Origin of the sequence: Streptomyces sp. IBSNAI002, from assembly GCF_052244475.1 — a bacterium.
Classification (GTDB): domain Bacteria; phylum Actinomycetota; class Actinomycetes; order Streptomycetales; family Streptomycetaceae; genus Streptomyces.
In genome coordinates this window covers 6,676,737-6,734,407 of the sequence record NZ_JBQPXG010000002.1, presented here as the reverse complement: position 1 = coordinate 6,734,407, position 57,671 = coordinate 6,676,737, and the positions used below count along the sequence as shown (strand labels likewise).

Sequence of the window (57,671 nt, the reverse complement as noted above, 5' to 3'; positions counted from 1 at the left end):
TTTCAGTCAGGATCGCAGAGACTGAAAATCAAGTCAGGATCTCGGGTGGGAGCTATCGTGGGACCTGACTGAAAGCTCAGTCAAGGGGTAACCGACCGAAAGGTGCGAGCGAGAGTGGCCGACCGGCAGTCGTTGATCTTGGAAGCAGCCGTACGCGTGATCGCCCGCAGTGGCGTCAGGGGGCTGCGCGTCGAGGAGCTCGCCACCGAGGCGGGGGTGTCCACCGCGCTGATCTACTACCACTTCAAGGACCGGGCCGGCCTGGTCCAGCGCACCCTGGCCTTCATCAGCGACCGCGCGACCGGCTACACCGACGAGGCCCTGAAGGACACCGAGGACGCCCGCGCGGCCCTGCTCCAGCTGCTGCTGAGCGAGCTCCAGGACATCCCCCGGGTCCGCGAGAACAGCACCGCCTGGGGCGAGTTGCGCGCCAGCGCCATCTTCGACGCCGACCTGCGCGAACCCCTGGCCGAGTCCACCCGCTCCTGGTCGCAGGACACCGCGGACGCCATCTCGGACGCCCAGGCCGCCGGCCTCGCCGATCTGCGCACGGAGCCGCTGGACGCCGCCGAGCGGCTCACCGCCCTGGTCGAGGGCCTCAGCGAGCGCTGGCTGAGCGGCTCCCTCACCCTGGAGCGCGCCCGCGAGCTGCTGACCGGCGCGGTGGACGCGGAGCTCGGGCCGCGCCCGTAGGGCGTTTCGGGCGTGGGGGCGTTTCGGGCGTGGGGGCGTTTCGATCCCACAGCATTTCGTGTGTTTCGGGTGTTTCGGCAACCACCCCGGACACGGCGCGGCCCCCGCCCCTCCTGACGGAGGGGCGGGGGCCGCGGCCTGCTGCTGACGTACCGGTCAGACCTTGAGGGACTTGATCGCGGTCGGGGCGTGGCCCGGCTCGGTCGCGAGCTCCTCGAACTCGGTGACGTCGCTCATGTCGACCGTCTTGCTCATCGAGATGTTGGTGACGCGCTCCAGGATGGCCTCGACGACGACCGGGACCTGGAACTCCTGCGCCAGCTTCTTGGCCTGCTCGAAGGCGGCGCCCAGCTCGTTCGGGTCGGTGACGCGGATGGCCTTGACACCCAGGCCCTCGGCGACCTTGACGTGGTCGACGCCGTAGACGCCCAGCTCCGGGGTGTTGATGTTCTCGAACTCGAGGTTGACCTCGAAGTTGATGCCCAGGCCGCCCTGCGCCTGACGGATCAGACCCAGGTAGGCGTTGTTCACGAGGACGTGGACGTAGGGGACCTTGTGCTGCGCGGCGACCGCGAGCTCCTCGATCATGAACTGGAAGTCGTAGTCGCCGGAGAGGGCGACGATCGGGGTGTCGGGGTCCGCGGTGGCGGCACCGATCGCGGCCGGGATGGTCCAGCCGAGCGGGCCGGCCTGGCCGCAGTTGATCCAGTGGCGCGGCTTGAAGACGTGCAGCATCTGCGCGCCGGCGATCTGGGAGAGGCCGATGGTGGTGACGTAACGCGTCTCCGGGCCGAAGGCCTTGTTCATCTCCTCGTAGACGCGCTGCGGCTTCATCGGGATGTTGTCGAAGTGCGTGCGGCGCTGGAGGGTGGCCTTGCGCTCCTGGCCCGAGGCGGCCCAGGCGGAGAAGTCCGGGAGCTTGCCCTCGGCCTTGAGCTCCTTGGCGACCTCGATGAAGAGCTCCAGGGCGGCCTTGGCGTCGGAGGCGATGCCGAAGTCCGGCGCGAAGATCTTGCCGATCTGGGTGGGCTCGATGTCGACGTGGACGAACTTGCGGTCGCCGAGGTACGCGTCGAGGTTGTAGCCGGTGTGACGGTTGGCCCAGCGGTTGCCGATGCCGAGGACGAAGTCCGACTCCAGGAAGGTCGCGTTGCCGTAGCGGTGCGAGGTCTGGACGCCGACCATGCCCGCGCTCAGCTCGTGGTCGTCGGGGATGACGCCCCAGCCCATCAGGGTGGAGATGACCGGGACGCCGGTCATCTCGGCGAACTCGACCAGCAGGTCGGAGGCGTCGGCGTTGATGATGCCGCCACCGGCGACGATCAGCGGACGCTCGGACTCCAGCAGGAACTGGATCGCCTTGACGGCCTGGGCGCGGGACGCCTGCGGCTTGTAGACCGGCAGCGGCTGGTAGGTCTCGGGGTCGAACTCGATCTCGGTCAGCTGGACGTCGATCGGGAGGTCGATCAGGACCGGGCCCGGACGGCCGGAGCGCATCAGGTGGAAGGCCTCCTGGAACACGCCGGGAACCTGGGCGGCCTCCAGGACGGTCGTGGCCTTCTTGGTGACGGGCTTGGCGATCGAGGCGATGTCAACGGCCTGGAAGTCCTCCTTGTGGAGCTTCGAGACCGGGGCCTGGCCGGTGATGCACAGGATCGGGATCGAGTCCGCGATCGCCGAGTACAGGCCGGTGATCATGTCGGTGCCGGCGGGGCCGGACGTACCGATGCAGACACCGATGTTGCCCGCCTTGGCACGGGTGTAGCCCTCGGCCATGTGGGAGGCGCCCTCGACGTGGCGGGCCAGCGTGTGGTTGATGCCGCCCACGTTCTTGAGCTCGCGGTAGAACGGGTTGATCGCAGCGCCGGGCACGCCGAAGGCTTGCGAAACGCCCTCGAGCTTGAGGATCTCCACTGCAGCGGCGGCGGCTGTCATACGGGGCATCGAGTTCTCCTGCGGGTCCGACGGTCAGGCTTTTCCGTAATCCGGAAGTTTTGTTCTGCTATACGGAACAAGCTAAGCGGCGGCTTGCCCGACGTCAAGGCGGTAGCGGACCCCGGATGGCACCAAAAGCCGCGTGTCGCTCGGCGACTTGCACAAATGGCTGGTGTTGTCGCCCCGACCGTCGCGCGTGGTGGAGCATGGACCTACGCACAGCGACGGAGGGGGTCCAGGTCTCATGGCGGAAGCGGTACCGGTGCGCTGCCCGGCGTGCCTGCGCGAGAACGGCTACACCGTCCCGGTCTACCCCTGTGCCTGCGGGAGCCCGGTCCATCCCCCGCTCGACCTCTCCGCGCCGCCCGACCCGCTGACCCACCGGACCTGGTCGGAGAGCTGGGTGGCGGTGCGCTGCGAGTCCTGCGGGCGGGAGAGCGAGTGGCCGCAGCCCGAGGTGGGGTGCGCGTCCTGCGGCACGGTGGTGCGGATCGCGGTGCACCCCCTGCACCCCCTGCACCCGGAGCCCGCGGCGGACCCGGCCGGGGCGGGACCGGGCCGCTCCGGCGGCGGCTCCCGCGGTGAGCGGGGCGCCGGACGGACCCCGCGGCCCGGCCCGCGGGCGGGAGGCGGACCCGGCGGGGCGCCTGAGGGGACACCTGACGGGGCGCCCGGTGCGGGGTCCGCTGCCGGATCGGCTCCGGGTTCCGCTTCTGGATCCGGTCCGGCGTCCGGTGCGCGCCCCGGCTCGGATCAGCGGTCCGGCGGGGGTCGCCGTGACGCGCCGCGCAACCCGTCCGCGGAGGATCCGTCGGCGACGGGGGCCACACCGGTGCCGCGCCCCGCCTTCCGGCCGGTCACCATCCGTACGACGCGGGACGCGGTGGCCACCGCCGCCCTCTACCTGCGCTGGCTCGGCTTCCAGGACGTACGCCAGCCCGACGGGCGCCCGATTCCCTCCGCGGCCGTGGACCTGCGGGCCCCGGGGCTGGTGGCGCAGGTGGACCCGACCACCGCGCCGGCCGGGCTGCGGGCGGTGGAGTGCGTCTGGCTGAACGGACTCACAGCCTCCGCGACCAGCGTCTACTTCTCCCTCGCCGGGTACACCGAGGACGCCCGCACCCGCGCGGACGACCTGGGCATACCCCTGTTCGTCATGGACCTCACGGGCATGCCCCAGCCGGTCAACGACCCGGCGGACGAACTGGTCGGCACGGGCGCCTAGGGCCTGTCGGGGCGGGCGCGGCCGGGCGCAGCGCGGAGCTGCGGGTATCACCTACGCTCGGAGGCGTTATCCGCTTCCTGCCAGGAGAGCCCGATGAGCCTGTACGACATCCCGCTGACCACTCTGTCCGACGAGCCCACCAGCCTCGGGGCCCACAAGGGCAAGGCGATCCTGCTGGTGAACACCGCCTCGCAGTGCGGGCTCACCCCGCAGTACTCGGGCCTCGCCCGGCTGCAGTTCGCGTACGAGGCGAAGGGCTTCACCGTCATCGGCGTGCCCTGCAACCAGTTCGGCGAGCAGGAGCCCGGCACCGCCGAGGACATCCAGACCTTCTGCGCGGCCGGTTTCGGCGTCACCTTCCCGATGCTGGAGAAGTCCGAGGTCAACGGCGAGCACCGGCACCCCCTCTACCAGGAGCTGGTGAAGACCCCGGACGCCGAGGGCGAGGCGGGGGACATCCAGTGGAACTTCGAGAAGTTCCTGATCTCGCCTTCCGGCGAGGTCGTGGCGCGCTTCCGCCCGCGCACCGAGCCCGAGTCCCCCGAGGTCATCGCCGCGATCGAGGCGCACCTCCCCGCCTGAGGCCCGCGCTGCCTGAGGCCCGCACCGCCCGGGCCCCGCACCGCCCGACGCCCGCGACGTCCGACGCCCGCGGCGCCGGGGGATCCTGTCGTCGACGGTCCCCGGCGCCCGGGTGCGCGTCAGCCGAGGTCGGCCTCGTCGTACTCCCCCGGTGCGCCGGCCGCGGTGAGCTCCCGCAGCTCCACCCGGCGGATCTTGCCGGACACGGTCTTGGGGAGCTCGCCGAACTCGATGCGCCGGATCCGCTTGTACGGGGACAGCACCGCGCGGGAGTGCTCGAACAGGGCCCGGGCCGTCTCCGGCCCGGGCTCCCAGCCCGCGGCGAGGGTGACGTACGCCTTCGGCACGGCGAGCCGCAGTGCGTCCGGGGCGGGGACGACGGCCGCCTCGGCGACGGCCTCGTGCTCCAGCAGGGCGCTCTCCAGCTCGAACGGGCTGATCTTGTAGTCCGAGGCCTTGAAGACGTCGTCGGAGCGCCCGACGTACGTGAGGTAGCCGTCGGCGTCGCGCGAGGCGATGTCCCCGGTGCGGTAGAGCCCGTCCGCCATGGCCTCGGCGGTGCGCTCCGGGTCGTCGCGGTACCCGGTGGTGACGCCGGCGGGCTTGACGCGCAGGTCCACGCAGAGCTCGCCCTCGTCGGGGGACTCCTTGCCCGTGACCGGGTCCAGCAGGACGATCTCGTAGCCGGGCGCGGGACGGCCCATGGAGCCTGGCTTGACGGGCACGCCGGGGAAGTTGCCGACCTGCAGGGTGGTCTCGGTCTGCCCGAACCCGTCCCGGATGGTGACGCCCCAGGCCTGCCGGACCTTCTCGATGACCTCCGGGTTGAGCGGCTCCCCCGCGGCGACGGCCTCGCGCGGCGGGTTGGCGAGCCTGGTGAGGTCGGACTGGATGAGCATCCGCCACACGGTGGGCGGTGCGCAGAAGGTGGTCACGCCGTGCCGGTCCATCTGGTCCATCAGCCGCTCGGCGTCGAAGCGGGTGTAGTTGTGGACGAAGACGGTGGCCCCGGCGTTCCAGGGTGCGAAGAGGTTGGACCAGGCGTGCTTGGCCCAGCCGGGCGAGGCGATGTTGAGGTGGACGTCGCCGGGGCGCAGCCCGAGCCAGTACATGGTGGAGAGGTGCCCGATGGGGTACGAGGCGTGCGTGTGCTCCACGAGCTTGGGGCGGTCCGTGGTGCCGGAGGTGAAGTAGAGCATCAGCGGGTCGGTGGCGAGGGTTTCGCCGTCGGGCGTGAAGGCGCCCGGGGCGGCGTACGCGGCCTCGTCCATGCCGGCCAGCCGGCGCCAGCCGGCGGGGACCTCCGGTCCGGCGGCGATCCGGGTGTAGGTGCCCGGGACCTCGTCGAACTTGCCGGTGTCCGAGGCCCGCGCGATGACGTGCCGTACCTGACCGCGCTCGATGCGGTCGCGCAGGTCGGCCGCGCCGAGCAGCGGGGTGGCAGGGATGACGACGGCACGCAGTTTCATCGCGCCGAGCATGACCTCCCAGAGCTCGCTCTGGTTGCCGAGCATGACGAGGACCCGGTCGCCGGCCGCGACGCCCTGCTCGCGCAGCCAGGCGGCGGCCGCGTCGGACCGTACGGACAGCTCCTGGAAGGAGAGGGAGCGGCTGCTGCCGTCCTCCTCGACGATGTGCAGGGCGTCGGCGGCGTTCCCGGCGGCGATGTGGTCGAACCAGTCCAGCGCCCAGTTGAACCGGTGCGGGCGGGGCCAGCTGAATCCGGCGCGAGCGCCTTCGTAGTCGCCGCGGCGCTCCAGCAGGAAGTCCCGCGCGGCCAGGAACTGGGCGGCGGCGCTGCTCTCGGTGTTCGGGCTGCTCTCGGTCGTCATGCCTGGCATCGTGCCGCGTGGGGTGCGCGGACCACCAGCGGCGCGTCAGCCGTGGATTGACGCGAAGCGTACGGAAACCCGGCCGGTACTGCTGGTTCCGCCCATGGCGGCGAGCATCAGCTCGCCCTCGGCGACGATCTCCTCCATCCGCCCCGCCCGCGTCTCCTCGAAGAGCTCCACGGTGAGCGTGTTCCCGTCCTGCTTCCAGAGACCGGCGAGGAAGCCGTCGACGAGCAGGGTGCAGTGCGCCTGGTTGCCCGTCCAGGTGCGGCCCTTGATCTCGGGGGCGACCACGCGGGTGCGGTCGGCGTGGGAGAGGAGCAGGTTGTCGAACTCGGGGAGGAAGCGCGGCGGAGCCGGGGTGTCGGGGTCCGGGCGGGGCGCGTCGGGCAGGTCGAAGAGTTCGACGCCGTTCCCGTCCCGGAAGACGGCCAGGCCGGGGCGCAGCCGCTCGAAGGCCTCGCCCAGCCGGGTCAGGCCGGCCCACACCTGCATGTCCTTCACGGAGGCGGGGCCGAAGGCGGCGAGGTAGCGCAGGACGACCTGGTCCACCGGCTGGGCCTCGCCGGCGGGCCGTCCGAGCCAGTTCTCGACGGTGGTCAGCCGGACCTGGCCGCTGCGCCCCCACACACCCCGGGGAGTGACCTGGACCAGTGGGAGCCGGCAGCGGGCGGCGACGGAGAGGGACTGCGGGTCTGCTTCGGGCCATTCCTCGAGCAGCTCTTCGCGGAGCTCCGCCATGGTCCGCGGTTCGGTGTCGACGAAGGCGCGGGCGAGCTCCGCGAGCCGGTCCAGGTCCACCCCGGTGAGCCCCTTGCGGAAGTAGTTCACCTCGCGGTCGCGGGCGGGCTGGACCAGGGGCCGCAGGGTCAGGGCGTCGTCGGCGGTGTGCGTGTGGATGGTCGACCGCATGGTGACCATCCGCACCGCCTCCCGGGACTCCATCAGCCCGGCCAGCTCGGCGGGACGGAAGCCGGCGAGGCGGGCGTGGAGCTGGAAGTAGGGCGGCTTCACGTTCTGCGCCTGAAGCCCGAGGAGGTGCCCGACGGCGTCCCGCGCGGACATCTCGGCGCGGCTCAGCAGGAGCTGGCGGGCGAGCGTGGCGCGGTTGAGGGCGCGTTCGTCGAGCACGGGATGCGATGTCCTGGAAGCCATGACAGCAAACTAGCCCCCCTTGCGGACACCTACTGTCCGCAACTTCACCCTGTCCGCAGGGGGCTCCGGACGGCCTGCGGCGGGGGCGCCGGGCAGAGGGTGCGGGCCCGGGCCAGGGCCCGAAATGAATGCGATCGCACCCTGTCCCGGATCGCCCGTATATCCTGCACCTTGCCCGTAAACAGACGTTCGACCGGGAGCTGACCTGCGATGTCGGAGCGCCCAGACCGCCGCCCCTCGCCTCCGCCCGCCGGAAAGCGCGTGGGATGGCGTCGCCCCGCTTCCCCGCCCACCGCTCCCCCGGCGGGCCCCCGGGCCACCCCCCAGCCGGCGCCGTCCGCCGCCACGCCCCCGAACCACCGCAGCGTGATCGACTCGGCCGTCTACCGCGACGGCCGCCGCATCGCCTCCCCCACCACCCTGGCGGACACCTTCCGGCAGCTGCGCGAAGAGCCGGACGGGATGGCCTGGATCGGCCTGCACCGCCCGACCGAACTCGAACTCCACTCCCTGGCGGCCGAGTTCAACCTCCACGAACTGGCCGTGGAAGACGCCCTGGAAGCCCACCAGCGCCCCAAACTGGAACGCTACGGCGACACCCTCTTCGTGGTCCTGCGCGCGGCCCGCTACCTCGACGCCCAGGAGGAGGTGGACTTCGGCGAGCTCCACATCTTCGTCGGCCCGGACTTCCTGATCACGGTCCGCCACGGCGGCGCCCCGGACCTCTCCACGGTCCGCCACCGCATGGAGCAGACCCCGGAACTCCTCTCCCTCGGCCCCGAGGCCGCCCTGTACGCGATCCTCGACGCCGTGGTCGACGGCTACGCCCCGGTCGTCGAGGGCGTCCAGACGGACATCGACGAGATCGAGACGGAGGTCTTCCGCGGCGACCCGGCGGTCTCCCGCCGCATCTACGAACTCTCCCGCGAAATGGTCGAGTTCCAACGCGCGACCCGCCCCCTGGTCGGCATGCTCCACGGCCTGATGGCGGGCTTCGCGAAGTACGGCACGGACGAGGAACTCCAGCGCTACCTCCGCGACGTGGCCGACCACGTCACGCACACGAGCGAACGAGTCGACGGCTTCCGCCAGGCCCTGACGGAAATCCTGACGGTCAACGCCACCCTGGTCTCCCAACAACAGAACGCCGAAATGCGCGCCCTGGCCGAGGCAGGCTTCGAACAGAACGAGGAAATCAAGAAGATCTCCTCGTGGGCCGCCATCCTGTTTGCACCCACACTGGTCGGCACGATCTACGGCATGAACTTCGAAGACATGCCGGAGCTCAAGTGGGCGGGCGGCTACCCCTTCGCGATCCTCCTGATGGCAGTGGTCTGCGTCAGCCTGTACGTCATCTTCAAGAAGCGCGACTGGCTATAGCCCGCACCTCACGATCACCGATCAACTTAGCTCTTGCGAATGCCGAGAAATGGCCCGTCGAGCCCCCTAGGGAGAATCTGGGGAGAATGCGCAGCCCGATCCCGCAGGGCACTCCCCCGCACCCTGGGGCTACCCCCTCCCGCACCGTCGATCACTTCCAGCAGCACGTGCCTGCGGAGGGTAACGAAAAGGGCAACACAGGTGAAGTGCAGCTTGGTCGGCGAGGGCGAACTTGTCGCATCGCGTGGCCAGGCCGCGCCGCCGCTTGAGGTTGCTGATACATCGCCCGACGGTGTTCCGCTGCTTGTAGGGTTCACGATCGAAGCCGGGTAGGCGGCTGCCTTGCCAGCCTCGCCGTAGGCTGTGGCCGATCTGGTAGGACGACTGTGGAATGACCGCCCAGATGCTCCCAGATCTCGCGGGAGGAGTTGGCGCGTCGGCCGGAATGGCTGCGGGCCTGGAACAGGGCCAGGCCTGTTCGGGGCACGCAGACCATGAAGGTCTCGAAGGCCCATGCGTCACCAGCCCGGCCTGCGGTGAGGGTGAAGGCCAGCAGCCGGGCCCGGCCGTCGGTCGCCAGGTGGACCTTGGTGCTCAGCCCTCCGTGTGAGCGTCCGAGCGCGTGATCGGCCGACTCGCGGCGGCCTGTTGCCCCTCTTCGCATGCCTCGGCTCGACCGACGCGGTCCAGTCGATGTCGTCGTCGGCGTCCGCCGCTGCAAGGACGGCGGCGCGGATCCGTTCCCATAGACACGCGGCGGCTGCCCACGACAGTGAGCCCTTTCAGCGTTGCCTCTCCAGGGTGAGGACGGCTTTGGCGATGACGGTCATGCGGTTGGGGCTGATGCGGGATCTGCGGAAGATCTGCCAGGACTTCAGCCGCGCCATGCCGCGTTCGACGGGCGCTCGGGCCTGGGCGAGGGCGCGGTTGACGGTGCGCTGTGGGGGGGTGAGTTCACCGCCGGGTGGTCGTTTGAGTCCGGTGGTGACCCAGGGGCCGGCGCCCTGGTAAGCGCGGTCGGCCAGGACGGGGGGTGCCCTGGCGTTCGCAGATCCGGATGATCCGGTGGCCGCGGGCTGCGGTCAGGTCGTGGGTGCGGCCCGGCAGGGCGGGCGAGATCCACAGCACCTCGCCGACGGGATCGGTGACGACCTGGACGTTCACGCCGTGCCGGCGGTGCTTGGCGGAGTAGTCGCCGCGGCCGTCGCCGGCCCGGTCGCATTCGGCGAGGGTCCCGCCCAGCAGGACGAAGTCCGGGGCGCTCTCGCGCAGGACCTTCAGCAGGCCCGGAGCACGGTCGGCGAGCAGACCGACGACGCCCGTGACGTAGGCGTGCGCGGTACGGACGGATATCCCGAAGCCGACCGCGATGCGCGCGAGGGTGTCGTGACGGCGCAAGTACACCAGGGCGACCAGCGCACGCTGGTGCGGCGGGAGTTTGCACCGTCGGTCATCCTCGCGGGTGACGATGAGCATCGTGACCCACTCGACCAGGGCGTGAGGCAGGTCGAGTGCGGCAGGATAGGGAACCAACGCGGCTCCTGTGCCCGTGGGTTGAGACTTCGAACACCTCCCCCAACGGCACGGGAGCCTCGTGCGTTGCGGTCCCTCGCCCCCAGCAGCACCGTCACCCGTTCAGTGGCCACGCTGAAAGGGCTCAACGCATCGCGCTCCTTCATCCATAGGTAAGCGCTGCCCTCAGGGTTGGCCTTGGAGTCGTGGGTCCGCTCTACCTCCTGCTCGGTCGCCAGTGACACAGGGAGGGCACGATGCGGGTCCGATGGGTAGAAGATCCCGGCAGCTGAGGGTGGGGAAATGCGCGAAAAGTCTGCGGCAAGTACACCTACTGCTACACACTCGATCACGAAGTAACCAAAGGGGGAGGGCTCGTGGAGCAGGACGGGACTGAGTTGGCCGAGGCACTCAAGGCCGTGCGGGCAGGCCTTGCTGCTGCCCAGCAGGAAGGGGACGGGGCTGCGATCCGCTTCAAGGTCAAGGAGGTGACATTGGACCTGGGTATCGAGCTTCGGGCTAGCGGGGCAGCGTCGGGTGGGGTGAAGGCCTTCGTCGTCTCCACGGATGCGAAGGGAGAATGGTCGAGATCCCGGACACACCGGTTGACGGTGAATCTTGAGGTCAATGGCGCGGACCACGTGCTGATCAATGGGGACGCGTCCAATTTCGGGGATACGGTCGGTGAGAGCCTCTTCGAGTAACTGAGGCGGGCGGTGGAGGCTGCGAGCTGGCCACGAACAGTTGAAGTGCTCGGTGCCAGCGGGTGTGGGTCAGGCACCTTGATCGCTCCAGGCTTGGTCCTCACGGCGTTGCACGTCGTCGTGGAAGCAGACGGGAGACCACCGAAGCTCGGAGGGCGGATCCGTGTGCGGGTGCTGCGTGACCAGCAACAGCATTCCGTTGAGGTGCTGTGGATCGGCGACCGGGATCTGGATGCGGTCCTCTTGCGGGGCGACCCGCGCCGTTTGGGGCGGGACCTGGCGCCTGTGAGATGGGGTGAGCTGACTTGCGCGGGCCCACAGGCCGACTCGGAGTGTTCGGCTGTTGGGTTCCCACGGGCCGCGAGGCTTAGCAAGGTTCTTCCAGACGGCAGGCACGGCACCGTGCATGACAGTCGTCAAGTGCTCGGCCGTGTCAGTCCGGTGACGGGTCTGAATGCTGCGAAGTACGACGTGGATGTCTCCAACGCGGTCCCGGAGGATCCGGACGGAGAGAGCGGCTGGAGCGGCCTGTCGGGCGCCGGGCTGTTCTGCAATGAAATTCTGATCGCGCTAGTGGAGGCAGTACCAGACCTTTGGAGAGGTCGAACACTCTGGGCCTTGCCAGTGCGACGTCTACTTGCGCTTGATAGCTTCATAGCCGCACTGACTGCATATACAGGCGTCGCCCCCCAATTGGAGTCAGCCGACCAGAGCCCCCTCTTCCACGCCCCTCCCGTTCCACACTTATCACCGTCCTACTTGCTATCACCTCAGGCCGAGGTCGTGCCATTCACAGGTATGGCTGATCAGATCACTAACTTGACGTCCTGGTGCACCAGTCGGCGTGTGGTGGATGTGGCACTGGCCTTTGGCCCCGGAGGTGTAGGGAAGACACGGCTAGCGACGGAACTGATGCGTCGCATGACTCAGAGGCGGTCGCCTTGGACGGCAGGATTCTTATCAGACGTCCAGCGACCTGGTGTGTTGCCGGAATCACTAACGATGAACATCCGGCCGCTCCTGCTGATCCTTGACTACGCCGAGACCCGGGTTGATCAGGTTAATGAGGTGTTGCGCCTGTTCTCCGGTGCACGTCACGCCCATGACCCAGTGCGCATTCTGCTCCTCGCACGCACAGCGCACCGGTGGTGGACAGATCTCCAAGTGGACTGGCAGGGAACAACGGTGATGGATCGAGGCGCCCTGGTTCGGCTAGATCCCTCGGCGATGCATCCGCGTCTTGACAGCGCACGAAACTTCGAGGTAGCCACCCGCGCCTTCCGCGAGCGTATTGAGCACCTCATCGCGTTCGATGGATCACTGGAGACCAGCAGTGGTGACGGCCCGCTACAGGAGGTCCCATATGGTCACGATTCCACGGATCCACCCGACGAACTCGCCGTCTCTGTCCATATGGCCGCTCTCGCAAAGGTGTTGGAAGCCGTCACGGTTCCCTCCACCGCCGGCACCGTCCGTCCAGTTGACGTCCTGCTGGCCCACGAAAGCAGGTACTGGCGGCACAGCGCCCGCTCACACGGCCTGGAGAACGTCTTCCGCAAACAGCGGGACCTCTTACGTCAACTGGTAGCTGTGCAGCGCATTGTCGGTGCGGCGGAACGCCGAGATGCCCTGAACGCGGTCATGGCAGCATTTCGATTCCATGACCGCGACTTCGACACATCGCAGCCCCCGGACCGTGAAGTTATGCGCCGTATCGAGCAGATGCTTGCCGACCTCTACCCAGCGACGGACGGGGCACACTGGGGGGCCATGAGTCCAGACGTTCTCGCTGCTGAACTCATCGTTCAGGCAGACCGCGACGGAGACAGTGAACTCGTCGCCCACATTCTCCCCGACGCTGGCCTTTCCAGCGTCCAGCAGCACCGTGCTCTGTCCGTCCTGGCACGCGCCACGACACATCAGCCCACCCTCACGGACAGCGTCGCCCGCGCCGTTGCAGCTGCGCCGGACGTGCTCCTCACCACTGCACTCGATGTCACCGCCGGACTCCCCTCGCGTGACGCGGTCAGTTGGCTGACGGCGCTCAAACCTGCGGCCATCTCTCGAGCGAATAATGGTGAGCGCGACTCAACGAATCAGCTCCGACGACTAGACGCTCTCCTGGAGGAGCTCACGCCAAGAGCCAGCGCGCCCGCCCAGCGGGTTGACCCGGAGCCGGCGCCTGCCGAGTCTGACCTGGAGCCGGACTCGGAGGTTACTCAGCCCTCGGACTTCGTGCCTGCCGAGCCGGAGCCTACAGAGCCTTCGGAGTCGGCGCCTGCCGAGCCGGAGCTGGCGCTTCCGGCGGATCTCACCCTTCTCCTCCCTCCGCGGGCACACCTTGGAGCCCAGGAGCCGATCACCTCCTGGTTCCACTTCGCGAGTGGTGCCGTCATTGACCCGGAGAGACAGCAAAGGATGGATCACGCGCTGCGATGCCTCACGGAGGGGGCTCGCCGATCTAACAGACTCCTACCCGCCGTGAACACGATTGTCCTTGGCCGGGACAGCTCCATCGAGCTGAACCTCTCCACCGCCGCACCTGCCATCGAACCGTTCCGCTCCCAAGGAACCAACAACGTGTGGCGTTGTAGCAGTGACCACGTACTGCCAATCGACGTCGAGGTAAGCGCGCCACCACATGCTTACCCGGCTCTAGTGCACCTTGGCTGGACACCCGACGGAGCGATCACGTTCGTCGACCTGGAGCATGTCGGACTCATCCATCTCAAAGGCTCTGCTGCACACGTCCAACCCATTCTCGGCGAGCTGGCATTCGAGCTCACCCACAGGCCCCACGCCAACCGACCGCACGTCCATGTGACAGGCGTCCCTGGACACCTGTGGCACCTTGCTGACGCCACCCCGCACGACAGTGTTGAGGGTGCGATCGAAGCCGTACGGGCCCACAGCGCTCAGGTCCGCTCCGCGCTCCGCGCCCTGGGCGTCGCGCATCCCCGCGACGCCCGCTTGAACGACCCCCGGAACGACCTCTGGAAGCCACGGATCATCCTTGTCGGCCAGAACATGGTCGATGACGCCGCCAGAGAACTCGACCACATCCTCGATGCCCGCCCCCAAACCTGCCTGGGTGTAGTTGCTCGCGCACCATCGCCCAGCCACGGGCCAGCCGATAGATGGACCGTCATTCTCGATCCCTAGGTTGCCCGCCATGGGCCCGACTGCGCCGCAGTAGCGCACACAGGATTCCGCGCCCTACTTTCGACACGCTTCAGACTGACGACAAAACGATCAGGCCAGTGCCCTGAAGAATCCGTGCACGACCGTCCCGACACCACGATCCTTGGAATTTTGCCGAACAACGCACCCAAGAAGAGGGGGACCGGCATGGCCATGTTCCGCCGTTCCATTGACGAACAGCGCAATGAGACAGCCGACGAGCTCGCGCTGCTGCGTACCGAATTCGCACAGGAACTGCGGAGTGGCCTGGCCGAGCTCCGCAGCCTCAACACCGAGCTCCGCCAACAACTTGGCACTAGCCTGGAGAGCGGCCTGCAAGATCTTCGCGATGACCTACGCGAGCTCCGCCGTGAACTCAACGACGCCCACAAGACCATCACTGAATCTCGCCGCGAATCGGAATCGCTGCGCCTCGAGCTTGAGACAACACGCCGCGAAGCTGCCGAAGCAAGAATCGAACCTCTCGGCGACACAGCCGGATACCCCAGCCGGCCTGCACTCTCACCCGGTCCGTGGCCCCCGCCCACCCTTGGTGCACACATGCAGGTCCCTGACGGGGAACTCCCGGAGCCCGCCGCCGACGGTCCCGAAGAGCAACCCGGCGCGCCTACCAGGCAGCGGACACTGGACGTCGCACTGGAGCAAGCAGCAGGCATCAGTGCCGCCGATCTGATCTGCCACCGTGACGCGTGGGCGTTCATTGTGGAAGAGGCAGCCCAAAACGCGCACTTCCGCCTACCCGGGCTCGCCACCAATGGTGATGACGACGAGCAGACCCGCGTGACGCTCTCGGGACGCACCCTGCTTGCCATCCTCAGCGCGCTGCACACCACCCAGCACTCGCACACGACCTCACTTGAGGACCGTGCCCTCGCCGCGACGTACTACAGCCGAATCGTCAGTGTCATCAACGAGGCCGTTCCTTTGCAGAGCAATGCCAGCAGGACTCGGATTGTCATCGACGATCGCGCCCCATCCGGAACCGACTGATCGGCGCCCCTGCGCTGCCTGCCGGTCGAGCGAGGCACTCACTTCGGCAGGGGCCTCTGACAAGGCTGCAGGTCAGCGGGAGGCCAAGCGTTGCCGCCTCACCTCAAGCGGGTCGGCCACCCTCCGGAGGCCACCCACGAACAACTGTCGGTCGTGCCGCCTCCCCACTGCTGTGTGTACCAGTGCCTTCAACCCGATGAGCCTCCCCGACCAGTGACAATCCACCACCAGCCAGTGCGGCTGGGGAGAAGCTGGGGAGAATGAAGGTCCGTTGGGGAGCGGCTGGGGAGGATCGGCCGTACAAGCGGGCAGTACGGCGAAAGGGTCCGAAAGGCGGATCGTTGCAGGTCGGGGCGCCCGTGCAGTCGGTTTCCGCAGGTCAGCGGCGTGCGGGTGACGACTTCAAGAAGATCTCCTCCTGGGCCGCCATCTTGTTTGCACCCACATTGGTGGGAACCATCTACGGCATGAACTTCGAAGACATGCCGGAGCTCAAGTGGGCGGGCGGCTACCCCTTCGCGATCCTCCTGATGGCAGTGGTCTGCGTCAGCCTGTACGTCATCTTCAAGAAGCGCGACTGGCTGTAGGGAGGGGTGGGGGCCGGGCACAGTGGCGGTGTGCTGGTCGTGCTCGGAGGCGGGGGCGATGTTGTCGGTCAGCTTGACGTTGAACGCGTCGGCCGACAGGCCGTTGTTGGTGTCGCTGATCAGGTAGTCGAAGGCCTCACCGGGCGCCGGAGCCTTCGTAGCGAGGGCCTCCTTCGTGACGGCGAGGTCCGCGGTCTGCTTGTTGACCGTGCTGCCGGGCAGGCCCGCGGGGCTGCTGGTGTTGTTCTCCGGCTTGGGGTCCTTGGTCTGCGCGGTGGCGGTCGCCGTGTTGCGGACGCCGGGCCGTTGCCCGTGTCGGCGCGGCAGTGGGGCCGGTCTCCGCGGCCGCCACCGTGGGAACCGCGGACAGGACCAGGGACGCCGCCACGGTGCACAGGGCATGCGGTGCGCCGGCCTTCACTCGCCCACGCGAACCCATGCGGTCAGCTGTTCACACCGGCGCGCTGTCGGTCTTTGCTGGCTATCGGGTGATCAATTTCAGTCCCACGGCCTCATGGCAGCGGGTTTCCGAGGCGGAGGTTCCACCGGTTGGCCCGGCCCGTGAGGTGGAGGGTGGACAGCGGGCGGACGTCCAGGCGCCAGAACGACCCGTCCGGGGCTTCGAGGGCGTGGATCAGGGCCGCGCGGATGACGTCCGGTTCCACGACGGCCGTGAGAAGGCCGGGCTGGGCGGGGAGGGCGTCGAGCCAGGTGCCGACGCGGGTGCGTACGTCGCGCAGGGATTCCCCGCCGTGCGGCACGGCCGACGGGTCCGACAGCCAGGCGGCGACGGCCTCGCCTTCGGCGGCCGCCACCGCGTCCAGGGTCAGGCCCCGCCAGCGCCCCATGTCGCAGCCGGCCAGGGCGGGCGCCGGCTCCGGCCGCAGGCCCAGGGCCCGGGCGGTCTGGCGGCAGCGGAGGGACGGGGAGGCGTAACTGCGCGCGGTCCGGGGGACTGCGGCCGCGGCGGCCTCGGTGCGGGCGGTGCCCGCGGGATCGAGGGGGCTCTCGTCGTCGAAGCGGACGTCCCGCAGGGCCTCGCTCGTCGCGGGGGAGATCAGGGTCAGCCGGACGGTCATCGGGGCCTTTGCCGTAGCGGTGGGGGTGGGGCGTGGTCGGGCACGCGTGGTCGGGGTGGGCTCGGGACGGGCTCGGGCCGCGGTCGGGGTGTGCTGGGGCCGCCGTGGGCTGTGGTTCCCGGTTCGGCAGCTTATAGGGGGCGTGCGGGGGTGATGCAGGCCTCACGCTCTTGGCGGGCGGTGCCGCGCACGGTACCGTCAGGCGACATTTCAACAAAGTGACGACGGCGAGACGGAAGTCCGGTGTGAATCCGGCATGGTCGCGCCACTGTGTGCTGCGGCGCCATCCCCTGGGTGCGCCGCGGCGAGTCAGACCCGCGGACCGTCGTCCTGCACCACCGTATGGGACGCGTGTTCCCCGAGGAGGTTCCACCATGGCCGAGGCTGCCGTCTCCCCCGCCATACCCACCCCTTCCGGCTCTCTGCCGGCCCCGCTGCCCGTGCGCGCGGTACTGCCCTGGGCTCTCTTCGTCGGCCTGCTGATGCTCGTCGCCCTGTACTTCGTCGGTGCGGAGCAGGGCGCCACGTCCGTGTTCTCCGGTGCCGGCGTGCACGAATGGGTCCACGACGGCCGTCACCTGCTCGGCTTCCCCTGCCACTGAGAGGCAACGCACATGTACGCCTCGACTGTCAGAGGTCTCCTGGTCCGCGGCATGCTCGCGGGCCTGATCGCCGGGCTCTTCGCCTTCGCCGTCGCCTACGTCGTCGGTGAGCCCCCCGTCAACGGCTCCATCGCGGTGGAGGAGGCCCAGGCCGCGCAGGACGCGGCGGGCGCCCACGCCGGACACGGCGCCGAAGCCGCGCCGGAGGAGGAAGAGGAAGAACTGGTCAGCCGGCCGGTGCAGTCCACGGCCGGACTGGCCACCGGTGTCCTCGTCTACGGGGTCGCCCTGGGCGGCATCGCCTCCCTGGCGTTCTCCTTCGCCCTGGGGCGCGTGGGCCGGTTCGGCCCGCGGGCCACGGCGGCCCTCACCGCGGGGGCGGCCTTCGCCACCGTGTACCTGGTGCCGTTCCTGAAGTACCCGGCCACTCCGCCGGCGGTCGGCAACCCGGACACCATCGGGCAGCGCACCACGCTGTTCTTCCTGATGATCCTGCTCAGCGTGCTGCTCGGCGTCGGTGCGGTCATCGCCGGCCGCCGCCTGGCCCCGCGCCTGGGCAACTGGAACGCGACCCTGGCCGCCGGCGGCGGGTTCCTCGTCGCCACCGGCCTCGCGTTCGCGTTCCTGCCGGACAACGACGACGCGGTCAAGCCCGGTTTCCCCGCAGCCCTGTTGTGGGAGTTCCGGGTCGCCTCGCTGGCCGTGCAGGTCGTGCTCTGGGTGGTCTTCGCGATCGTGTTCGGCGTCCTGGCGCAGCGGCTGCTGGCTCCTCGGGCGGCCGAAACCGATGAGGCCCGTGCCGGTGCGCAGCCGAGGACGGCCGCCCTCGGCTGATCCGCGTTCCGCACCCACCGCGTGACCACTGCCCCGTCAGGCCCTCGAAGGCCCGGCGGGGCAGCGTCGTTCCCGCGGAAAGCGCCCGCGCCGAGTGCCGGGCCTACGCCGGCGTCGGCGGCATCGGGGGCAGCGGCGGCATCGGCAGCGGCGGCAGGGCCGGCTCGTACAGCCAGGCCGCGAGCAGGTCGTCCACCGGCTCCGCCGCGTAGCGGGCCACGTGCGTGACGAACGCGGCCGTGCTCACCACGCTGTGGCGGTGCAGGCCCGCCCAGTCGCGCAGCATGCGGAAGAAGGCGGCGTCGCCCAGGGCCCCGCGCACCGCGTGCACGGCGAGGCCGCCGCGCTGGTAGAGGCGGTCGTCGAACATCAGCTTGCGGCCCGGGTCGGCCAGCCGCAGGTCCTGCGGCTGCGAGGCCAGCAGCCGGTGCGCGGCGGCGGCGAGCTCGTGCGCGCTGCGCCCGCCGGAGCGCTCCGACCAGAGCCATTCCGCGTACTTGGCGAAGCCCTCGTTCAGCCAGATGTGCCGCCAGTCGGCGATGGTCACGCTGTTGCCGAACCACTGGTGCGCCAGCTCGTGGGCGATGAGGCGCTCGGACCCCCGGGCGCCGTCCACGTGGTTGACGCCGAACATGGACAGGCCCTGCGCCTCCACCGGGACGTCCAGTTCCTCGTCGGCGACGACCACCGCGTACTCGGCGAGCGGATAGGGGCCGAACAGCTCCTCGAACAGCCGCATCATGGCGGGCTGCCGGGCGAAGTCGCGGGAGAACTCCGGCAGCAGGTGCGCCGGGACATGGGCGCTCTGCGGTACGCCGCCGAGCCCGGGGTCGCCGAGCAGCACCGTCTGGTACATGCCGATGGACAGGCCGACCAGGTAGCTGGAGGTCGGCGCGGACTGCTCGTACACCCAGGTGGTCGTGCTGGCCTTCGTGGTGCGGGTGAGCAGGCGGCCCCCGGCGACCACCGTGTACGCGGAGGGGGTGTTCACCGAGAGGTGGTACGAGGCCTTGTCGGCGGGCCGGTCGTTGCACGGGTACCAGGAGGGCGCCCCGACGGGCTGGCTGGCCACCAGCGCGCCGTCGGTCAGCTCCTCCCAGCCGAGGCCGCCCCACGGGCTGCGCACCGGCTTGGGGTTGCCCGCCCAGTGCACCTCCACGGTGAAGGCGGCACCGGCCGGCAGCGGCTTGGCCGGGCGGATGCGGAGCTTGCCGCCCCGGTGCGCGTAGTGCGGGGCCCGGCCGTTGACGAGGACGCGGCCTATTCTGAACTCGGCCAGGTTCAGGTGGAACTCGGAGAGCGGCGCCCGCCCGGCGATCGCGCTGAGCCGGGCCGTCCCGGCCAGCCGGTTGGGGCCGGGCCGGTATTCCAGAGCGATTTCGTACCGGTGCACGCGGTAACGGGAGTCGCCGTTGGCCGGAAAATACGGGTCCGCTGCCGCTGTCTGCTGGCCGTTCACTGCCGCTTCCGTTCTGGCCCTTGTCAGGACCGCCACGCCTCGATCGGATTGCCCAGCCAGCGGGAGTCGGCGGGCACGGATTCCCCGGCCATCACGAGGGAGGCGGGACCCAGGGTGCTGCGGGCCCCGACCGTGCTCCCGGGCAGGACGATGCCGCCCGGGCCCAGGGTGGCGCCCTCATGGAGGACCACAGTATCCGTCCTCAAGATCCGGTCGTGGAAGAGGTGCGTCTGCAACACACAGCCGCGGTTCACACTGACCGCGTCACCCAGCTCCACCAGGTCCGTTTCGGGCAGCCAGTAGCTCTCGCACCACACGCCGCGGCCGATCCTGGCCCCCAGCGCACGCAGCCACAGGGACAGCACCGGTGTACCGGACACCGATCCGGCCAGCCACGGCACGGCCAGTACCTCGACGAAGGTGTCGGCCAGTTCGTTGCGCCAGACGAAACCGCTCCACAGCGGGTGCTCGCCGGTCCGGTGGCGTCCCACCAGCAGCCATTTCGCGGCCACGGCGACCGCGCACGCGGCCACGCCCGCGGCGAGCAGGACCGCACCGGACAGCAGCGCGGTTCCCCAGATCCCCAGCCCGCTCGCGGTGATCAGCGCGCAGAGCGCGGCCACGGTCAGCACGGCCAGCGCCGCCGAGCAGAAGACGGGGGCGAGCCGGCACAGCTCCACCAGGCCGCGCGCCCACAGCAGCCGCGCGGGCGGGTCGTAGGTGCGGCTCTGGTCGGCGTCGGCGGCGGACCGCGGCAGCCTGACCGGCGGCAGGCCCAGGTACGAGCTGCCCTTCTTGGCCTTCTTCGGGGTTGCGGACAGTACGCCGACCAGTCCGTCGTCCGGGACGGTACGGCCCGGCGCGGTCATGCCGGAGTTGCCGAGGAAGGCCCGGCGGCCGATCTCGGAGTGTCCGATCCGCACCCAGCCGCCGCCCAGTTCGTAGGGGGCGGTCAGGGTGTCGTCGGCGAGGAACGCGCCCTCGCCGACGGTGGTGAGGCTCGGCAGCGCGAGGACGGTGGACACCTCCGCGCCCCGGCCGATCTTCATGCCGAGCAGCCGCAGCCACACCGGTGTGATCAGTCCGGCGTACAGCGGGAAGAGCGTCTCGCGGGACAGGTCCATCAGCTGGGTCACGGTCCAGGCCTGCCAGCCGACCCTGCTGTGCGTCGGATGGTTCCCGGTGCGCAGCCCGAGGCTGAGCAGGCGTACGGAGACCAGCAGGAGCAGCGCGTACGCGAAGCCGAACGCGAGCGCCCCGGGCACCACGGCGAGCAGCGCTCCGGTGAGAGCGGCGGGCAGGTCCGCGCCGGCGGGTACGAACCGGCTGACGACGAGCAGGGCGGGCAGGGTGGCGAGCACCGGAAGGGCCGTGAGGCAGAAGCCGGTGGCCCCGTACATGGCCCGCCAGTGGACGGCCCGCGGCGGGCGTTCCTTGGGCCAGTTCCGCTTGGCCTTGCCGAGTTTGCCGGCGGGCGCCCCGGCCCAGCGCTGGCCGGTCGGGATCTGGCCGACGACGGCGGAGCCGGGGGCCACCTCGGCCCGCTTGCCGACGCGGGCGCCGGGGAAGAGGATGCTGCGCGTGCCGACGACGGCGCCCGCGCCGACCTTGACCGCGCCGATCTCGAGCCGGTCGCCGTCCAGCCAGTGGCCGGACAGGTCCACCTCGGATTCCACGGCGCAGCCGCGGCCGAGCTTGAGCATGCCGGTGACCGGCGGCAGGGAGTGCAGGTCCACGTCGGGGCCGATCTTGGCGCCGAGGGCGCGGCCGTAGCGCTCCAGCCAGGAGCCCGTGAGGGAGGTCGCGCCGACGTACTCGGCCAGCCGCTCGGCCGTCCACAGCCTCAGGTGGACGCTTCCGCCGCGAGGGTGGCGTCCGGCCCTGACCCCGCGCAGCAGCAGGCGGGCGCCGCCCGCCGCGATGGCCAGGCGGCCGGGCGGGCTGAAGAGCAGGGCCGCGCCCGCGGCGACGAGCCACCAGGAGGCGGTCGGCGCCCACGGGTAGGGCCCGAACCAGTGCAGGACGTTGCCCAGGGCCAGCAGCGCCACCGTCCAGCGCAGGCCGACGAGGGTGAACAGGGGGAGCAGCAGGAGCGACTGGATCGCCTTGGTGCGGAGCGGGACGGGCTCGATGGTGCGGGCCGCGCCGTCGTCCTGTACGGACTTCTCCAGGCGCCGCGCGAGCTTGCGCAGGGTGGGCTGCTGGTAGATGTCGAGGACGGCCGCGCTCGGGTAGCGGGCGCGCAGCCGGGTGGTGAGCTGGGCGGCGGCGAGGCTGTTGCCGCCGATGGCGAAGAAGTCGTCGGCGGCGCCGGCGACGGTCACCCCGAGGGTCTCGGTCCACTGCTCGGCGAGCCAGGCCTCGGTGCCGTAGAGCTGTTCGGCGGGGCCGGCGGTCTCCAGGTCGGGCAGCGGCCAGGGCAGTGCGTCGCGGTCGACCTTGCCGGAGGTGCGGGTCGGCAGCTCCTCGACCGGCGCGAGCAGGGGCACGAGGGCGGCGGGCAGTTCGGAACGCAGCCGTTCGACGGCGGCCGCCTGGTCCCAGCCCTCCTGGGTGACGAGGTAGCCGACGAGCAGCTGGTTGCCGCTGCGGGCGGTGCGTACGGCGGCTGCCGCGCCGGCCACGCAGGGCAGGGCCTGGAGGGCGGCGTCGACCTCGCCGAGCTCGATGCGCCGGCCGCCGAGCTTGATCTGCTCGTCGCCGCGGCCGAGGAAGACCAGGCCTTCCGGTTCGGCGCGGACGAGGTCGCCGCTGCGGTAGGCGCGCTGCCAGCCGAGGGATTCCAGCGGGGCGTACTTCTCGGCGTCCTTCTCGGGGTCGAGGTAGCGGGCGAGGCCGACGCCGCCGATGACCAGCTGGCCGCTGCCGCCCATCGGCACCGGCTCGCCGGACTCGTCGACCACGGCCAGTTCCCAGCCGTCCAGCGGCAGGCCGATGCGGATCGGCTCCTCGCCGGTCAGCAGCGAGGCGCAGGCGACGACGGTGGCCTCGGTGGGCCCGTACGTGTTCCATACCTCGCGGCCCTCGGTGACCAGGCGCTGGGTCAGCTCGGGCGGGCAGGCCTCGCCGCCGAAGATCAGCAGCCGGACCTCGTTCAGGGCCTCGGGCTCCCACAGCGCGGCCAGGGTCGGCACCGTGGAGACCACGGTGATCTCCTGTTCGACGAGCCAGGGGCCGAGGTCGGCGCCGCTGCGCACCTGGGAGCGGGGGACGGGGACGAGGCAGGCGCCGTAGCGCCAGGCCAGCCACATCTCCTCGCAGGAGGCGTCGAAGGCGACGGAGAGGCCGGCCATGACCCGGTCGCCGGGTCCGATCGGCTCCTCGGCGAGGAAGAGCGCGGCCTCGGCGTCCACGAAGGCGGCGGCGCTGCGGTGGCTGACGGCGACGCCCTTGGGCTTGCCGGTGGAGCCGGAGGTGAAGATGATCCACGCGTCGTGCTCGGGGCCGGGGCGGGCGGCGGCGGTTTCGGCCGGGGCGGCGGCCGGGGCGGTGTCGGCTGCGTCCCGGGATCCGGTCGTGTCGATGCGCTGTCCGGCGCCCACCACCGCCCGCACCCCGGCCTCGCCGAAGACCAGCTCGGCCCGTTCGTCGGGGTCCTCGGCGTCGACCGGCACGTATGCGGCGCCCGCGGCGAGCACGGCGAGGATCGACACGTACAGCTCGTTGGTCCCGGAGGGCACGCGGACCCCGACCCGGTCGCCGCGCCCCACGCCGGCGGCCGCGAGGGCCCGGCGCCGGCGCTCGACCTCGGCGGCCAGCGCCCGGTAGGTCAGCTGGGCGGTGCCGTCGTCCAGGGCGGGCTCGTCGGGGTACGCCCGTACGGAGGCGTCGAGGATGTCGACGAGGGTGCGCGGCGGGGCGGCGGGCCCGGCACGGAACAGGGCTGATTTGCCGGACTCGTCGAGCACTGCCGCGTCGTCGAGCAGGGTGCTGTCACCGCGCTCTGGTGTGGCTGCCATCGGCCCTCGCGTCTCGTTCCCGGAAGAGTCCCGGGTCGCCGGCGGAGGCCGGGATTGCCCGGGTTGTTCCGGTCCGGCGCCGAACAACCTGCCATTCTAGTGCGTCATCGAGAATTTTCGCTTCGAAGCCTCGAGTGTGGCCGATACGGCGCGGCCCCCTCGTAGGAGTGATCATCGGTGTGTCCGCGCGTGCGGAGGCCGCGCGCCCGCCAAGGATGCGGGCATGCATCCCCATTCCTCGCTGCTGCGCCGCGGCCTCGTCCCGTTCGTGGCCGCCCTCGCCCTGCTGACCACCGCCGCCTCCTCCGCGGCAGCCGCTTGGGAGCCGTGCGGCTCCCTCATCACCGCTCCGCTCTCCCCGCCGGTCAGCGCCGAAGACCCCTGCCCCAGCACCGACCCGGTCGTGTGCCGGATCCGGGTCCTGCCGTACGGGGAGAAGGTCGAGGCCCAGCGGACGCGGATGCGTTACCACGGGCTCCTCGAGGACATGCACCGCACCGAGGCCAACATGCGCGAGGCGGGGGCCTCCGAGGAGGAGATCGCCCGGGAGCTGGTGGACATGCGCAACCAGGCCAAGGAGATCACCCGGGCCGGGATGACCCCGGAGGAGGTGCGGATCCTGGAGGAGCGGAACATCGCCAAGTACGGCAACCCGCTCGGACCGACCGCGGACCAGCTCTACGCCAAGTACGGCTCCTGGCAGAAGGTCACCGACGCGTCGATGAGGACCAGTTACGCCGTCGACCGCGAACTCAGCCTCGAATACCGCCCCTGCCCCGTCCAGGTCCGCCCCTGACCCCGGTCAGCCGAGCTGGCGGTGGACCAGTTCGTGGAACAGGCCCGACGGGTCGGCGAGGAGGTCGGCGGGCGGGCCCTGTTGGACGACGCGGCCGTCCGCCATGGCGATCACCCGGTCGGCGTCCATGACCGTGGACAGCCGGTGGGCGATCACGACGCGGGTGGCGCGCAGGGCTCGGGTGGATTCGATGACCACGCGCTGGGCCTCGTTGTCCAGCGCGCTGGTGGCCTCGTCGAAGAACAGGACGCGTGGCTTGCGGATGAGGGCCTGGGCGATCATCAGCCGCTGGCGCTGGCCGCCCGAGACGGTGCCGCCGCCGTCGGAGAGCATGGTGTGCATGCCCATCGGCATGGCCTTGATGTCCTCGGCCAGTCCCGCCATCGCCGCGGCCTCCCAGGCCTCTTCCAGCGAGAACGTCCCCGCGCCGCGGATGCAGTCGAGGATCGAGCCGGTGAAGGGCTGCGCGTTCTGCAGGACGACGCCGCACTGGCGGCGCACGGCCGCCGCGTCCAGCGCCGCCAGGTCCTGGCCGTCGTACCGGACGCTGCCGGAGACGGGCTTGTCGAAGCCGATCAGCAGCCGCAGCAGGGTCGACTTGCCGCAGCCGCTGGCGCCGACGATCGCGACGAACTCCCCCGGCCGGACCCGGAAGCCGACGCCGTCGAGGACGAGCGGACCGTCGTCGAAGTAGCGGAAGGACAGGTCCTCGGCTTCGAGGGCGCCGGTCAGCTCGCCGGGGCGGATGCCGGCCCGGCCGGTTTCGGGGGCCGCCTGGAGCAGTGGCTTGACCTGTTCGAACATCGGCAGCACGGCGGCGACCGAGATCAGGGCTCCGGTGAGCTGCGTGACCGAGGACATCAGCATGGTCAGGGCGGTGCTGAAGGTCAGGAACTCGGCGGCGGTCATGCTGCCGCGGGCCGGTCCGGCGAGCAGTACGAACATCACCAGCGTGCACAGCGGCAGGTACACGGCGCCCAGCACGGTGGTCACGTTCTGCACCCGGCCGATGCGCTGGTGCAGTTCGCGGGTGCGGGCGAACTCCCGCGCCCAGGCCGCGTAGGCGAAGCTCTCGGCCGCGGCGACGCGCAGCTTGGGCAGTCCGCGCAGGGTCTGGAAGGCCTGGTTGCCCAACTGGTTGCCCAGTTTGACCAGTCGGCGCTGGTAGCGGAGCTGCCACAGCCCCAGGCCCAGGAAGACCGCCGCCACGACGAGGAGCATGGCGAGCGCCGCCATCGCCAGCGGCACGCTGTAGAGGAGCAGCAGGACCAGGTTCATCGCGGCGACCGCGAGGGCCTGTACGCAGACCGCGCCGGTCCCGGACAGCATGGCGCGGATGGCGCTGACTCCCATGGCCGCTCCGGCCAGTTCGCCGGTGGAGCGGCCGGTGAAGAAGGTGGTGGGCAGCCGCAGCAGCCGGTCCCACACAGCAGGCTGCAAGGTGGCCTCGATGCGGCCCTCCAGTCGCAGCACGGACAGGTTCTGCAGGAGCATGAACGCGGCCGCGACGACGCCGGTCGCGATGAGCGCGATCGCGGTCTGCACGATGAGGCCGCTCTCGCCCTGCGGGACGTACCGGCCGAGCACCCGGCCGGTGGCCACGGGCACCAGTGCGCCCAGCAGCACGGCGACCAGTCCGCCCAGGGCGAGGCGGCGCAGCTCCGGACCCGTGCCGTGCAGGCCGAAGCGGAGCAGGGCGGGCAGGCCGGGCCGGCCGTCGGGCAGCGGGCGGTAGAACATGACGGCGCGCGGCTCGTAGGCGGCCGCCGTACGGCCGTCGAGGCGCTCGCGCCGGCCGGTGGCGGGGTCGGCCGCCTCGTAGCGGCCGCGCCGCCACAGCAGGGCGACGGGGGCGCCGTCCTCCTCCCGGCGGCCCACCAGCGGGCCCGAGTCCTCCCGCCACCAGCGCCCGCCGAGGCGGACCTCGCGGGTGCGGACCCGCGAGGCGAGCGCGATGCGTTCGACGGGGTCGGTGCGCTCGGGGTCCGCGTCCGCGCCGCCCGGTTCGGACAGGGTGATGCGGGCCTCGCCGGCCACCAGGCGGCACACGGCGAGGGTCGCGTCGACGCTCGCGCCGCGGTGCCGGGAGCGGCCGCCGGCGCCGCCGATGGAGGCCAGCAGGGTCCGGTCGGCCTGGGTACGGGCCGCCTGGCCGGCCTCGACGCCCGCCGCCATCCGGTCCTCGTGGGCGCGCTCGGCCTCCTCGATGGATCGGTCCAGGGCGTACAGCAGCCGGTACTGCTGGTCGACCATGCCCTGCCAGATCGCCGGGTCGAGGAGCAGGGTGCCGGCCGCGCCCCGTTCGTACACGGCGCCGTACCGCACGCCGCCCGGGGTGACCCGGATCCACAGGATGTCGTCGTCGGCCGCGCCGTCCACGGCCGCGGCACGGCCTTCCAGCGGTGCCTGGTAGAGCACGCGCAGGCCGCGGCCGACACCGCGGGCGAAGGCGTCCTCGAGGGGGCTGGGGTACACCGGCTGGGGGGCGTACTCCCCCTGGTCGGTCCAGCCGTTGGGGTGGGGCGCGCCGTGGCCGGGGGCGGGCAGCTCGCGCAGCTCGATGCGGCGCAGCCGGCACCCGTGCAGGGGGCGGCCCACCAGGGTGTGCCCGGGGCCCTCGACCGGGCCCTGGAGCAGGGTGCCCGCCTCCAGGCGGCCGAGGAAGTGCCAGGGCCCGGCCTGCGCCGCGTCGACGGCGAAGAGGTCCAGCGCGCCGTGTACGACGAGCCACAGCACGAGCGGGCCCTCCAGGGCCAGGCTGCGCAGCCCCGTGCAGTCGACCGGCGATCCGAGCCGGCCGAGGGCCGCGACGACGGGGTCGTACGGTGCGCCCGGGGCGCCGTGCCAGGGTGCGGCGGGGGGCACGGCCTGGTGTGCGTACGTCACGTCAGTGCTCCTTGACCAGGGCCGCGTACGGGCCCCGCGCGGCGACCAGGTGCTCGTGGCGGCCGCGTTCCACGACGGTGCCCCGGTCGAGGACGACGATCTCGTCGCTGTCGCGCACGGTGCTCAGCCGGTGGGCGATGACCACGCAGGCGCAGCCGCGGCGCCGCAGGTTGTCGATGACGGTCTGCTCGGTCACCGCGTCCAGGGCGCTGGTCACTTCGTCGAGGACCATGACGCTGGGGCGGCGCACGAGGGCGCGGGCGATCTCCAGCCGCTGGCGCTGACCGCCGGAGAAGTTGCGGCCGTCCTGTTCGACGCGGCTGTGGATGCCGCCCGGGCGGCGGGCCACCACCTCGTGGACGGCGGCGTCCTCCAGGGCGGCGACGACGGCCTCGTCGGGGAGGGAGGGGTCCCACAGGGTGATGTTGTCGCGGACGGTGCCCTCGAAGAGGAACACGTCCTGGTCGACGAAGGAGACGGAGGCGGCGAGCACGCTGCGCGGAATGTCCTCCAGCCGCATGCCGTCGATGCGGATGGCCCCCTGCCAGGGGGTGTGGAGTCCGGACATCAGCCGTGACACGGTGGACTTGCCGCTGTCGGAGCCGCCGACGAGCGCGACCTGCTGCCCGGGGCCGACCGACAGCGAGAAGCCCTTGAGCAGCGGGGCGTCCAGCGGGCTGTAGCCGAAGGTGACGTCGTCCAGTTCCACGTGGCCCTTGAGGCGGCGGGTGCCCCCGGCGGGCTCGCGCCGTGAGAAGACCGGGTCGACGGGGAAGTTCTCGACGTCCTTGAGGCGGGCGACGTCGGCGGCGAAGTCCTGGATCCGTCCGGCGACGCCGCCCAGCCGGGAGATCGGCGCGGTGAAGCTGGTCACCAGGGCCTGGAAGGCGACGAGCAGGCCGACGGACAGGTGCCCCTCCACGGCCCGCAGGCCGCCGGTCATCAGGATCAGCGCACTGTTGAGGGCGGCCAGGGTGGGCGCGACGATCGCCAGCCACGCGCCGGGCACACCGAGCCGCTGCCGGACGTCGAGGGTGACCGCGTGCTGTCCGGCCCAGCGGCGGAAGAAGCCGTTCTCCCCGCCGGTGGCCTTCATCGTCTCGATGAGCCGGAGACCGGTGAAGGAGGTGTTGGTCAGCCGGGCGCTCTCGGCGCGCAGTTTCCGGGTGCCGGTGGCCCGCAGCCGGATCACGACGCGCAGGGCCACTACGTTGAGCAGGGCCACGGCCACGCCGACGAGGGTGAGCTGCGGGTCGTAGGTCCACAGCAGCACGGCGTAGAGCACGACGACGACGGCGTCCACCCCGGCGGCGGCCAGGTCCCGGGCGAGGGTCTCGGCGACCGCGTCGTTGGACTGGAGCCGCTGGACCAGGTCGGCCGGGCCGCGCTGGGAGTAGAAGGTGACGGGGAGGCGGAGCAGGTGGCGCAGGAAGCGTGCGCTGCCCAGGGTGGAGGAGATGACGCGTCCGCGCAGCAGGTTGGCCTGTTGGAGCGCGGTGAGCACGGCGGTGAGCACCAGGGTGGCGGCCATCGCCGCGAACAGCACGCCCAGCAGCGACGTCTGCTCGCCGATGAGGAACATGTCGATGTAGGTGCGGCTGAGCGCGGGCACCGAGGCGCCGACGGCGACCAGCAGGAGGCTGGAGACGACGGCGGCGGCCAGGGTGCCCGAAGTGCCGCGCAGCCGGCCCGGTACGGCGCCGAGGACGCCCGGCTTGCGGCCGCCGCGGCCGAAGCCCTCGCCGGGTTCGAAGGTGAGCACCACCCCGGTGAAGCTGGTGTCGAACTCGTCCATGGGGACGAACCGGCGGCCCTTGGCGGGGTCGTTGACGTAGACGCCCCGGCGGCCGAAGCGGCGGCCGGTGCCGTCGTAGACGACGTAGTGGTTGAACTCCCAGAAGAGCACGGCGGGGGCCCGCACCTCGGCGAGCGCGGCCAGGTCCATCTGCATGCCCTTGGCCTTCAGCCCGTAGCCGCGGGCCGCCTTGAGCAGGTTGCTGGCGCGGGAGCCGTCGCGGGAGACGCCGCAGCCGATGCGCAGTTCCTCCAGGGGCACGTGGCGGCCGTAGTGGCCGAGCACCATGGCCAGGGCGGCGGCTCCGCACTCCACGGCCTCCATCTGGAGCACGGTGGGGGTGCGTACGGTCCGGGGCGCGGCTCCCCCGGGGGCCTTGCGGGCCCTGGGCGCGGGCGCGGACCGGCGTCGGGACCGGCTCGGGGCGGCCCTGCGCGGCGCGGTCACGGCAGGAGCCAGTCGACGGGGCGCTGCGCGGCGAGGTGGACGGCGCCGGTGACGGGGGTGGCGGAGTCGACGGCGTACGGGGGCCCGTCGGCGGAGGACCAGCGGTAGCCGGACTTCGTGGCGGAGGAGCGCTCCAGCTCCACGAGGACCGCGACCGGGCTGCCCTGCCGGGAGAACCGTTCGGCGAGGCCCTCGTCCCCGAGGAAGGCGCCGATCTGCGCGGGCGTCCGGGGCGTGCGGCCGACGGCGGTGACCCGGCCGCGCAGTACGCCGAACTGCCGCTGGGGGACGGACTGGACGGTCAGGTCGACGGAGGCGCCCACGGCGATCGCCGCACCGCCGGAGCCCGGCACGTAGAGCACGGCGACCAGGGGGTCGTCCGGGTTCTTCACGTGCTCCAGGGTGGCCACGTCGGCGCCGGTCGTGACGACCGAGCCCACCCGGGCGACCAGTGTGGCCAGCCGGCCGCCGGTCACCGCGCGCACGGGCCGGTCGCCCTGCTCCGTGCGGACGGTGAGCAGGGGCGCGCCGGGGGGCAGCAGCCGGCCCTCCTCGGCGAGCACCTCGGTCACCTGGCCCGCGACGGGGCTCTGGAGCACGTAGCTGCCCTCGGGGCGGGTGAGGACGCCGGGCGCGCTCAGCTTGGCGGAGACGGTGCCCGTGACGGCCCAGAAGGTCGCGGCGGCCATGACGAGGACGGTGACGGCCAGGACGAGCCGCCCCTGCGGGCGGGCGAAGCGTACGGGCAGGTCGAGTTCTTCGGGCGATTGCAGCTTGGAAAGAGCCTTTTGGCGAAACTCCACGGACTATTCCTTCAACTGCATTCGTTCGGCCGCATTCGGTCGGCGGCGTTTCCTGGGACTGCCCGCACTCAATTGCGTGAACCCCGGAGCCGTGGGGGACGCTCCGGGGTTCGCGCGTTATCGGCTCAGAGACCGGCGCGGCCGAGGTTCACGGAAACGCCGGTGACGCCCGAGACCAGACCGGGGACGCCCGCGACCAGACCCTGCGCGGTCTGGACGGTGTCGAGGGAGCCCACGAGGCCCACCACGCCGTTGACGTCGCTGGTCACAGCGCCGGCCACGCCGCCGGAGACGCTGATGACACCGCCGGAGACGGCGTCCAGCTCGGTGTCGTCGATCTCACGGGTCTCGATGTTGTCACGCATGATGCGCACCTTTCGTTGCAGGGGGAACTCGGCCGCGATTCTCCGGCGGCCGCAGCGGCTTGATGAAAGCACGCGAACGGGCTGCCGGGCCAATCCCGTTGACGCTTGCTTACCGGCCGAAGAGTTCCCCGAATGGCGCGTGTGGCGCTTCGTTCACCGAATGGTCACAGCTTCTCTGCGAGATCGGGTAACGGAAATGCGGGGCATGGCGTCCTAGGGGGAGGAAGGGGACGAACACCCATCAAGCGCATGGGACATGTCCGGCATTCCGCTGGGCGGTGAACACGGCCGGGCCCGTTCGCGCACACCGTGTGCAGATTTCCGTCAGGCGGGGCCGGGCAGCACCTGCTCCGCCCAGATGACCTTGCCCTCGGTCGTGTACCGGGTGCCCCAGTGCTCGCTGAGCTGCGCCACCAGGAACAGTCCGCGCCCGCCCTCGTCCGTGGTGGCGGCGTACCGCAGGTGCGGGGCCGTGCTGCTGCCGTCCCACACCTCGCAGGTCAGCGTGTGGTCGTGCAGCAGCCGTACCCGGACCGGCTCACGGCCGTGGCGCAGGGCGTTGGTGACCAGTTCGCTGAGGATCAGCTCCGTGGCGAAGCCGAGTTCTCCCAGGCCCCACTCCTCGAGCTTGGCCGCGGCGGCGTTGCGTACGACGCCGACGGCGCTCGGGTCGGGCGGCACGTCCCACTGCGCGACCCGGTCCGGGCCGAGGGTCCGCGTCCGGGCGACGAGCAGCGCCACGTCGTCTCCGGGCCGGTCGGGCAGCAGGGTGTCGAGAACGGCCCGGCAGCTGTCGCGGGGGTCCCGGCCGGGGTGGCTCAGGGCCGTGCGCAGCAGCTCCAGCCCCTCGGCGATGTCCCGGGACCGCTCCTCGACCAGCCCGTCGGTGTACAGGACGAGCTGGCTGCCCTCCGGCAGGTGCAGCTCGGCGGTCTCGAAGGGCATGCCGCCCAGGCCCAGCGGGGGCCCGGTCGGCAGTTCCACGATCCGGGCCGTGCCGTCGGGGGTGACCATCAGGGGCGGCAGGTGTCCGGCCCGTGCCATGGTGCAGATCTGGGACACCGGGTCGTAGACGGCGTACAGGCAGGTCGCGCCCAGTACGCCGACGCTGCCGCCCTCGCCGTCCCCGGTGTCGTCGTGGTCGATGCGCTGGACGAGGTCGTCGAGGCGGGCCAGCAGGTCGTCGGGGGGCAGGTCGAGGGAGGAGAAGTTGTGCACGGCGGTGCGCAGCCGTCCCATGGTGGCCGCGGCGTGCAGACCGTGCCCGACGACGTCTCCGACGACCAGGGCGACCCGGCTGCCGGGCAGCGGGATCACGTCGAACCAGTCCCCGCCCACTCCGGACTGCGCGGGCAGGTAGAAGTGCGCCACGTCCACGGCGCTCTGCTCGGGCAGGGCGCGCGGCAGCAGGCTGCGCTGGAGCGTTTCGGCGAGGGCGTGCTCGCGGGTGTAGCGGCGGGCGTTGTCCATGCTGATGGCCGCGCGGGCGACGAGTTCCTCGGCCAGGGACAGGTCGTCCTCGTCGAAGGGCTCCGGCTTCTGCGACCGCCAGAAGTTGACCACCCCGAGCACGACGCCGCGGGCCGTCAGCGGGGCCGCGATGAGCGAGTGGATCCCGTACTCGACGATGGCCTGTGCGCGCGGCGGGTCCTGGGCCTGCCAGCCGGGCGCGTCGGCGAGGTCGGGGACCAGTTCCGCCTTGCCGGTGCCGTAGCCGCGGGCCTGCGGGGTGGACGGCAGGAAGTCGATCAGCCGGCCGAGGGGGTAGAGGGGGTGGTCGGAGCGGATGCCGGCGACGGCCGTGCGCCGCATGTCGACTCCCGGACCGGGCTCGTCGCCGTCGAGCACCGGATCGGCGAGGTCGACGGTGACGAAGTCGGCGAACCGGGGGACGGTGACGGCGGCGAGCTCTTCGGCGGTCCGCTCCACGCCGAGGGTGGTGCCGATGTCCACGCCGGCGTCGTAGAGCAGCTTGAGCCGTTTGCGGGCCGTCTCGGCCCGGCTGGTCAGCAGCCGCATCTCGGTGGAGTCGCGGATGGTGACCGCGGTGCCCTCGGCCCGGCCCCGGGTGTGGGTGGGCCGCTGGTTGACCACGAGCAGCCGGTCCCCGGTCTCCAGCACCTCGTCGGTGGCCACCCGGCCGGACAGCAGCAGGTCCGCCATCCGGCGGTCCAGGCCCGGTACGTCGCCGATGTGGCGGCCCTCGGCGTCGTCCGGCAGCCCGAGCAGCCGTTTGGCCTCGTCGTTCGCCAGCAGCAGCCGTCCCTCGCCGTCGGTGATCAGCACCCCTTCGCGCACGGAGTGGAGCACCGCGTCGTGGTGCTCGTACATGCGGGTCATCTCCTGCGTGCCCAGCCCGTGGGTCTGCCGGCGCAGCCTGCGGCTGATCAGCGCCGTGCCGCCGGTGGCCAGGGCCAGGCCGGTCGCGATGGCCAGCAGGATGACGGGGAGCTGGCGGTCGACGACACCGCTCACGTTCTTCACGGTCAGGCCCGCCGAGACCAGGCCGACGACCTTGCCGTCGGGCCCGGTGACCGGCACCACCGCCTGGATCTCCTTGCCGAGCGGGCCCTGGACGCTCTCGGTGTGGACCTGGCCGGCGAGCGAGGGCTCGATGGTGCCGACGAAGCGCTTGCCGATGCGGTCGGGCTGGGGGTGGCTGTAGCGGATGCCGTCGGTGTTCATCACCACGATGAAGTCCACCCCCGCGTCCTTGCGGGTCGCCTCGGCCAGCGGCTGCAGGACGGCCGACGGATCGGACGTCTTCAGGGCCTCCTGCAGCCCCAAGGAGTGCGCGAAGGTCTGGGCGACGGCCACCGACCGGCTGCGTGCTTCCCGGTCGATGTCGTGTCGCGACTGGAGCACCAGGGCCAGGAGTGCGCCGGCGGCGAGCAACACCACGATCGCCACCTGGAGGACGAACACCTGTCCGGCGACGCTTCTGGTTCGGTTGCCTAGGGGTGACCGCACCGACGTGCCCGGCACGGGTGGCGAGGAAGGGTCACGATCCCAGTTGTAGCACCTCGAGGGCCCTCGTACCCGCGAAGCGCACGCGGCGCAGCCGGACGGTCACCGGACGGGCGCCGCCGCGGGGGCGCCCGAGGGGGTGGCGGAGGGGGCGGCAGGAGCCGTGGCGGACCCGGTCGGCTCGGGCTCCGGGGTGCAGGTGACCTCGTCGCGCGGGGTGTAGTGGGTCTTGAAGTCCTCGCGCTTCACCTCCTGGCCGCCCTGCACGAAGACGCGGCCGACGGTGACGTCGAAGCCCTCCAGCGGGGTCTGGACCTCGCAGAGCGGTCCGCTGCCCGTCCGCTTGCCGGGTTCCGTGATGTTGGTGCGCGGGCCCTTGGTCGCCCGTATCTCGTCGTACTTCTTGGTGCCGAGGAGGGTGATGGTCAGCGAGGTGTCGGTGGACGAGGCCTGGACGTAGAGCGGGTGTCCGGAGTCGTTGATCCAGCGCAGGTCGAGGGTGCCCCACGCGACGGTGGCCTCCCGGCCCTCGGGGTAGCGCTCGATGTAGAACGAGTGGGCCCCGTGCTCGACGGGCTTCAGGCCGGCGAAGAAGACCGCGTTGTACATGGTGGTGGCCACCGCCGAGACGCCGCCGCCGGGGGATTTCACGTACTGGCCGTCGTTGATCATGATTCCGTCGACGAAGCCGTTCTCCGGGGTGCGCTCGCCGACCGTGCGGTTGAAGCTCCACTCCTCCCCCGGCATGACGACCGAGCCGTTGATGAGCTCCACGGCCCGGCCGATGTTCGTGGTGCGGTACGGGGCGGCCGGGAAGTCGACGGTGAAGGAGGAGACCTTCTCCTTGATGCCGAGCCGCTGCGCTTCGGCGCTCGTGAGGTCGGGCTGGACCTCGACGGTGGGGACCTCTGCGGTGCGGGCCGCGCCCGAGCGGGTGAGCAGGGGCAGCACGGCCTTGCCGAGCGCCGCCTGGGTGACCTGGCGGCCCGCGTCGCCGGGGTCCCCGAGGACCACGCGGCCGTCCGCGCCGACGCCGAACCCGGCGTCGCGGGGGATCCGGGTGGCCTCCCCGATGGGGCCGGCCACGGCGGGGTCGGCGAGCAGGCCCTTGGAGTCGAGGGACGGCACGAGCCGGCTCGCGCCGTCGACGGTCATCTTCAGGTGCTCGCCGAGCACGGCGGGGCTGATGGGTATGCGCGTGCCGTCGACGGTGAGCGTGACGGGACCCGACATCGCCGGGCGGGCGAACTGCCGCATGGCCCGTCCGGTCTCCTCCGCCCCGATCCGCGGCTGGGTGTGCTCGACGGGCAGCGCGACGGGGCCGGCGTCGGGCCGCAGGTACGCCTCGCGGAGGGTGTCGAGGGCCCGGTCCTCGATCAGGGAGACCCCGGGCCGGGCGGCGACGGCCTTCGCCGTGCCCTCCTCGAAGGCGATCGATCCGTCCCGGACCGGCTGCTCGGCCGACGCGCCGATGCGGTCGATCGCGGCGCGGCCGGTGGGCTCGTCCAGGCGGACCACGGGCTCGAGGTCCCGGTCGCCGGAGGCGAAGAGCCCGCCGATGACGGCGACCGGCCCGTATCCGGTGCGTTCGGCGCGGTCGAGGGTCGCCTCGGTGTCGAGGGACAGCCCGAGCTCGGCCGGAGCGGCGCGCTCGACGCGGTCGCCGATCTTCAGTACGAGCGGTTCCTCGGCTCCGGGTCCGAGCGATCCGGCCAGCGCCTGCCGCGCCTCGGCGCGGCTCATGCCGCCGATGTCCACGCCGCGCACGCGCGTGCCCTGGGCGATGTCGCCGCCGGTCGCGAGCCCGGTGGCGTACAGGCCGCCGAGGCCGAGTACGGCGGCCCCGCCCGCCAGGGGCAGGGCTATGCGCCAGTTGCCCGTCCAGCTGCCTGCGCGTCCCATGTCACTCCCGGCCGGTATACGACGATTCCGGGAAATAATGATCCCCGGAAAACGCTCGGTTTTGGGGCGGATGTAACTCTTGTCACGAACCGGACATCGATGGACCCAGGCGGGCCGGGGAGGACGCCGAGGGGGTCAGGAGGCGCGGGGCGCCCGAGCCGTCGGCGGGAGCGGTCCACAGGTCGGTGCTGTCCGGGGCGCCCTCGGTGGGCAGGGCGTAGGCCAGGGTCTTGTCGTCGAGCCAGAGGGCCTGGTCGTCAACGCTGCGCTTCTCCGCGAGCGGGTGCTCGCGGAGCGTCGCCAGGTCCATGACGTGCTCGCGCCACAGCGAGGCGCCGGCCCGTACGCGCTTCTTGTACGCGATGCGGGTCTCGTCCGGGGACAGGGACGGGCATTCGACGTTCTGCGCGAGGGTGGTGACCGTACGCCGCGAGATCGAGCCCTTGACCAGGTGGGTCTGGTTCGCGGTGCTCAGGGTCGCGTAGAAGGTGTCGTCGTCCTTGGCGAAGGTCACCCCCCAGAAGTTCACGTCCGCCGCGCGGTACTCGCGGCCGTCCATGAGGACGGTGAACTCCTCCAGGTTGGCTTCGAGACGCCAGTCCCGGGTGTCCAGGATCGCGGTGCGGGTGGAGAAGAACGCGGCGCCGTAGGACTCGCCGGAGACGAAGACCGTCCAGGCGGCGAACCGTCCGCTCGGCGAGACCCGGGCCCGGCTGGGCGTGCCCGCCAGCGGGAAGCTGCGCAGCGTGCGCAGCTCGGCGTCGACGATGAGGGCCTGGTTGTCCTGTGCGAGGGCGCCCGGTGCGGAGCGCAGGCACACGCCGGTGCCCGCGGCGGAGTGGAAGCGCCGGCAGCTGAGCTCGGAGGCGGTGCGCTCGGCCTGCGGGGCGCCGGCCGGTACGGAGGCGAGGGCGCCGCGGTGCGGGCCCTGGGCGGCGTTCACGAAGGCCAGCCGGTCCGGCCCGCCGAGGGTGAGGCCGCCCGCGGCGACGGCGGGGCCGCCCTGCTGCGGCCGGTCGTCCCGGGCGGCGGCGCGCAGGACGAGCGCGGCGGCCAGGGCCCCCAGGAGCACCACGGCCGCGGTGAGTACGAGCAGGCGGCGCGGCAGCGTCATCGGGGGGTTCCTCGGCTTCCTCGGGGGCGTCGGGACGGGTCGGGCGGGCGCAGGACGAAGGCGGCGACGGCCGCGCTGCACAGCAGGCCGGCCGCGGCGGCGGCCAGGGCGGGGCCGGTGCCCCAGAACGTCCAGGCCGCGCCGAAGGCCATGGAGCAGCCGAAGCGGGCCAGGGCCTGGCCGGTGCCGACCAGGGCCAGGCCGGTGGCCCGCAGCTCCCGGGGCACGACGGCCCCGACGGCGGCGGGCAGGACGCCGTCGGTGGCGGCGTAGAACATGCCGTGCAGGGCCAGTACGAGGAAGGGCAGGGCGGGCCAGTCGGGCGCCCACAGCAGCAGTCCGTACCCGGCGAGCAGCAGGGCGTGCCCGGTGAGGAACACGCTGCGCCGCCCGATCCGGTCGGCGAGGGCCCCCGCGGGGACGGCGAGCAGCAGGAACACGGCGGCGGTGCCCAGCGGCAGCAGCGCGAACCACTGGTCGGCGATGCCGGTGCGGCGCTGGAGCAGTAGGTAGACGAAGGCGTCGCTGACGGTGGTGAGGCCGAGCAGAGCCGCGCATCCGGCCAGGGCGCGCAGCCGGGGCAGGCGCAGCAGGGCCAGGGCCTCGCGCACGCCGACGGGCCGCGCCGCCTGGGGGCCGGCACCGGCTGCGGGACCGGCACCGGCACCGGCTGCGGGACCGTCCGCGGCACCGGCGCCGGTTCGGCCGGAACCGGACCCCGGTGAACCGGCGGTGCCCGGTACGAAGAGGATCAGCACCACCACGCCCAGCGCGGCCACGCAGGCGCTGACCCCGAACACGGCGTCGTAGCCGTCGACCGCCACGCTCAGGATGAGGAAGGCGGCGAGCGGGCCGAGCAGGGCCCCGGTGGTGTCCATGGCCCGGTGCACGCCGAACGCGCGGCCCTGTGCCGCGGCGGGTGTGGACAGGGAGATCAGCGCGTCGCGCGGGGCGGTGCGCAGGCCCTTGCCCGTGCGCTCCAGCGCGAGGACGGTGCCGACCGGGCCGAGGCCGTGGGCGAACAGCAGCAGCGGTTTGCACACGGCGGACAGGCCGTAGCCGATGCCGGCGATCAGCTTGTGGTTGCGGACCCGGTCCGCGAGGTGGCCGCCGGTCAGCTGGACCAGGGCGCTGACGCCGTTGTAGACGCCGTCGAGCGCGCCGAACCCGAGGGGGCTGAGGCCCAGTCCGGCGATCAGGTACAGGGGCAGTACGGCGGTGACCATCTCGGAGGAGACGTCGGTGATCAGGCTGACCGTGCCCAGTGCGAGGACGGCGGGGGCGACCGACGGCGTCCGCCCGGGAACGCGGTCCGGCGCGCCCTGCGCCCCGGCGGGGGCGGAGCGGTCCGCGAGGTACATGGTCAGGAGCTCCTCGAACTCTCGTCCCGCAGCCAGGTGGAGAAGTCTCCGTTCCTGATGGCCCTGCGGGCCCCTCTGCGGGCGGCGAGAGCGGCCACGGCGAACACCACGACCCCGGGGAGCAGCCGCGGATCCGACCGCAGCAGCGCGCGCAGGTCGCCGGTGCCCGTACGGGCCGTCGGCGGGGGCGCGTCGGCCCCCTCGCCGCGTAACGACTCCTGGTGGCGCTCCAGTTCGGCGGACGAGGTCGCCGCGCGGATCCGCCGCCGGATCAGGTCGGACCAGGTCCGCGGCGGGTGGACGACGACCCGGGCCGCCGCGACCACGCGCCGCTCCCCCGGGCCGAAGGCGAGGGACGCGGCCAGGTCGTCGGCCATCAGCGGGGGCAGCGCGGCGATCCGCGCGTGCCCCTCCTCGGTCACCGCGATGACCCCCCGGCCGAACAGGCCCGCGCGGACGGCGGGCAGCCGCTGCCACACCCGGTAGTAGGCCCGCACCGGCCACGCGCAGCCGGTCAGCGGGATCTCCCGGTCCGGGGCGGCGGCCAGCAGCTCCGGGCTCCCCGCGAGCGCGGCGGCCAGGGCCCGTACCCCGTCGGCCCCGAAGACGACGTCGGCGTCCACGTAGAGGCGGGGGAAGCCCCGCGCGTGCTCGTCGCCGGTCCGAAGGGCCGCGTGTTTGGAGGGAGTCGGGATCTCCACCACCCGAACGCGCGGGCCCCGCTCCGCCGCCACGCGGGCGGTGTCGTCCGTACAGCCGTTGCACACCACGACGATGTCGGGCCCGGAGGCCGGGGCGCCGGACAGGAGGGCGTCGAGGAGGCGGCCGATGACCCGGCTCTCGTTGTGGGCCGGTATCACGATGCTGGTCACCCGGGAAGTATGCACGGTCGAACACTCGCTCCAGGCGTTTGTCGCCAACTCTCCCCGGGGGTAGGCCCGGTGGACTAGATTGACCGTCGTTACGGGGTGGGCTGCCTGGGGGAACACGCGGCCCGCCCGTGGCCGGACCGGCGCGAGGGGAGCGCCGGGCGGCCGGGGGGCGGAGGCACGCGGATGTCGCGGAGCCTCCATCGGTTGTGGGGGGCCATCACCGTTGAGCAGGTCACGCATGGGTCGCGCGGGCTTCCCGCCTGCCGTCGACGGCACGTCCTTCCCTCGCACGGGTCCCGGCCACGAAGGGCCGACGCGCCGGCCGGCGCGTCGCGCGGAGCGAAGGGGAACGCTGTGAAGGACACTGCGAAGGACGCCGCCGCCGTCGGGCCGGCGCCCACCGGACCGTTAGGCGTCGCCGTCGTCGGCGCGGGCTACTGGGGCCCCAATCTCGTCCGCAACTTCCAGTCCAGTCCGGAGTTCCGGCTCCGCTGGCTGTGCGACCTGAACGTGGACCGCGCCCGGCAGGTGCTGGGCGGCTACTCCACCGTGGAGGCGACCGCGGACTACGCGGCGGTCCTCGCCGACCCGGCCGTCGAGGCGGTGGCGGTGGCCACTCCGGCCGGAACCCATCTGGACGTGGCTCTGGCCGCGCTGCGCGCCGGAAAGCACGTCCTCGTGGAGAAGCCCCTCGCGGCCACGTACGAGGACGGGCTGAAGCTCGTACGGGAGGCCGAGGAACGCGGCCTCACGCTGATGTGCGACCACACGTACTGCTACACCCCGGCGGTGGGCCGCATCCGGGAGATGGTCCGCTCCGGCGAGCTGGGCGACATCCAGTTCGTCGACTCGGTCCGGATCAACCTGGGGCTCGTCCAGAAGGACATCGACGTCCTGTGGGACCTGGCCCCGCACGACCTGTCGGTCCTCGACTTCATCCTCCCGGACCACGTCCAGCCGGTCGCGGTCGCCGCGCACGGGGCCGACCCGATCGGGACCGGGCAGTCCTGCGTGGCGTATCTGACGCTCCAGCTCAGCACCGGCGCCATCGCGCACGTCCACGTCAACTGGCTCTCGCCGACGAAGGTACGGACCACCATGGTCGGCGGTTCCAAGCGGACGCTGGTGTGGGACGACCTCAACCCCTCCCAGCGCGTGGCGGTGTTCGACCGCGGCGTGGACCTGACGGCCCCGCAGGAGATCGGCGCCGACGAGCGCCGCGACATGCTCGTCTCCTACCGGACCGGCGACATGGTCGCGCCCGCGCTCGGCGAGAAGGAGGCGCTGCGCAGCATGGTCGAGGAGTTCGCCGCCGCGATCCGGACGGGCCGGCCCGCGCTGACCGACGGCCGGGCCGGGCTCAAGGTGCTGGACATCCTCGAAGCCGCCTCCCGGAGCCTGGAGTTCCGAGGCGCGGTCGTCGGACTGCGCACCGGACGCTGAGCGTTCGCGGCCCGGCCGCGGCCGGCGTGAGCACGTGCACGGCGCTCCGCGGCCGTTCGCAGCGATTCCGCAGACCTTCGCAGACCTTTCGCAGACCTTTCGCAGATCTTTCGCACGCAAGACCGTGACCGACTCAGTAGGGGCAGGGCGTTGAGCAGCGTACGAGGCAAGAGGATTCTGGTCACCGGAGGAGCCGGCACCATCGGCTCGCACCTGGTGGACCGGCTGGTGGGCAACGGGGCACGCGAGATCGTGGTGCTCGACAACTTCGTGCGGGGACGGGCCGCGAACCTGGCCCGCGCCCTGCCGAGCGGCGTGGTGGAGGTCGTCGAGGGCGACATCCGGGACGCCGCCGCCGTCCGCAAGGCGACGGAGGGCGCCGACCTGGTGTTCCACCTCGCCGCGATCCGGATCACCCAGTGCGCGGAGGAACCGCGGCTGGCGAACGAGGTGATGGTCGACGGCACGTTCAACGTGCTGGAGGCCGCGGCCGCCGCCGGGGTGGGCAAGGTGATCGCCTCGTCCTCGGCCTCGGTCTACGGGCTGGCCGAGACCTTCCCGACCACCGAGCGCCACCACCCCTACAACAACGACACCTTCTACGGGGCGGCGAAGGCGTTCAACGAGGGCATGCTGCGCAGCTTCCACGCCATGTACGGGCTGGACTACGTCGCGCTGCGCTACTTCAACGTGTACGGGCCCCGGATGGACATCCACGGGCTGTACACCGAGGTGCTGATCCGCTGGATGGAGCGGATCGCCTCGGGCGAACCGCCGCTGATCCTCGGCGACGGCACCCAGACCATGGACTTCGTGGACGTCCGGGACATCGCCAGGGCCAATCTGCTGGCGGCGGAGTCGGACCTGACCGACGAGGTGTTCAACGTCGCGAGCGGGACCGAGACCAGCCTGCTCGAGCTGGCGCTGGGCCTGCTGGAGGCGATGGGGGCGGGCCCGGACCTGGTGCCGGAGCACGGGCCGGCCCGCGCCGTGAACGGGGTGACCCGGCGCCTCGCGGACACCGGGGAGGCCGCGCGGCGGCTCGGCTTCACGGCGGAGATCGACCTGCGCAGCGGGCTGCGGGACCTGGTCGAGTGGTGGCGGGCCGAGCGCGCCGCCGACGCCTCGGGTACGGGTACGGGTGGCTCGGGCGGCGCGGAAGAGGCCCGATGAGCGCCGGTGCCGGGGCCCGGATCCCCGTGATGGTGCCCTGGCTGGGCGAGGAGGAGGCGCGGGCCGCCGCCGACGCCGTGCTCTCGGGCTGGGTCGCGCAGGGCCCCCGGGTCGCCGAGTTCGAGCGGGCCTTCGCCGAGCGGGTGGGCGCCGGGCACGGCATCGCCGTGAGCTCGTGCACCACCGCCCTGCACCTGGCGCTCGTGGCCCTGGAGCTGGGGCCGGGCGACGAGGTGGTCGTCCCCTCCCTGTCGTTCATCGCCACGGCCAACGCGGTGCGCTACGTGGGCGCTCGGCCCGTGTTCGCGGACGTCGAGGAGGCCACCGGCAACCTGACGGCGGCCACCGTCGACGCGGTCCGCACCCCCCGTACGAAGGCGGTGCTCGCCGTCCACCAGGGCGGGGTGCCCGCGGACGTGCACGCGCTGCGCGCGGCATGCGCCGACTGGGACCTGGCGCTCGTGGAGGACGCGGCCTGCGGCATCGGCGCGACCGTCGGCGGCAAGTCCGTGGGCCACGGCGCCCTGCTCGCCGCCTGGTCCTTCCACCCCCGCAAGGTGATCACCACCGGCGAGGGCGGCATGCTGACCACGGACGACGCCGAGTGGGCCGAGCGGCTGCGGCGGCTGCGCGAGCACGGGATGAACGTGTCCGCGGCGCAGCGGCACGCGAGCGGCACGCCGATCGTCGAGAGCTATCTGGAGGTCGGCTTCAACTACCGGATGACCGACATCCAGGCCGCGATCGGCCTGGTGCAGCTGGGCAAGCTGGACGCGATTGTGGCCCGGCGGCGGGAGCTGGCGGCCCGGTACACCGAACTGCTGCGGGCCGTCCCCGGCGTCCGCCCGGTCGGGGACCCCGTCCACGGCGAGGGCAACTTCCAGTCGTACTGGGTGCTGCTGGCCGGGGAGTTCCCGGTCGGCCGGGACCGGCTGCTCGGCGTACTGGCCGAGGCGGGCGTCTCGGCCCGGCGCGGGATCATGGCCTCGCACCTGGAGCCGGCCTACGCGGGGCACGGCGCGGCGCAGCTGCCGGTGACCGAGCGGATCAGCCGCGACTCGCTGATCCTGCCGCTGTTCCACACCATGACGCGGGAGCAGCAGGACCGGGTGGTCTCGGTGCTGCGCGAACAGGCCGGCGGATGAGCGGGCCGCAGGTCACCGAGGACCTGCTGATCGTCGGTGCGGGCGGCTTCGCCCGGGAGACGGCGCAGGCGGTGCGGGACGTGACCGCAGCCGACACGGCGCGGGGCCTCGCACCGCGGTGGCGGCTCGCCGGGCACCTCGACGACGATCCGGCCCTGCACGGCCGGGAGGTCGACGGGGTGCCGGTCCTGGGCGGCTCGGAGCGCGTGCACGAACGCCGGGACGCCCGCGTGGTGGTCTGCGTCGGCAGTCCGCGCGACTACGCCGTCCGGGCCCGCCTGGTGCGGCGCCTGGGGCTGCCCGTGAGCCGCTACGCGACGGTGGTCCACCCCACGGCGGCGGTGTCGGGCTCCTCGGCGCTCGGCGCGGGCTCGGTGCTGCTCGCGCACTGCGTCCTGACGGCCGCCGTCCGGCTCGGTTCGCACGTGGCGGTGATGCCGCACGCGGTCCTCACGCACGACGACGCGGTCGGGGACTTCGCCACGCTCGCCTCGGGGGTGCGCCTCGGCGGCGGGGTGCGGCTGGGGCGGGGGGCCTATGTGGGGGCGGGCTCACTGGTCCGCGAGTACACGACGGTCGGCGCCTGGTCGCTGACCGGTATGGGAAGCACGGTGCTGGCCGATGTGCCGCCGGGCGAGGTGTGGGCCGGCAGCCCGGCCCGGCGGCTGCGGGCCGCGGACGGTCCGGCGCTCGACGAGCTGCGCACCGATGGGGAGATGACCGGCCGGTGGCCGGGGACACGGATGGAGAGCCCAGTCGCATGAACCAGATACCGCTCGTCGACCTGAAGGCGGCACACGCCGAGGTGGCCGGGGAATTACGGGCCGGCTTCGACCGGGTGCTGGCCGACACCGCCTTCATCGGCGGTGAGGAAGTGCGCGCCTTCGAGCGCGAGTACGCGCAGTTCGCCGGGGTCCGGCACTGCGTGGGCGTCGCCAACGGCACCGACGCCCTCGAACTGGCCCTGCGCGCGAGCGGGGTCGGCGTCGGGGACGAGGTGGTGCTGCCCGCCAACACGTTCATCGCCACCGCGGGCGCCGTCGCCCGGATCGGTGCGCGGCCCGTCCTGGTGGACTGCCTGCCCGACAGCCTCCTGATGGACCCGCGGGCCGCGCTGGACGCGGTCGGCGAGGCCACCCGCGCGGTGGTCCCGGTCCACCTGTACGGACAGTGCGCCGACACCGCGGAGCTGACCGCCGGGCTGCCCCCGCACGTACGGGTCGTCGAAGACGCCGCGCAGAGCCAGGGCGCGACCCGCGACGGCCGCTCCCCCGGCAGCGGCGGGATCGCCGCGACCAGCTTCTACCCGGGCAAGAACCTGGGCGCGTACGGGGACGCGGGCGCGGTGGTGACCGACGACGAGGAGCGCGCCGACCTGGTCCGGGCCCTGGCCAACCACGGCGGCGTCGCCAAGTACCGGCACGACGTGGCCGGGTTCAACAGCCGCCTGGACGGTCTTCAGGCCGTGGTCCTGCGGGCGAAGCTGGCCCGGCTGGCCGGGGGGAACGCGGCCCGCCGGGCCGCCGCCGCCCGCTACGACGGGCTGCTGGGCGCTCTGGCGGCCGCCGGGCGCCTCACCCTGCCGGTGACGGAGCCGGGCAACGTCCACGTGTGGCACCTGTACGTCGTACGGGTCGCCGCGGGCGGCGACCGCGACGCCGTCGTCGGCAAGCTCAACGCCGAGGGGATCGGCGCGGGCGTGCACTATCCGGCCCCGGTCCACCTCACCCCGGCCTTCGCCCATCTAGGCCACGGCCGCGGTGACTTCCCGCACGCCGAACTGGCCGCCGACCGGATGCTCTCCCTTCCGCTCTTCCCGCAGATCACCGCCGAGCAGCAGCAGCGGGTCGTGGCCGCGCTCGCCGACGCCCTGCGCTGACGCCCCGTGCCGACGTAGACGATGAGGTCCAGATGAACAGACGGACGAGGCTGCTCCGGTACGGTCTCTTCACCGCGATCGCGGCCTTGATGGCCACGGTCCTCCCCCCGGCCTCGGTGGCGGGCGCGGCCGACCCCTGCGGTCCGGGCACGAACGCGATCGTGTGCGAGAACTCCAAACCGGGCACGCCGATGTCCGACTGGTTCGCGCCCAGCGCGTACGGCGACATCAAGGGTTTCCCCGGCCAGACGAGCGTCCAGGCCGGCGACACCGTGCAGTTCAGGATCCAGTCGCCGACGCCGTACCGCGTGTCGGTCTACCGGCTGGGCCACTACGCCGGCGACGGGGCCCGGCTGATGTCCACGGCCGCCCAGGCGGCGCAGACGTACCCGGCGAACGTCCCGCAGGGCGGCAACCCGGCCGCGTGCGCCACCAAGCCCTCCACCGGGCTGGTCGACTGCGGCAACTGGCCGGTCACCTCGACGTGGACGGTGCCGGCCGACGCCGTCTCCGGCCTGTACGTGGTCAACTTCGACCAGGCGGACGGCAACGGCGTGATGCCCTACCCGTTCGTCGTCCGCAACGACTCCAGCCGCTCCGACATCGTCGTGCAGACCAGCGACCAGACCTGGCAGGCCTACAACAACTACGGCGGCCAGGACCTCTACGACGGCGGCGGACCCGCCCCGGACGGGCGGGCGTACGAGGTCAGCTACAACCGGCCGATGGACATCGGCGGGGACAACGGGATCTACGGGTCCGAGTTCCAGATGGTCTCGTGGCTGGAGCGCAACGGCTACGACGTGAGCTACATGTCCGGGATCGACATGTCGCTGCGCGGCGGCACGCTGCTGCGCAACCACAAGGTGTTCATGTCCTCCGGGCACGACGAGTACTGGACCCAGGACCAGTTCACGAACGCGCTGAGCGCGCGCAGTGCGGGAGTCCACCAGACGTACTTCAGCGGCAACGAGGTGTTCTGGAAGACCCGTCTCGCGCCGAGCATCGACGGGGCCTCCACGCCCAACCGGACGCTGGTGTCCTACAAGGAGACCAAGCTGTCCTTCCCCCAGCCGAACGGCATCCCCGACCCGAGCGGGATCTGGACGGGCACCTTCATGGACCCGGCCAGCGCCACGGGCGGGCGGCCCTTCCAGCCGCAGAACCAGCTGACCGGCTCGATGTTCAGCGTGAACGGCTACCGCAGCGACGCGATCACCGTGCCGGGCACCTTCGCCAAGCAGCGGCTGTGGCGCAACACCAGCGTCGCGAACCTCACGCCCGCGCAGACCGCGACCTTCCCCACCGGCACCCTCGGCTACGAGTGGGACAGCGACGTGGAGAACGCCAGCCGGCCCGCCGGGCAGATCCAGATGTCCTCCACCACGGTGGACATCGAGGACGGCAAACTGCTGAAGGACTACGGCAACACCTACGGGAACGGCACCGCGACGCACAGTCTGGTCGCCTTCCGCGACCAGACCTCGCGCGCGCTGGTGTTCGGCGCGGGCACCGTGCAGTGGTCCTGGGGCCTGACCAACATGCCCACCGGCAATCCGGACGACACCGTGGTCACCGCGGACAAGCGCATGCAGCAGGCCACGGTGAACGTGTTCGCCGACATGGGGGTCCAGCCCAGGTCCCTGCAGAGCGACCTGGTCGCCTCCACCGCCTCCACGGACACCGCGGGCCCGGCCGTCACCGTGACCAGCCCCGCGGCGAACGCCACCGTGCCGGCGCTGCGGCCGGTGACCGTGACGGGCACGGTGGCGGACACCGGCGGCGGCGTGGTCGCCCGGGTGGAGGTCTCCACCGACGGCGGCACGACCTGGAAGAAGAGCACGGGCCTGGGGACCTGGAGCTACACCTGGACCCCGACCGTCCCCGGCTCCGTGCAGATCAAGGTGCGCGCGGTCGACGACAGCGTCAACATCGGCGCGACCACCACCGTGCCGCTGACCGTCGGTCCCCAGCAGTGCCCCTGCACCGTGTGGCCCGCCGCGGCCGTGCCCGGCACCGTCAACGCCGGTGACGGCAGCGCCGTCGAGCTCGGCGTGAAGATCCGCTCCTCGGTGGCCGGCTCCATCACCGGCGTCCGCTTCTACAAGTCCCCCGCCAACACCGGCACCCACACCGGCAGCCTGTGGAGCAGCACCGGCCAGCGCCTGGCCACCGGCACCTTCACCAACGAGACGGCGTCCGGCTGGCAGCAGCTGAACTTCTCCAGCCCGGTGCCCGTCAAACCGAACACCACCTACATCGCCTCCTACTTCGCCCCGAACGGCGGCTACTCCTTCGACACCACCTTCGCGGCCGGTGACGCGGGCCTGGCCCCGCTGACCGCGCTGAAGAGCGGCACCGACGGCGGCAACGGCGTCTACCGCTACAGCGCCACCGGCGGTTTCCCGTCCACCGCCTCCTCGGGCAGCAACTACTGGGTGGACGCGGTCCTGGACACCTCCACCGCGAGCACGACGCCGCCCACCGTCACCGCCACCTCTCCGCAGTCCGCGGCGACCGGCACGCAGATCACGGCGGCCGTCACGGCCACCTTCAGCACCGCCGTCGACGCGGACTCGCTGGTGTTCACCGTGAAGGACGCCGGCGGCTCGACCGTCCCGGGCACCAAGGTCCTGTCCGTCTCGAACCGCGCGACCTTCACCCCGTCCTCCGAACTCGCCCTGAACACCACGTACACGGCGTCCGTCCAGGCGTCCGACCTGTGGGGCAACGCCATGGCCGCACCGGTCACCTGGAACTTCACGACCAGCACGAGTCCTCCGACGGTCACCTGCCCGTGCACGCTGTGGAGCGGCAGCGCGACACCGAGCACCGCCAACGTGGGCGACGACGCCAACTCGGTGGAGCTGGGCACCCGCTTCCAGTCGGCGGTCAGCGGCTACATCACCGGCGTCACCTTCTACAAGGGCCCCGGCAACACCGGAACCCACACCGGCAGCCTGTGGTCCGCCTCCGGCACGCTGCTGGCCACCGGCACCTTCGGCAGCGAAACCCTGTCGGGCTGGCAGCAGTTGCAGTTCGCGACGCCCGTGCCCATCACGGCGGGCACCACGTACGTGGCCTCGTACCACGCACCGAACGGCAACTACTCGGTGGACGGCGGCTACTTCAGCGGCGCGCACCGCTCCTACCCGCTGGTGGCTCCGGCGGACACGCCCGGCAGCGCGAACGGGCTCTACAAGTACGGGGCGTCCACCGCGTTCCCCTCCCACACCTTCGGCTCGGTGAACTACTGGGTCGGCCCGATCTTCACCACGACGCCGCCGGCCGGCGTCCAGTCGGACGGTTCCACGGAGGTGTCCGGCCAGTGAGCACCGTCAGCGTGGTGATCCCCTGCTACAAGTACGGCCACTTCCTGGCCGACTGCGTCAAGAGCGTCCTGGACGAACAGGAGGGCGTCGACGTCCGGGTGCTGATCATCGACGACGCCTCGCCCGACGACTCCGCGTCCGTCGCGCGGGCCCTGGCGGCGGGCGACCCGCGGATCGAGGTCCGGGTCCACGAGCACAACCAGGGGCACATCGCCACCTACAACGAGGGGCTGCTGGAGTGGGCCGACGGGGACTACGTCGCCCTGCTCTCGGCTGACGACCGGCTGGTCCCCGGGGCCCTGGTACGGTCCGCCGCCCTGCTCGACGCACATCCGGAGGCGGGCTTCGCCTACGGCAGGCCGTTGCGCTTCCGGCACGGCGGGCCGCTGCCCGCGGCCCGTACGCACGGTACGGGGTCGGTCGTCTACCCCGGGCGGTGGTGGCTGGAGCGGCGGTTCCGGGAGGGCACCGGGTGCATCACCTCACCGGAGGTGGTCGTGCGGACCAGTCTCCAGCGCAAGGTCGGGGGCTACGATCCGCAGCTCCCGCACGCCGGGGACATCGAGATGTGGATGCGGCTCGCGGCGCACGCCGACGTGGGCTACGTGCGCGGGGCCGATCAGGCCTTCTACCGGGTGCACGGCGAGAACATGTCCACCACGGACTTCGGCGGGCAGCTCGACGACCTGCGCCAGCGGCTCGTCGCCTTCGACTCGGTGCTGGACAAGTGCGCCGGGCTGCTCCCCGAGGCCGACCGGCTGTCGGTCGCGGCGCGAACCCGGCTGGCCCGGTACGCACTGCGGCGCGCCTACCGCGCGTACGACCGGGGACGCACGGCGGTGGTGCCGGTGGACGAGCTGGTGGAGTTCGCCGCGCAGTGCCTGCCCGGCGGGTACGCGTCGCTGGCCGAGTACCGGGCGCTGGGCCTGCGCCGCCGAATCGGCGCGCGGGCCATGCCCTACCTCCAGCCGCTGGTGCTGTCGGCGGTGGCCGACCGGGGCCGCGAATGGCTGTGGTGGCAGTCGTGGAAGCGCCGGGGAATCTGATGCAGCGCCACCATCCGTCAGCGGGAGGCGGCCACCGCCGGCGCCCGCCCGGTTCCGGCCGCGGCGCCGGCTTCGGCTTCGGTTCCGCCCTCGGCTCCGGTCCGGGCTTCGGCCCCGGCCGGGGCCGCCTCGCGGCGGGCGCGGCCGGGGCCCCGCCCGCGTCGCCGCAGCAGGAGCCGGTCGGTCCACAGGGCCGCCGGCACCCCGCCGAGCGCGGCCAGCAGGGCGACCCCGGCCAGGCCCCGGCTCTTGGTGCCGTGCTGCGCGACCGCGGTCGGCGGCACCAGGACGTACACGCTCATGCGCGCCGGGTCCGGGATCCCCTGCTGCGTCTCCATGTCCGTCAGGTGCTTGGAGTAGGTCTCGATGACGGTGCGCACGGCCGTGTCGGCCGCGGCGGGATCGGCCTGTTCCGCCTGGACCTGCAGGGAGGGGATCAGATAGCGCGGGGTGACACTGGTCCCGCTGTTGCGCGGGATCAGCCGGTAGGTGCCGGTGACGCCCGCGGCCCTGAGCTCGGCCTCCCCGGCGGGCGAGGCCAGCTGCTGCACCGCCGCGTACGAGACGGCGGCGAGCGGCGGCTGGAGATTGGCGAGCTGGTTCGGCTGACTGCCGGTGACCGGCGGCTTGAGCACCACGATCGCCGAGCTCAGGTACGTCACGGACGGGCGGAGCACCTGGAGTGCTCCGGCGGCCGCGAGCGCCATCGCCACGACCAGGACGTACCAGCGCCGACGCAGCGCGCGGACCAACTCACCAGGCGACACGGGGATTCCTTCCGTCGTGATCGATCCTTCCAGGACACGGGTAGGCCCGCCATCAAATCCGGTACGCGGACGGGGTGTTCGTGAGCATCGGTGACATAGTGGCGGTGCTGCGGCGCCGCTGGTACGTGATGCTGCCGCTGACCCTGATCAGCCTCCTCGCGGGTCTGCACCTCTACCGCTCGGTGCCCGTGTCCTACCAGTCGCAGAGCTCGGTGGCGCTGATCGACTCCGCAGCGGTGGCCGAACTGGCCCCCTCGTTCGGCAATCCCATCGCGAACGCCGGCGGTTCGCTGGTGGTGACCGCGGACGTGCTGATCAGGACCCTGTCGGGGACGGACGCGGCGCGCAACCTGCACGCCCTCGGCGTGACGGACCCCTACACCGTGGGTTTCGCGGCGAACACCTCGGGGCCGATGCTCACGCTGACCGTCACCGGGACGGACCGGGGGAAGGTGCTCAGGGAGACCACTACGCTCACCGAGTTCGCCGGTGAGCAGCTGGGCGCCCTCCAGGCGGCGGCCAAAGTACAGCCCGCGTACTTCGTGCAGACCACCCCGGTGGTGCTGCCGCAGACGCCGGTTCCACAGCTCAAGAGCCGCTACCAGCAGGTGCTGGGAGTCGTCATCCTCGGCACCACCGCCGGCTTCACACTCTCCTTCGTGACGGACGGCCTGCTGGGGGCCCTGCGCCGCAGGCGCGCTGCCGCCTCCGCGGACGCGCGGCGCAAGGGGCGCTGGCGCAGGCGGCCCCGCGGCCGCCAGCTGGACGCCACCGCCGTGCTCACCGGCTATCTGGCGCTGGCCTTCTTCATCCCCTCGAACCTGACCCTGCCCGGACTCGGCGGGGTGGGCACCCCCGCCAACGTCTTCGCCCTGCTCGGCTTGTTCTGGTATCTGGCGGCCTGGTTCACCGGCCGGATCCGCCCCGCGCCCGGCACCCGGCTGCCGCGCGTGGTGATGTGTCTGCTGGCCGCATCGGTACTGGCCTCGTACCTCGCCAACGCCCTGCGCGCCGCCTCCCAGAAGGAGGTGCTCGCGGCGGACCGCGGCCTGATCGGGCTGCTCGTGTGGGTGTCCCTGGTGGTGCTGGTCTCCGCCGGCATCCAGGACCGTTCGCGCCTGGACGTGCTGCTGCGCCGGGCCGTGGTGATGGGGGCGGTGGTGGCCGCGATCGGCTTCTACGACTTCTTCACCGCGACCAACATCGCCGACAAGATCAGCATCCCGGGACTCCAGTCCGCCGTCGCCCAGATCACCACCCTGGACCGGGGTTCCTTCACCCGGCCGCGCTCCACCACCGCGCAGCCCCTGGAGTTCGGCGGGATGCTCGCCATCCTGCTGCCCTTCGCCGTGCAGCAGGCCTTCGACCCCGTACGGCGGCACCTGAAGGCCTGGCGCCGGTGGGGGCCGGTGGTGCTGATGGGGGGCGCGCTGCCGCTGACCGTGTCGCGGACCTCCATCATCGGGGCGCTCATCGTGGTGCTGGTGATGGTGCTGCGCTGGAAGCCGGAGCGCCGGTGGAGCGCGATCGGCCTGCTGATCGGCGCGGTGGCCTGCTTCAAGGTGATCATCCCCGGGCTGATCGGGACCATCACCGCGCTCTTCGCCTCGTTCCTGACGAACTCCGACAGCAGCACCCAGGCCCGTACCGTCAAGTACAGCGCGATCGTCCCCTACCTCGACGAACGCCCCCTGTTCGGGCGGGGCTTCGGAACCTTCCTCCCCGAGCTGTTCTTCTTCACCGACAACCAGTACATGCTCACCCTGGCGGAAATGGGCCTCGTGGGACTGCTCGCGCTCCTGGTCCTGCTGTTCACCGGCATCCACCAGGGCGGCGCCATCCGCAGACTGGCCCGCACCGAGTCCGACCGGGAGCTGGGGCAGGCCTTCTTCGCCTCGGCCCTGGTCTCCCTCGTCATCGCCGCAACCTTCGACGCCCTCAGCTTCCCGATGTTCGCCGGAATGTTCTTCCTGACGATCGCCGCCGGAGGCAGCTACCTCGGGTTCGTCCGGCGTACGGCGCCGGAACCCGCAACCGTGGAGTCCCCATGCAGTCCAACCAGCCAGCCGCCCGCCGACCGGATCCCGGTACCGGCCCCGTAGCGGTCCTCGTCGTCACCTGGAACAGCTCCGCCGTGCTCCCGGAGTTCCTCGCCTCGCTGCCGGCGGGCATGGCGGGCCTCGACTGGCGCCTGGTCGTCGCCGACAACGACTCCGCCGACGGCACCGTGGACCTGGTCCGCTCGCTGGCCCCGGAGGCGACGGTCGTCCAGACCGGCCGCAACGCCGGCTACGCGGCCGGGGTGAACGCCGCCCTCGGGGCCGCCGCGGGGTGGGAGGGCGGCTTCCGCGCGGCCCTGGTGTGCAATCCGGACGTCCGGATGCGGCGCGGCTGCGCCAAGGTGCTCGTGGACGCGCTCGGCGCCCCGCTGTCCGACGGCGGCCGGGTCGGGATCAGCGTCCCGCTGCTGTACGAGGAGGACGGGCGGACGCTGCTGCTCTCGCTGCGCCGCGAGTCCCGTGTGACGCGGGCGCTCGGCGAGGCGGTGCTGGGCAACCGCCGGGCCGGGCGGTTCCCGCGCTGGAGCGAGCTGGTCACGGATCCCTCCGCGTACGAGCGGGCGACGGTCGCGGACTGGGCGACCGGGGCGCTCATGGCCCTGTCCCGGCCGTGCCTGGACGCCTGCGGCGCCTGGGACGAGTCCTTCTTCCTCTACTCGGAGGAGACCGACTACTGCCTGCGCGCCCGCGACCTCGGCTTCCGCACCCGCCTCGAACCCGCGGCATCCGCCACCCACCTCGGCGGGGACTCCCAGGTGTCGCCCCGGCTGTGGACCCTGCTGACGCTCAACCGCGTACGGCTCTACGGCCGCCGGCACGGACCGGCGGCTACGGCCGCCTTCCGGACGGCCGTACTGCTGCGGGAGGCCTCGCGCGCGGCGCTCGGCCGCCCGGCGAGCCGCGCCGCCGCCAGGGCCCTGGCCGGCCGCTCCGCCCTGCGGGCCACCCCCGGCCCCTAGGCTGTGCCGTCCCAGGCCGTGTAGAAGCTCTCCGGGTTGACCAGGTAGCGGACGGTGGGGCGGGGCAGGTGGCGCACCTCGTGGCGGCGGGCGTAGCGGCGGACGAGCTCCCAGTCCTCCCGGGGCAGCACCTCGGGGGTGCGCCGCAGCCTGCTGAAGAACAGGGCCCGGGTCCGGCGCGCGACGAAGGCGTTGGTGTCCAGGAAGGCCTCGTGGGCGGCGCGGCGGCGGTCGAAGGGCACCGACAGGACGTCCCGCTCCGTGCCGTCGGGCAGCACCCTGCGCAGCGCGGTGTACACGGCGTCGGGCCCGCCGGGCGGCTCCAGCGCCGCGAGGGCGTGCTCCAGGTGGTCGGGCTCCCACAGGTTGTCGTCGTCCAGGAAGGCCACGTACCGCGAGCGGGTGAGCCGGATGCCCACGTTGCGCACGACGCCCGCGGTGGCCGTGTTGCGGGCCAGGGACACCGCGAACAGCCGCGGATGCGGCTCGAGTCCGGGGAGTCCCGCGCCGTCGTCGACCACGATGACCACCTGGTCGGCCACGGTCTGCCCGAGCGCCGAGCGGACCGCCGCGCGCAGCGCCTCGGGGCGCCGGTGGGTGGCGATCACCGTGGCGACGAGGGCGGCCGGGGGCCGGCCGAGCACGGCGGCGAGCCGGGCGGTCTCGGCGTCCTCGAACCGCCGCAGCCGTACGGCGGACGGGGCCAGCAGGATCTTGTTGCGCGCCTCGAAGAGCACCAGCCAGCCGAAGGCGCGCTTGAGCAGTTCCCAGGGGGCGCGCGCGAGACGGCGCATCATGGACTCACCTTCGTCAGCCGGCGGGTTGGGGGGTGACGGGTCTGCCGTCGGACATCCGGTTGCCCCGCCACACGTTGCCCGCGCCGCCCGCGTTCCAGGCGGTGACCGGACCGTAGGCCCCGCTGTTCGGGTGGTACTGGGTGGAGAAGACGTTGTCGGTGACCTGGATCCCGGTCGCGCCGGGGCCGCCGCCGTAGAGCGCGTACGCTCCCCCGGCCAGCCAGTTGTTCTCGACGACGACCGAAGTGACGGTGCCGGTGTCGGCGAACAGGCCGACGGCGGCGGTGGCTCCCCGGTCCACGGCGGTGGAGTTGAGCAGGGTGTTGTGCCGGATGCTCAGCCGGCCCTTGTTGCCGCCTCCGCTGATGACGGCGTCGGTGTGCTGCCATTCGCCGCCCTGGTTGCGGAAGGCGACGAGGTCGTGGACGTAGTTGTCGTGCAGATCGCCCTGGCCCATGGACAGGGCGTTGCCGAACACCGAGATGTCGCACCAGCCGACCTCGATCGAGCTGCCGCCCATGTTGGAGACGGCGTAGTTCACTCCGCCGTTGTCGGGGCCCTTGCCCGGCACCGCCGTGATGGTGGTGTGCAGGACCTTCAGCCCGCTGAAGCCGGGACGCAGGTTGATCCCCCACCAGTTGGCCGAGGTGATCCGGCTGTCGATGACGGTGACGTCGTTGGCGTAGACGTCCAGGGAGCCGCGGATGTCCCAGCCCTTGATGACCGTGCCGTCCTTCCTGACGGACATGTTCCCCGTGTCGTGCCGCTCCAGGGCGATCCGCGGTCCGGTGCTCCTCGCGTCGGGGTATCCGCAGTCTCCGGGTACGGTGCAGGCCTTCGGGGAGGGGGTGCCGGGGCCGGCCGGGGGTCCGGCGGTGCCCGTAGCGGGGTCGGACGGGGACGCGGACGGGGACGCGGACGGCGTCGCGGCGGGCGTCCCGGACGGTGCGCCGGAGGCGCGGGCGGAGGGCGCGGGCGACGGGGCGGACCCGGGCGCGGCCGACGGGTCGCCCACGCCGGTCCGGCCGGCCTGCCACCAGGCGAGTACGACGGCCAGCAGCACCGCGGCGAACGCCCAGGCCGCGAACCGCTTCCGGTCGCGGATCACGGTGCGCCGCGCAGGTGGCCGCGGCTGGGCAGGACGCAGAGCGCGTAGGCGAGGGCGCCGGCGGCCGCGGTGGCGGCGAGCGCGGGTACCCCGCCGCCGAGCTGGCGCGCCAGCCCGACGACCACGGCGGACATCACCACGCCGCCGAGGAAGGGCCAGGCGCAGGCCCGGGCGACGACGGCGAAGCGGATCCCGCCGCGGTGCAGGGCGACGAGGTACACGGGCACCACGACGACCGCGGCGACCAGCACCTGGCCCTGGGCCACCCCGGCGATCCCGCCGGTACGGGCGCCCGCCACGAGGACCGGGACCAGGAGGAGGAGCCACAGAGCCTGGACGGCGATCAGCGAGCGGCGGTGCCCGATGGCCACCAGGCAGTCGTAGGCCAGTTCGCAGCCGATGCGGATCAGGCCGAGTGCCATCAGCCAGGGCAGGGCGCGGGCGGCGGGCCCCCACCGCTCTCCGTAGACGAGTTCCACGATCGGCCCGGCGAGACCGGCCAGCAGCACGCAGAGCGGGACGGTGGCCGTCACCAGGACGGCGAGGCCGCGGCCGAACCCGTCGGCCAGCGCCTTCGGTGACCCGGCCAGCCGGGAGAACCCGGCGAAGGAGACGCGGCGGGCCGCTTCGGAGACGATCCGTACGGGCCAGCCGGAGATGTTGAAGGCGAGCACGTAGAAGCCGAGCGCCAGCTGGTCCAGGGTGGAACCCACCACCATGGGCGGTACGTTGGCGACGCCCAGGGCCAGCAGGCTGGCTCCGGCGAGCGGCAGCCCGAACCGCAGCAGGGCCCGGGCCTGTTCCCGGTCCCAGCCGAACCTGAGGGTGCCGGGGGCCGCGAGGCAGCAGCCGGCGAGCGCGCCCGCGCTGCCGGCGACGGCGCCCCAGGCGAAGCTCATCGCGCCCCAGCCCTGGACGGCCAGCAGCAGGGTGACGGTGGTGCTGAGCACGAAGTTGACCGCGTCCACGGCCATCCGCCGGCCCTGCTGGAACGCGCGGGTGAGGAAGCCCGCGGGCACCTGGGACAGGCCGTCGAGGACCACGACCACGCACATCACCCGCAGGACGCCGGTGGCCTCGGGCGAGCCCAGTACCCCGGCCACCGCCGGGGCGAGCGCGAAGAGCACCGCGTACAGCAGGCAGCTGGAGGCCGCGCTCAGGCTCAGGACGGTCGGGGCGAAGCGGCGCGGGTCGCCTTCCCAGCGCACGATCGCCAGGGAGACGCCGAGTTCGTTCGCGGAGAGCAGGACGAGCAGGACGGTCTGGGCGATGCCGTACACGCCCCAGGCCTCGGGGCCGAGGAAGTAGCGGGCGAGGATGATGCCCGTCACGAAGTTGCCGAGGCGCATGACCACGGTGTTGACCAGGCTCCACCGGGCGGCGGAGCCGACCTTGCGGCCGAGGGACGGGGGCGGCGCGGGGGCGGCCGTCCGCGTGCCGGCCGCGGCGCCGGTCACGGCGACGCCCCGACGGAGACGGCGTCCGGGGAGCCTTCCGCGACCGGTCCCCCGGCGGGCCGGTGCCTGCCGGGCCGCCGCTTGCGGGCCTCGACGAAGAAGGTCGCGACCAGGCTGAGCACGAAGCCCAGTGCCCCTGCCATGACCAGGTACTGGAGCCTGGTTTTGGTCTGCGCCTCCGGCTTCTGCGGGGGCACGATCGTCGTCATCCGGATCATGGCCTCCGGCGCCACCGACTGCTGGCTCTGGAACTCCGTCAGCCGCTTCTCGGCGTAGGCGGTGAGGATCTCGTCCGACTTCAGGACGGCGGCCGGGTCCGTGCCGGTGACGCTCAGCCACATGAAGGGGCCCTGGGCGTTGTCGGCGATCTTCGCCTCGTGCACTCCGGTGAGCCCGAGGGACTTGAGGTCCGCGACGGAGTCGTCGGAGTTGAGGTTGCGGGCCAGGCCGTCGGCCATGCCGGTGAGCGAGGCCTGGGTGCTCAGGAAGGGGTTGCCGTCGAAGGCCACCGTGGCCTTCTTCGAGTTCAGGAGCGTCACCGTGCTCTGCGACCGGTATTCCACCGGAACCAGCAGGTACACGGCGGCGGTGAGCGCCGCCGTGATCGCCAGCCCGGGCAGCAGCACGTACCAGCGCCTGCGCATGACTCGCCAGATCTCGGCGAGGTCCATGGTCTTCCCCCTCTTGTGACTACGGTTGCCGCGGAACGAGATCGGTCGGTCTGAGCCGCGTCCGCGCGGTCCCGCCGTCCAGCAGGACCCCGGCGATGCGGTCTCCGGCGCGGCCGTCCCACAGCTCTGGGCAGCGGGGCGCGGGCGGATCGTCGAGGACCCGCTGGGCGGTGGCCACGATGCGCTCCGGATCGGTGCCCGCGAGGACGTTGGTGCCCTGCTCGACCGTGATGGGGCGCTCGGTGTTGTCGCGCAGGGTCACGCAGGGCACGCCCAGGGCGGTGGTCTCCTCCTGGATGCCCCCGGAGTCGGTGAGCACCAGGCGGGCGGAGTCCTGCAGGGCGATGAAGTCGAGGTACCCGGCGGCCGGCACCAGCCGGATGCCGTCGGGTACCCCCGCTTCGGCGAGCCGCTCGGCGGCCCGCGGGTGCACGGGCAGCAGCAGCGGGCAGCGGCCGGCGATCTCGCCGAGGGCCTTCAGCAGGCCGCGCAGGGCGCCGGGATCGTCCACGTTGGCCGGGCGGTGCAGGGTGACCAGGCCGTATCCGCCGCGGGTGAGCCCGTAGCGGTCCAGGACGTCGGACCGCCTGGCCCGGTCCAGGTTGGCGAGGAGGGTGTCGATCATGACGTTGCCGACGACGTGGATCTGGTCCTCGCGGTAGCCCTCCGCCCGCAGGTTCGCGGCCGCGTCGGGCGAGGGGGCCAGCAGGTAGTCGCTGACGCGGTCGGTGGCGACCCGGTTGACCTCCTCCGGCATGCCCCAGTCACGGCTGCGCAGTCCGGCTTCCACGTGGGCG

At 72.2% G+C, this 57,671-nt stretch carries 40 protein-coding genes and 3 pseudogenes (1 of these 43 only partly in view); 21 read left to right on the top strand and 22 right to left on the bottom strand.

Annotated elements, in window-relative coordinates; translation table 11 throughout:
• Window positions 1-114: 114 nt before the first annotated feature.
• Window positions 115-693, top strand: coding sequence for a TetR/AcrR family transcriptional regulator (locus ACTVZO_RS31785; RefSeq protein ID WP_443301597.1), 579 nt, complete (start codon window positions 115-117; stop codon window positions 691-693).
• 156 nt (window positions 694-849) lie between these two features.
• Here ACTVZO_RS31785 and gcl read toward each other — a convergent pair whose 3' ends face one another.
• Window positions 850-2,637 (bottom strand): glyoxylate carboligase, encoded by a 1,788-nt coding sequence (gene gcl / locus ACTVZO_RS31780; RefSeq protein WP_443301596.1) that lies wholly within the window; start codon window positions 2,635-2,637, stop codon window positions 850-852.
• Between the two features lie 394 nt (window positions 2,638-3,031).
• On the opposite strand from gcl, the gene ACTVZO_RS31775 reads away from it, so the two are divergent.
• Complete coding sequence (locus ACTVZO_RS31775; protein WP_443303328.1) at window positions 3,032-3,853, top strand: hypothetical protein; 822 nt, start codon at window positions 3,032-3,034, stop codon at window positions 3,851-3,853.
• A gap of 93 nt (window positions 3,854-3,946) precedes the next feature.
• On the top strand, window positions 3,947-4,435 hold the full coding sequence (locus ACTVZO_RS31770) for a glutathione peroxidase (protein ID WP_443301595.1): 489 nt from the start codon (window positions 3,947-3,949) through the stop codon (window positions 4,433-4,435).
• A gap of 119 nt (window positions 4,436-4,554) precedes the next feature.
• Here ACTVZO_RS31770 and ACTVZO_RS31765 read toward each other — a convergent pair whose 3' ends face one another.
• On the bottom strand, window positions 4,555-6,267 hold the full coding sequence (locus tag ACTVZO_RS31765) for an AMP-binding protein (RefSeq protein WP_443301594.1): 1,713 nt from the start codon (window positions 6,265-6,267) through the stop codon (window positions 4,555-4,557).
• A 45-nt stretch (window positions 6,268-6,312) separates the two neighbouring features.
• Window positions 6,313-7,422, bottom strand: coding sequence for a winged helix DNA-binding domain-containing protein (locus ACTVZO_RS31760; RefSeq protein ID WP_443301593.1), 1,110 nt, complete (start codon window positions 7,420-7,422; stop codon window positions 6,313-6,315).
• Window positions 7,423-7,632: 210 nt separating this feature from the next.
• On the opposite strand from ACTVZO_RS31760, the gene ACTVZO_RS31755 reads away from it, so the two are divergent.
• A complete protein-coding gene (locus ACTVZO_RS31755; protein WP_443301592.1) occupies window positions 7,633-8,802 on the top strand; it encodes a magnesium and cobalt transport protein CorA in 1,170 nt (389 codons plus the stop codon).
• A 782-nt stretch (window positions 8,803-9,584) separates the two neighbouring features.
• On the opposite strand, the pseudogene ACTVZO_RS31750 reads toward ACTVZO_RS31755, so the two are convergent.
• Window positions 9,585-10,335, bottom strand: a pseudogene (locus tag ACTVZO_RS31750) (transposase).
• Between the two features lie 356 nt (window positions 10,336-10,691).
• Between ACTVZO_RS31750 and ACTVZO_RS31745 the strand changes: the two are divergent.
• The 5 genes and pseudogenes from ACTVZO_RS31745 to ACTVZO_RS31725 all read left to right on the top strand — a co-directional run.
• Window positions 10,692-11,018: a trypco2 family protein gene (locus ACTVZO_RS31745; protein ID WP_443301591.1), complete on the top strand. Its 327-nt coding sequence runs from the start codon at window positions 10,692-10,694 to the stop codon at window positions 11,016-11,018.
• Window positions 11,019-11,030: 12 nt separating this feature from the next.
• Window positions 11,031-11,387, top strand: a pseudogene (locus ACTVZO_RS31740) (trypsin-like serine protease); the annotation flags it as partial.
• A gap of 633 nt (window positions 11,388-12,020) precedes the next feature.
• On the top strand, window positions 12,021-14,180 hold the full coding sequence (locus ACTVZO_RS31735) for a hypothetical protein (protein ID WP_443303436.1): 2,160 nt from the start codon (window positions 12,021-12,023) through the stop codon (window positions 14,178-14,180).
• Window positions 14,181-14,294: 114 nt separating this feature from the next.
• Window positions 14,295-15,209 (top strand): hypothetical protein, encoded by a 915-nt coding sequence (locus ACTVZO_RS31730; protein WP_443301590.1) that lies wholly within the window; start codon window positions 14,295-14,297, stop codon window positions 15,207-15,209.
• Window positions 15,210-15,610: 401 nt separating this feature from the next.
• A pseudogene (locus tag ACTVZO_RS31725) lies at window positions 15,611-15,796 on the top strand (CorA family divalent cation transporter); the annotation flags it as partial.
• A gap of 512 nt (window positions 15,797-16,308) precedes the next feature.
• Here ACTVZO_RS31725 and ACTVZO_RS31720 read toward each other — a convergent pair.
• Entirely contained in the window at window positions 16,309-16,875 is a 567-nt protein-coding gene (locus tag ACTVZO_RS31720; protein ID WP_443301589.1) for a histidine phosphatase family protein, read from the bottom strand.
• Window positions 16,876-17,249: 374 nt separating this feature from the next.
• On the opposite strand from ACTVZO_RS31720, the gene ACTVZO_RS31715 reads away from it, so the two are divergent.
• Window positions 17,250-17,477: a CbtB domain-containing protein gene (locus ACTVZO_RS31715; RefSeq protein ID WP_384230533.1), complete on the top strand. Its 228-nt coding sequence runs from the start codon at window positions 17,250-17,252 to the stop codon at window positions 17,475-17,477.
• Window positions 17,478-17,489: 12 nt separating this feature from the next.
• Complete coding sequence (locus ACTVZO_RS31710; protein ID WP_443301588.1) at window positions 17,490-18,311, top strand: CbtA family protein; 822 nt, start codon at window positions 17,490-17,492, stop codon at window positions 18,309-18,311.
• A gap of 103 nt (window positions 18,312-18,414) precedes the next feature.
• On the opposite strand, the gene ACTVZO_RS31705 is transcribed toward ACTVZO_RS31710, so the two are convergent.
• Both ACTVZO_RS31705 and ACTVZO_RS31700 read right to left on the bottom strand, forming a co-directional pair.
• Window positions 18,415-19,770: a M1 family metallopeptidase gene (locus ACTVZO_RS31705; RefSeq protein WP_443301587.1), complete on the bottom strand. Its 1,356-nt coding sequence runs from the start codon at window positions 19,768-19,770 to the stop codon at window positions 18,415-18,417.
• A 23-nt stretch (window positions 19,771-19,793) separates the two neighbouring features.
• Window positions 19,794-23,729 (bottom strand): Pls/PosA family non-ribosomal peptide synthetase, encoded by a 3,936-nt coding sequence (locus tag ACTVZO_RS31700; RefSeq protein ID WP_443301586.1) that lies wholly within the window; start codon window positions 23,727-23,729, stop codon window positions 19,794-19,796.
• A gap of 223 nt (window positions 23,730-23,952) precedes the next feature.
• On the opposite strand from ACTVZO_RS31700, the gene ACTVZO_RS31695 reads away from it, so the two are divergent.
• Window positions 23,953-24,525 (top strand): hypothetical protein, encoded by a 573-nt coding sequence (locus ACTVZO_RS31695; RefSeq protein WP_443301585.1) that lies wholly within the window; start codon window positions 23,953-23,955, stop codon window positions 24,523-24,525.
• A gap of 6 nt (window positions 24,526-24,531) precedes the next feature.
• Here the strand turns inward: ACTVZO_RS31695 and ACTVZO_RS31690 are convergent, their stop codons facing one another.
• From ACTVZO_RS31690 to ACTVZO_RS31650, 9 genes are all read right to left on the bottom strand, one after another.
• The gene (locus tag ACTVZO_RS31690; protein WP_443301584.1) at window positions 24,532-27,411 is read right to left on the bottom strand and encodes an NHLP bacteriocin export ABC transporter permease/ATPase subunit; all 2,880 of its coding nucleotides are present in this window, start codon (window positions 27,409-27,411) and stop codon (window positions 24,532-24,534) included.
• A 1-nt stretch (window position 27,412) separates the two neighbouring features.
• Entirely contained in the window at window positions 27,413-29,530 is a 2,118-nt protein-coding gene (locus tag ACTVZO_RS31685) for an NHLP family bacteriocin export ABC transporter peptidase/permease/ATPase subunit (RefSeq protein WP_443303327.1), read from the bottom strand.
• Window positions 29,531-29,649: 119 nt separating this feature from the next.
• On the bottom strand, window positions 29,650-30,456 hold the full coding sequence (locus ACTVZO_RS31680; RefSeq protein ID WP_443301583.1) for an HlyD family efflux transporter periplasmic adaptor subunit: 807 nt from the start codon (window positions 30,454-30,456) through the stop codon (window positions 29,650-29,652).
• A 125-nt stretch (window positions 30,457-30,581) separates the two neighbouring features.
• Entirely contained in the window at window positions 30,582-30,821 is a 240-nt protein-coding gene (locus tag ACTVZO_RS31675; protein ID WP_443301582.1) for a hypothetical protein, read from the bottom strand.
• Between the two features lie 324 nt (window positions 30,822-31,145).
• Window positions 31,146-33,746 carry a SpoIIE family protein phosphatase gene (locus ACTVZO_RS31670; protein WP_443301581.1) on the bottom strand — a complete coding sequence of 867 codons (2,601 nt, stop codon included), beginning with the start codon at window positions 33,744-33,746 and terminating at the stop codon, window positions 31,146-31,148.
• Between the two features lie 144 nt (window positions 33,747-33,890).
• Window positions 33,891-35,690 (bottom strand): VanW family protein, encoded by a 1,800-nt coding sequence (locus ACTVZO_RS31665; protein ID WP_443301580.1) that lies wholly within the window; start codon window positions 35,688-35,690, stop codon window positions 33,891-33,893.
• Between the two features lie 82 nt (window positions 35,691-35,772).
• Complete coding sequence (locus ACTVZO_RS31660) at window positions 35,773-36,804, bottom strand: TolB family protein (protein WP_443301579.1); 1,032 nt, start codon at window positions 36,802-36,804, stop codon at window positions 35,773-35,775.
• Window positions 36,801-38,165, bottom strand: a complete 1,365-nt coding sequence (locus tag ACTVZO_RS31655; protein WP_443301578.1) for an MFS transporter — start codon at window positions 38,163-38,165, stop codon at window positions 36,801-36,803. Before ACTVZO_RS31655 ends, ACTVZO_RS31660 begins: the two co-directional genes overlap by 4 nt.
• Window positions 38,166-38,167: 2 nt before the next feature.
• A complete protein-coding gene (locus ACTVZO_RS31650; RefSeq protein WP_443301577.1) occupies window positions 38,168-39,037 on the bottom strand; it encodes a glycosyltransferase in 870 nt (289 codons plus the stop codon).
• A gap of 354 nt (window positions 39,038-39,391) precedes the next feature.
• Here ACTVZO_RS31650 and ACTVZO_RS31645 point away from each other — a divergent pair, with 354 nt between their 5' ends.
• From ACTVZO_RS31645 to ACTVZO_RS31615, 7 genes are all read left to right on the top strand, one after another.
• On the top strand, window positions 39,392-40,480 hold the full coding sequence (locus ACTVZO_RS31645) for a Gfo/Idh/MocA family protein (RefSeq protein WP_443301576.1): 1,089 nt from the start codon (window positions 39,392-39,394) through the stop codon (window positions 40,478-40,480).
• A gap of 150 nt (window positions 40,481-40,630) precedes the next feature.
• Window positions 40,631-41,653, top strand: coding sequence for an SDR family NAD(P)-dependent oxidoreductase (locus ACTVZO_RS31640; RefSeq protein WP_443301575.1), 1,023 nt, complete (start codon window positions 40,631-40,633; stop codon window positions 41,651-41,653).
• Complete coding sequence (locus tag ACTVZO_RS31635; RefSeq protein ID WP_443301574.1) at window positions 41,650-42,798, top strand: DegT/DnrJ/EryC1/StrS family aminotransferase; 1,149 nt, start codon at window positions 41,650-41,652, stop codon at window positions 42,796-42,798. The genes ACTVZO_RS31640 and ACTVZO_RS31635 overlap by 4 nt, the downstream gene beginning before the upstream one ends.
• Window positions 42,795-43,562 carry a NeuD/PglB/VioB family sugar acetyltransferase gene (locus tag ACTVZO_RS31630; protein ID WP_443301573.1) on the top strand — a complete coding sequence of 256 codons (768 nt, stop codon included), beginning with the start codon at window positions 42,795-42,797 and terminating at the stop codon, window positions 43,560-43,562. Before ACTVZO_RS31635 ends, ACTVZO_RS31630 begins: the two co-directional genes overlap by 4 nt.
• Entirely contained in the window at window positions 43,559-44,677 is a 1,119-nt protein-coding gene (locus ACTVZO_RS31625; protein ID WP_443301572.1) for a DegT/DnrJ/EryC1/StrS family aminotransferase, read from the top strand. Before ACTVZO_RS31630 ends, ACTVZO_RS31625 begins: the two co-directional genes overlap by 4 nt.
• Before the next feature lie 32 nt (window positions 44,678-44,709).
• Window positions 44,710-48,009, top strand: a complete 3,300-nt coding sequence (locus ACTVZO_RS31620; protein ID WP_443301571.1) for a DUF4082 domain-containing protein — start codon at window positions 44,710-44,712, stop codon at window positions 48,007-48,009.
• On the top strand, window positions 48,006-49,055 hold the full coding sequence (locus ACTVZO_RS31615; RefSeq protein ID WP_443301570.1) for a glycosyltransferase family 2 protein: 1,050 nt from the start codon (window positions 48,006-48,008) through the stop codon (window positions 49,053-49,055). Before ACTVZO_RS31620 ends, ACTVZO_RS31615 begins: the two co-directional genes overlap by 4 nt.
• A 17-nt stretch (window positions 49,056-49,072) precedes the next feature.
• Here the strand turns inward: ACTVZO_RS31615 and ACTVZO_RS31610 are convergent, their stop codons facing one another.
• Window positions 49,073-49,822: a hypothetical protein gene (locus tag ACTVZO_RS31610; RefSeq protein WP_443301569.1), complete on the bottom strand. Its 750-nt coding sequence runs from the start codon at window positions 49,820-49,822 to the stop codon at window positions 49,073-49,075.
• Between the two features lie 80 nt (window positions 49,823-49,902).
• Between ACTVZO_RS31610 and ACTVZO_RS31605 the strand changes: the two genes are divergently transcribed.
• Both ACTVZO_RS31605 and ACTVZO_RS31600 read left to right on the top strand, forming a co-directional pair.
• Complete coding sequence (locus ACTVZO_RS31605) at window positions 49,903-51,924, top strand: O-antigen ligase family protein (RefSeq protein WP_443301568.1); 2,022 nt, start codon at window positions 49,903-49,905, stop codon at window positions 51,922-51,924.
• Window positions 51,870-52,841, top strand: a complete 972-nt coding sequence (locus tag ACTVZO_RS31600) for a glycosyltransferase (RefSeq protein ID WP_443301567.1) — start codon at window positions 51,870-51,872, stop codon at window positions 52,839-52,841. The genes ACTVZO_RS31605 and ACTVZO_RS31600 overlap by 55 nt, the downstream gene beginning before the upstream one ends.
• Here the strand turns inward: ACTVZO_RS31600 and ACTVZO_RS31595 are convergent.
• The 5 genes in view from ACTVZO_RS31595 to wecB are tightly spaced (at most 19 nt apart) and all read right to left on the bottom strand, a layout consistent with a single transcriptional unit that may run on beyond the window.
• The gene (locus ACTVZO_RS31595; protein WP_443301566.1) at window positions 52,838-53,638 is read right to left on the bottom strand and encodes a glycosyltransferase family 2 protein; all 801 of its coding nucleotides are present in this window, start codon (window positions 53,636-53,638) and stop codon (window positions 52,838-52,840) included. The two genes, ACTVZO_RS31600 and ACTVZO_RS31595, sit on opposite strands and share 4 nt — an antisense overlap.
• Before the next feature lie 13 nt (window positions 53,639-53,651).
• The gene (locus ACTVZO_RS31590) at window positions 53,652-54,746 is read right to left on the bottom strand and encodes a hypothetical protein (RefSeq protein WP_443301565.1); all 1,095 of its coding nucleotides are present in this window, start codon (window positions 54,744-54,746) and stop codon (window positions 53,652-53,654) included.
• On the bottom strand, window positions 54,743-56,203 hold the full coding sequence (locus ACTVZO_RS31585) for an oligosaccharide flippase family protein (protein ID WP_443301564.1): 1,461 nt from the start codon (window positions 56,201-56,203) through the stop codon (window positions 54,743-54,745). Before ACTVZO_RS31585 ends, ACTVZO_RS31590 begins: the two co-directional genes overlap by 4 nt.
• Complete coding sequence (locus ACTVZO_RS31580; protein ID WP_443301563.1) at window positions 56,200-56,874, bottom strand: chain length determinant protein; 675 nt, start codon at window positions 56,872-56,874, stop codon at window positions 56,200-56,202. The genes ACTVZO_RS31585 and ACTVZO_RS31580 overlap by 4 nt, the downstream gene beginning before the upstream one ends.
• Window positions 56,875-56,893: 19 nt before the next feature.
• Window positions 56,894-57,671: the 3' portion of a non-hydrolyzing UDP-N-acetylglucosamine 2-epimerase gene (gene wecB, locus ACTVZO_RS31575; RefSeq protein WP_443301562.1), read on the bottom strand. 386 nt of this gene lie beyond the right edge of the window; 778 of the gene's 1,164 nt are visible here — the last part of the coding sequence; the start codon falls outside the window, past its right edge; the stop codon is at window positions 56,894-56,896.

What these genes read in the sequence shown, in the direction of transcription:
- ACTVZO_RS31765 (WP_443301594.1), bottom strand. Translation starts at nt 6,267, where the DNA reads ATGACGACCGAGAGCAGCCCGAACACCGAGAGCAGCGCCGCCGCCCAG.
- ACTVZO_RS31720 (WP_443301589.1), bottom strand. Translation starts at nt 16,875, where the DNA reads ATGACCGTCCGGCTGACCCTGATCTCCCCCGCGACGAGCGAGGCCCTG.
- ACTVZO_RS31715 (WP_384230533.1), top strand. Translation starts at nt 17,250, where the DNA reads ATGGCCGAGGCTGCCGTCTCCCCCGCCATACCCACCCCTTCCGGCTCT.
- gcl (WP_443301596.1), bottom strand. Translation starts at nt 2,637, where the DNA reads ATGCCCCGTATGACAGCCGCCGCCGCTGCAGTGGAGATCCTCAAGCTC.
- ACTVZO_RS31755 (WP_443301592.1), top strand. Translation starts at nt 7,633, where the DNA reads ATGTCGGAGCGCCCAGACCGCCGCCCCTCGCCTCCGCCCGCCGGAAAG.
- ACTVZO_RS31710 (WP_443301588.1), top strand. Translation starts at nt 17,490, where the DNA reads ATGTACGCCTCGACTGTCAGAGGTCTCCTGGTCCGCGGCATGCTCGCG.
- ACTVZO_RS31660 (WP_443301579.1), bottom strand. Translation starts at nt 36,804, where the DNA reads ATGACGCTGCCGCGCCGCCTGCTCGTACTCACCGCGGCCGTGGTGCTC.
- ACTVZO_RS31620 (WP_443301571.1), top strand. Translation starts at nt 44,710, where the DNA reads ATGAACAGACGGACGAGGCTGCTCCGGTACGGTCTCTTCACCGCGATC.
- ACTVZO_RS31625 (WP_443301572.1), top strand. Translation starts at nt 43,559, where the DNA reads ATGAACCAGATACCGCTCGTCGACCTGAAGGCGGCACACGCCGAGGTG.
- ACTVZO_RS31685 (WP_443303327.1), bottom strand. Translation starts at nt 29,530, where the DNA reads ATGGAGGCCGTGGAGTGCGGAGCCGCCGCCCTGGCCATGGTGCTCGGC.
- ACTVZO_RS31665 (WP_443301580.1), bottom strand. Translation starts at nt 35,690, where the DNA reads ATGGGACGCGCAGGCAGCTGGACGGGCAACTGGCGCATAGCCCTGCCC.
- ACTVZO_RS31675 (WP_443301582.1), bottom strand. Translation starts at nt 30,821, where the DNA reads ATGCGTGACAACATCGAGACCCGTGAGATCGACGACACCGAGCTGGAC.
- ACTVZO_RS31700 (WP_443301586.1), bottom strand. Translation starts at nt 23,729, where the DNA reads ATGGCAGCCACACCAGAGCGCGGTGACAGCACCCTGCTCGACGACGCG.
- ACTVZO_RS31770 (WP_443301595.1), top strand. Translation starts at nt 3,947, where the DNA reads ATGAGCCTGTACGACATCCCGCTGACCACTCTGTCCGACGAGCCCACC.
- ACTVZO_RS31735 (WP_443303436.1), top strand. Translation starts at nt 12,021, where the DNA reads ATGAACATCCGGCCGCTCCTGCTGATCCTTGACTACGCCGAGACCCGG.
- ACTVZO_RS31695 (WP_443301585.1), top strand. Translation starts at nt 23,953, where the DNA reads ATGCATCCCCATTCCTCGCTGCTGCGCCGCGGCCTCGTCCCGTTCGTG.
- ACTVZO_RS31600 (WP_443301567.1), top strand. Translation starts at nt 51,870, where the DNA reads ATGCAGTCCAACCAGCCAGCCGCCCGCCGACCGGATCCCGGTACCGGC.
- ACTVZO_RS31760 (WP_443301593.1), bottom strand. Translation starts at nt 7,422, where the DNA reads ATGGCTTCCAGGACATCGCATCCCGTGCTCGACGAACGCGCCCTCAAC.
- ACTVZO_RS31655 (WP_443301578.1), bottom strand. Translation starts at nt 38,165, where the DNA reads ATGTACCTCGCGGACCGCTCCGCCCCCGCCGGGGCGCAGGGCGCGCCG.
- ACTVZO_RS31595 (WP_443301566.1), bottom strand. Translation starts at nt 53,638, where the DNA reads ATGATGCGCCGTCTCGCGCGCGCCCCCTGGGAACTGCTCAAGCGCGCC.
- ACTVZO_RS31630 (WP_443301573.1), top strand. Translation starts at nt 42,795, where the DNA reads ATGAGCGGGCCGCAGGTCACCGAGGACCTGCTGATCGTCGGTGCGGGC.
- ACTVZO_RS31580 (WP_443301563.1), bottom strand. Translation starts at nt 56,874, where the DNA reads ATGGACCTCGCCGAGATCTGGCGAGTCATGCGCAGGCGCTGGTACGTG.
- ACTVZO_RS31635 (WP_443301574.1), top strand. Translation starts at nt 41,650, where the DNA reads ATGAGCGCCGGTGCCGGGGCCCGGATCCCCGTGATGGTGCCCTGGCTG.